This window comes from Aureimonas altamirensis, from assembly GCF_001463885.1.
Taxonomy (GTDB): domain Bacteria; phylum Pseudomonadota; class Alphaproteobacteria; order Rhizobiales; family Rhizobiaceae; genus Aureimonas; species Aureimonas altamirensis.
In genome coordinates this window covers 1-55389 of sequence record NZ_BBWQ01000008.1, presented here as the reverse complement: position 1 = coordinate 55389, position 55389 = coordinate 1, and the positions used below count along the sequence as shown (strand labels likewise).

Annotated in this window: 58 protein-coding genes and 1 riboswitch; of the genes, 23 read left to right on the top strand and 35 right to left on the bottom strand. The window is 65.0% G+C overall.

Annotated elements, in window-relative coordinates; genetic code table 11:
* Window positions 1-44: 44 nt before the first annotated feature.
* The 4 genes from AUL31_RS05100 (at window position 45) to AUL31_RS05085 (ending at window position 4970) form a co-directional block, all read left to right on the top strand.
* Window positions 45-896: a DeoR/GlpR family DNA-binding transcription regulator gene (locus AUL31_RS05100; protein WP_060602322.1), complete on the top strand. Its 852-nt coding sequence runs from the start codon at window positions 45-47 to the stop codon at window positions 894-896.
* Window positions 897-979: 83 nt separating this feature from the next.
* Window positions 980-2506 carry an FGGY-family carbohydrate kinase gene (locus AUL31_RS05095; protein WP_060602319.1) on the top strand — a complete coding sequence of 509 codons (1527 nt, stop codon included), beginning with the start codon at window positions 980-982 and terminating at the stop codon, window positions 2504-2506.
* The gene (locus tag AUL31_RS05090) at window positions 2503-3285 is read left to right on the top strand and encodes a DeoR/GlpR family DNA-binding transcription regulator (protein ID WP_060602317.1); all 783 of its coding nucleotides are present in this window, start codon (window positions 2503-2505) and stop codon (window positions 3283-3285) included. Before AUL31_RS05095 ends, AUL31_RS05090 begins: the two co-directional genes overlap by 4 nt.
* On the top strand, window positions 3282-4970 hold the full coding sequence (locus tag AUL31_RS05085) for a glycerol-3-phosphate dehydrogenase/oxidase (protein ID WP_060602314.1): 1689 nt from the start codon (window positions 3282-3284) through the stop codon (window positions 4968-4970). Before AUL31_RS05090 ends, AUL31_RS05085 begins: the two co-directional genes overlap by 4 nt.
* Here AUL31_RS05085 and AUL31_RS05080 read toward each other — a convergent pair.
* The 4 genes from AUL31_RS05080 to AUL31_RS05065 all read right to left on the bottom strand — a co-directional run bounded on the left by AUL31_RS05080 (window position 4967) and on the right by AUL31_RS05065 (window position 7711).
* Entirely contained in the window at window positions 4967-5404 is a 438-nt protein-coding gene (locus AUL31_RS05080) for a 6,7-dimethyl-8-ribityllumazine synthase (RefSeq protein ID WP_060602311.1), read from the bottom strand. The genes AUL31_RS05085 and AUL31_RS05080 overlap by 4 nt on opposite strands.
* 85 nt (window positions 5405-5489) lie before the next feature.
* Window positions 5490-5622: riboswitch (FMN riboswitch) on the bottom strand.
* A 74-nt stretch (window positions 5623-5696) separates the two neighbouring features.
* Entirely contained in the window at window positions 5697-6161 is a 465-nt protein-coding gene (gene derI / locus AUL31_RS05075) for a D-erythrulose-4-phosphate isomerase (RefSeq protein ID WP_060602308.1), read from the bottom strand.
* 14 nt (window positions 6162-6175) lie between these two features.
* A complete protein-coding gene (locus AUL31_RS05070; RefSeq protein WP_060602305.1) occupies window positions 6176-6940 on the bottom strand; it encodes a triose-phosphate isomerase in 765 nt (254 codons plus the stop codon).
* A gap of 3 nt (window positions 6941-6943) precedes the next feature.
* The gene (locus AUL31_RS05065) at window positions 6944-7711 is read right to left on the bottom strand and encodes a DeoR/GlpR family DNA-binding transcription regulator (protein WP_060602304.1); all 768 of its coding nucleotides are present in this window, start codon (window positions 7709-7711) and stop codon (window positions 6944-6946) included.
* A gap of 162 nt (window positions 7712-7873) precedes the next feature.
* On the opposite strand from AUL31_RS05065, the gene fba reads away from it, so the two are divergent.
* Together fba and AUL31_RS05055 are read left to right on the top strand one after the other, a co-directional pair.
* Window positions 7874-8911 (top strand): class II fructose-bisphosphate aldolase, encoded by a 1038-nt coding sequence (fba, locus tag AUL31_RS05060; protein ID WP_060602302.1) that lies wholly within the window; start codon window positions 7874-7876, stop codon window positions 8909-8911.
* Window positions 8912-8914: 3 nt separating this feature from the next.
* Window positions 8915-9667 carry a sulfite exporter TauE/SafE family protein gene (locus tag AUL31_RS05055; protein ID WP_060602299.1) on the top strand — a complete coding sequence of 251 codons (753 nt, stop codon included), beginning with the start codon at window positions 8915-8917 and terminating at the stop codon, window positions 9665-9667.
* 7 nt (window positions 9668-9674) lie between these two features.
* Here the strand turns inward: AUL31_RS05055 and queF are convergent, their stop codons facing one another.
* The 8 genes from queF to AUL31_RS05015 form a co-directional block, all read right to left on the bottom strand.
* Complete coding sequence (queF, locus tag AUL31_RS05050) at window positions 9675-10136, bottom strand: preQ(1) synthase (RefSeq protein ID WP_060602296.1); 462 nt, start codon at window positions 10134-10136, stop codon at window positions 9675-9677.
* A gap of 23 nt (window positions 10137-10159) precedes the next feature.
* Window positions 10160-10852, bottom strand: a complete 693-nt coding sequence (locus tag AUL31_RS05045) for an RES family NAD+ phosphorylase (RefSeq protein WP_409359940.1) — start codon at window positions 10850-10852, stop codon at window positions 10160-10162.
* A complete protein-coding gene (locus AUL31_RS05040) occupies window positions 10849-11262 on the bottom strand; it encodes an MbcA/ParS/Xre antitoxin family protein (protein WP_060602292.1) in 414 nt (137 codons plus the stop codon). The genes AUL31_RS05045 and AUL31_RS05040 overlap by 4 nt, the downstream gene beginning before the upstream one ends.
* A gap of 69 nt (window positions 11263-11331) precedes the next feature.
* Complete coding sequence (locus AUL31_RS05035; protein ID WP_060602289.1) at window positions 11332-12924, bottom strand: gamma-glutamyltransferase family protein; 1593 nt, start codon at window positions 12922-12924, stop codon at window positions 11332-11334.
* Window positions 12914-13636 (bottom strand): GntR family transcriptional regulator, encoded by a 723-nt coding sequence (locus AUL31_RS05030; protein ID WP_082646794.1) that lies wholly within the window; start codon window positions 13634-13636, stop codon window positions 12914-12916. Before AUL31_RS05030 ends, AUL31_RS05035 begins: the two co-directional genes overlap by 11 nt.
* Window positions 13637-13693: 57 nt before the next feature.
* Window positions 13694-14557: an ABC transporter permease gene (locus AUL31_RS05025; protein WP_244489322.1), complete on the bottom strand. Its 864-nt coding sequence runs from the start codon at window positions 14555-14557 to the stop codon at window positions 13694-13696.
* Window positions 14554-15336 (bottom strand): ABC transporter ATP-binding protein, encoded by a 783-nt coding sequence (locus tag AUL31_RS05020; RefSeq protein ID WP_060602283.1) that lies wholly within the window; start codon window positions 15334-15336, stop codon window positions 14554-14556. The genes AUL31_RS05025 and AUL31_RS05020 overlap by 4 nt, the downstream gene beginning before the upstream one ends.
* A complete protein-coding gene (locus AUL31_RS05015; RefSeq protein ID WP_060602281.1) occupies window positions 15333-16346 on the bottom strand; it encodes an ABC transporter substrate-binding protein in 1014 nt (337 codons plus the stop codon). Before AUL31_RS05015 ends, AUL31_RS05020 begins: the two co-directional genes overlap by 4 nt.
* A gap of 179 nt (window positions 16347-16525) precedes the next feature.
* Between AUL31_RS05015 and AUL31_RS05010 the strand changes: the two genes are divergently transcribed.
* Window positions 16526-17224, top strand: a complete 699-nt coding sequence (locus tag AUL31_RS05010; RefSeq protein ID WP_060602278.1) for a fumarylacetoacetate hydrolase family protein — start codon at window positions 16526-16528, stop codon at window positions 17222-17224.
* A 49-nt stretch (window positions 17225-17273) separates the two neighbouring features.
* Here the strand turns inward: AUL31_RS05010 and AUL31_RS05005 are convergent, their stop codons facing one another.
* The 7 genes from AUL31_RS05005 to AUL31_RS04975 are packed head-to-tail and all read right to left on the bottom strand — an operon-like array spanning window position 17274 to window position 23822.
* Complete coding sequence (locus AUL31_RS05005; RefSeq protein ID WP_060602275.1) at window positions 17274-18269, bottom strand: Gfo/Idh/MocA family protein; 996 nt, start codon at window positions 18267-18269, stop codon at window positions 17274-17276.
* A complete protein-coding gene (locus AUL31_RS05000; RefSeq protein ID WP_060602371.1) occupies window positions 18266-19147 on the bottom strand; it encodes a sugar phosphate isomerase/epimerase family protein in 882 nt (293 codons plus the stop codon). Before AUL31_RS05000 ends, AUL31_RS05005 begins: the two co-directional genes overlap by 4 nt.
* Window positions 19148-19193: 46 nt before the next feature.
* Window positions 19194-20027 (bottom strand): carbohydrate ABC transporter permease, encoded by an 834-nt coding sequence (locus tag AUL31_RS04995; protein WP_060602272.1) that lies wholly within the window; start codon window positions 20025-20027, stop codon window positions 19194-19196.
* Window positions 20024-20947, bottom strand: a complete 924-nt coding sequence (locus tag AUL31_RS04990; protein WP_060602268.1) for a carbohydrate ABC transporter permease — start codon at window positions 20945-20947, stop codon at window positions 20024-20026. The genes AUL31_RS04995 and AUL31_RS04990 overlap by 4 nt, the downstream gene beginning before the upstream one ends.
* A complete protein-coding gene (locus AUL31_RS04985) occupies window positions 20947-22143 on the bottom strand; it encodes an ABC transporter substrate-binding protein (RefSeq protein WP_244489320.1) in 1197 nt (398 codons plus the stop codon). Before AUL31_RS04985 ends, AUL31_RS04990 begins: the two co-directional genes overlap by 1 nt.
* Window positions 22144-22185: 42 nt before the next feature.
* Window positions 22186-23142: an alpha/beta hydrolase gene (locus tag AUL31_RS04980; protein WP_143190129.1), complete on the bottom strand. Its 957-nt coding sequence runs from the start codon at window positions 23140-23142 to the stop codon at window positions 22186-22188.
* Window positions 23139-23822, bottom strand: coding sequence for a GntR family transcriptional regulator (locus AUL31_RS04975; RefSeq protein WP_060602360.1), 684 nt, complete (start codon window positions 23820-23822; stop codon window positions 23139-23141). Before AUL31_RS04975 ends, AUL31_RS04980 begins: the two co-directional genes overlap by 4 nt.
* Before the next feature lie 93 nt (window positions 23823-23915).
* Between AUL31_RS04975 and AUL31_RS04970 the strand changes: the two genes are divergently transcribed.
* Complete coding sequence (locus tag AUL31_RS04970; protein ID WP_060602265.1) at window positions 23916-24995, top strand: ABC transporter ATP-binding protein; 1080 nt, start codon at window positions 23916-23918, stop codon at window positions 24993-24995.
* A gap of 3 nt (window positions 24996-24998) precedes the next feature.
* Here the strand turns inward: AUL31_RS04970 and AUL31_RS04965 are convergent, their stop codons facing one another.
* Window positions 24999-26804: a monovalent cation:proton antiporter-2 (CPA2) family protein gene (locus AUL31_RS04965; protein ID WP_060602263.1), complete on the bottom strand. Its 1806-nt coding sequence runs from the start codon at window positions 26802-26804 to the stop codon at window positions 24999-25001.
* 142 nt (window positions 26805-26946) lie between these two features.
* Here AUL31_RS04965 and AUL31_RS04960 point away from each other — a divergent pair, with 142 nt between their 5' ends.
* The 4 genes from AUL31_RS04960 to AUL31_RS04945 are packed head-to-tail and all read left to right on the top strand — an operon-like array spanning window position 26947 to window position 30347.
* Window positions 26947-27516 carry a hypothetical protein gene (locus AUL31_RS04960; RefSeq protein ID WP_060602260.1) on the top strand — a complete coding sequence of 190 codons (570 nt, stop codon included), beginning with the start codon at window positions 26947-26949 and terminating at the stop codon, window positions 27514-27516.
* Window positions 27517-27523: 7 nt separating this feature from the next.
* Window positions 27524-29041: an ABC transporter ATP-binding protein gene (locus tag AUL31_RS04955; RefSeq protein ID WP_060602257.1), complete on the top strand. Its 1518-nt coding sequence runs from the start codon at window positions 27524-27526 to the stop codon at window positions 29039-29041.
* A complete protein-coding gene (locus AUL31_RS04950) occupies window positions 29038-29712 on the top strand; it encodes an energy-coupling factor transporter transmembrane component T family protein (RefSeq protein ID WP_060602254.1) in 675 nt (224 codons plus the stop codon). The genes AUL31_RS04955 and AUL31_RS04950 overlap by 4 nt, the downstream gene beginning before the upstream one ends.
* A complete protein-coding gene (locus AUL31_RS04945; protein WP_060602251.1) occupies window positions 29709-30347 on the top strand; it encodes a phosphoribosyltransferase family protein in 639 nt (212 codons plus the stop codon). The genes AUL31_RS04950 and AUL31_RS04945 overlap by 4 nt, the downstream gene beginning before the upstream one ends.
* Here the strand turns inward: AUL31_RS04945 and AUL31_RS04940 are convergent.
* The 11 genes from AUL31_RS04940 to AUL31_RS04890 form a co-directional block, all read right to left on the bottom strand.
* Window positions 30344-31018, bottom strand: coding sequence for an HAD family hydrolase (locus tag AUL31_RS04940; protein WP_060602248.1), 675 nt, complete (start codon window positions 31016-31018; stop codon window positions 30344-30346). The two genes, AUL31_RS04945 and AUL31_RS04940, sit on opposite strands and share 4 nt — an antisense overlap.
* Before the next feature lie 72 nt (window positions 31019-31090).
* Window positions 31091-31984 carry a ribokinase gene (locus AUL31_RS04935; protein ID WP_060602245.1) on the bottom strand — a complete coding sequence of 298 codons (894 nt, stop codon included), beginning with the start codon at window positions 31982-31984 and terminating at the stop codon, window positions 31091-31093.
* An 87-nt stretch (window positions 31985-32071) separates the two neighbouring features.
* Window positions 32072-32851, bottom strand: a complete 780-nt coding sequence (locus AUL31_RS04930) for a transporter substrate-binding domain-containing protein (protein ID WP_060602357.1) — start codon at window positions 32849-32851, stop codon at window positions 32072-32074.
* A 48-nt stretch (window positions 32852-32899) separates the two neighbouring features.
* Window positions 32900-33625 (bottom strand): amino acid ABC transporter ATP-binding protein, encoded by a 726-nt coding sequence (locus tag AUL31_RS04925; protein ID WP_060602243.1) that lies wholly within the window; start codon window positions 33623-33625, stop codon window positions 32900-32902.
* Between the two features lie 37 nt (window positions 33626-33662).
* A complete protein-coding gene (locus tag AUL31_RS04920) occupies window positions 33663-34337 on the bottom strand; it encodes an amino acid ABC transporter permease (RefSeq protein ID WP_060602239.1) in 675 nt (224 codons plus the stop codon).
* An 11-nt stretch (window positions 34338-34348) separates the two neighbouring features.
* On the bottom strand, window positions 34349-35026 hold the full coding sequence (locus AUL31_RS04915; protein ID WP_060602235.1) for an amino acid ABC transporter permease: 678 nt from the start codon (window positions 35024-35026) through the stop codon (window positions 34349-34351).
* A complete protein-coding gene (locus AUL31_RS04910; RefSeq protein WP_060602234.1) occupies window positions 35023-35949 on the bottom strand; it encodes an NAD(P)-dependent oxidoreductase in 927 nt (308 codons plus the stop codon). The genes AUL31_RS04915 and AUL31_RS04910 overlap by 4 nt, the downstream gene beginning before the upstream one ends.
* Window positions 35950-35984: 35 nt before the next feature.
* Entirely contained in the window at window positions 35985-36434 is a 450-nt protein-coding gene (gene rpiB / locus AUL31_RS04905) for a ribose 5-phosphate isomerase B (RefSeq protein ID WP_060602233.1), read from the bottom strand.
* Window positions 36434-37207, bottom strand: a complete 774-nt coding sequence (locus tag AUL31_RS04900) for a FadR/GntR family transcriptional regulator (protein ID WP_060602354.1) — start codon at window positions 37205-37207, stop codon at window positions 36434-36436. The genes rpiB and AUL31_RS04900 overlap by 1 nt, the downstream gene beginning before the upstream one ends.
* Window positions 37208-37327: 120 nt before the next feature.
* Window positions 37328-38809 carry a sensor domain-containing diguanylate cyclase gene (locus tag AUL31_RS04895; protein WP_060602351.1) on the bottom strand — a complete coding sequence of 494 codons (1482 nt, stop codon included), beginning with the start codon at window positions 38807-38809 and terminating at the stop codon, window positions 37328-37330.
* A 265-nt stretch (window positions 38810-39074) separates the two neighbouring features.
* Window positions 39075-39623, bottom strand: coding sequence for a cupin domain-containing protein (locus AUL31_RS04890; protein WP_060602348.1), 549 nt, complete (start codon window positions 39621-39623; stop codon window positions 39075-39077).
* A gap of 139 nt (window positions 39624-39762) precedes the next feature.
* Between AUL31_RS04890 and AUL31_RS04885 the strand changes: the two genes are divergently transcribed.
* From AUL31_RS04885 to AUL31_RS04845, 9 genes are all read left to right on the top strand, one after another.
* Complete coding sequence (locus tag AUL31_RS04885; protein WP_060602232.1) at window positions 39763-41100, top strand: omega-aminotransferase AptA; 1338 nt, start codon at window positions 39763-39765, stop codon at window positions 41098-41100.
* A 58-nt stretch (window positions 41101-41158) separates the two neighbouring features.
* Window positions 41159-41803, top strand: coding sequence for a hypothetical protein (locus AUL31_RS04880; RefSeq protein ID WP_060602230.1), 645 nt, complete (start codon window positions 41159-41161; stop codon window positions 41801-41803).
* Between the two features lie 30 nt (window positions 41804-41833).
* The gene (locus AUL31_RS04875) at window positions 41834-42886 is read left to right on the top strand and encodes an NAD(P)-dependent alcohol dehydrogenase (protein WP_060602227.1); all 1053 of its coding nucleotides are present in this window, start codon (window positions 41834-41836) and stop codon (window positions 42884-42886) included.
* Window positions 42887-43036: 150 nt separating this feature from the next.
* Window positions 43037-43849, top strand: coding sequence for a DUF3100 domain-containing protein (locus AUL31_RS04870; RefSeq protein WP_060602224.1), 813 nt, complete (start codon window positions 43037-43039; stop codon window positions 43847-43849).
* Window positions 43850-43859: 10 nt separating this feature from the next.
* Window positions 43860-44372 (top strand): hypothetical protein, encoded by a 513-nt coding sequence (locus AUL31_RS04865; RefSeq protein WP_060602221.1) that lies wholly within the window; start codon window positions 43860-43862, stop codon window positions 44370-44372.
* Window positions 44373-44399: 27 nt separating this feature from the next.
* Window positions 44400-45560: a M20 aminoacylase family protein gene (locus tag AUL31_RS04860; RefSeq protein ID WP_060602215.1), complete on the top strand. Its 1161-nt coding sequence runs from the start codon at window positions 44400-44402 to the stop codon at window positions 45558-45560.
* Window positions 45561-45572: 12 nt separating this feature from the next.
* Window positions 45573-46478 carry a LysR family transcriptional regulator gene (locus tag AUL31_RS04855; protein WP_060602212.1) on the top strand — a complete coding sequence of 302 codons (906 nt, stop codon included), beginning with the start codon at window positions 45573-45575 and terminating at the stop codon, window positions 46476-46478.
* A 111-nt stretch (window positions 46479-46589) separates the two neighbouring features.
* Window positions 46590-47492 (top strand): NAD(P)-dependent oxidoreductase, encoded by a 903-nt coding sequence (locus AUL31_RS04850; protein WP_060602209.1) that lies wholly within the window; start codon window positions 46590-46592, stop codon window positions 47490-47492.
* Window positions 47485-49023, top strand: a complete 1539-nt coding sequence (locus AUL31_RS04845; RefSeq protein ID WP_060602206.1) for an aldehyde dehydrogenase family protein — start codon at window positions 47485-47487, stop codon at window positions 49021-49023. Before AUL31_RS04850 ends, AUL31_RS04845 begins: the two co-directional genes overlap by 8 nt.
* A 43-nt stretch (window positions 49024-49066) precedes the next feature.
* On the opposite strand, the gene AUL31_RS04840 is transcribed toward AUL31_RS04845, so the two are convergent.
* Together AUL31_RS04840 and AUL31_RS04835 are read right to left on the bottom strand one after the other, a co-directional pair.
* Window positions 49067-50764 carry a hybrid sensor histidine kinase/response regulator gene (locus AUL31_RS04840; protein ID WP_192842509.1) on the bottom strand — a complete coding sequence of 566 codons (1698 nt, stop codon included), beginning with the start codon at window positions 50762-50764 and terminating at the stop codon, window positions 49067-49069.
* A 91-nt stretch (window positions 50765-50855) separates the two neighbouring features.
* Window positions 50856-51620 carry a MauE/DoxX family redox-associated membrane protein gene (locus AUL31_RS04835; RefSeq protein ID WP_060602202.1) on the bottom strand — a complete coding sequence of 255 codons (765 nt, stop codon included), beginning with the start codon at window positions 51618-51620 and terminating at the stop codon, window positions 50856-50858.
* 172 nt (window positions 51621-51792) lie between these two features.
* Here AUL31_RS04835 and AUL31_RS04830 point away from each other — a divergent pair, with 172 nt between their 5' ends.
* Window positions 51793-52497 carry an SDR family oxidoreductase gene (locus tag AUL31_RS04830; protein ID WP_060602199.1) on the top strand — a complete coding sequence of 235 codons (705 nt, stop codon included), beginning with the start codon at window positions 51793-51795 and terminating at the stop codon, window positions 52495-52497.
* Between the two features lie 28 nt (window positions 52498-52525).
* Window positions 52526-53383: a nucleoside triphosphate pyrophosphohydrolase gene (gene mazG, locus AUL31_RS04825; RefSeq protein WP_060602196.1), complete on the top strand. Its 858-nt coding sequence runs from the start codon at window positions 52526-52528 to the stop codon at window positions 53381-53383.
* Here the strand turns inward: mazG and AUL31_RS04820 are convergent.
* Together AUL31_RS04820 and hflX are read right to left on the bottom strand one after the other, a co-directional pair.
* Window positions 53380-54078 carry an aspartate/glutamate racemase family protein gene (locus tag AUL31_RS04820; protein WP_082646792.1) on the bottom strand — a complete coding sequence of 233 codons (699 nt, stop codon included), beginning with the start codon at window positions 54076-54078 and terminating at the stop codon, window positions 53380-53382. The two genes, mazG and AUL31_RS04820, sit on opposite strands and share 4 nt — an antisense overlap.
* Window positions 54069-55389, bottom strand: a 1321-nt coding sequence (gene hflX, locus AUL31_RS04815; RefSeq protein ID WP_156417284.1) for a GTPase HflX, incomplete at its 5' end; no start/stop codon positions are given. The genes hflX and AUL31_RS04820, both read right to left, overlap by 10 nt.

The following is a 55389-nucleotide window of genomic DNA, read 5'->3' as shown; positions in this document are numbered from 1 at the left end:
AAAGGGGCGGCCCGGCCGCCCCTTTCCATTTGAGGGGGAGACAGATGGCGGCAGGAAAGCCCGACGATAACGATCCGGCGGTGGCCGTCGCCGCCGACGATCTCCTCAGCGACTCGCGGCAGGCCCGTCAGCTTGCCCGCCGCCAGTCCATTGCCCAGACCGTCATGGCCGAGGGGTCCATGCGGATCGAAGATCTGACCGCGCGCTTCGGCGTCAGCCTCATGACGGCGCACCGCGATCTCGACGAGCTCGTCAGCCGTGGGCTGCTGCGCAAGGCGCGCGGCGTCGTTTCGGCCGCGCCGACCAGCCTGATCGAATCCAGCGACGTCTATCGCGCCAACCGGCAGGCCGCCGAAAAGGAGGCCATCGCCGAAGCCGCCATGCAATTCGTAGAGCCGGGACAAGCCCTGTTCTTCGACGATTCCACCACCGTGCAGCAGATGGCCCGGCATTTGCCGATGAAGGTGCCGCTGACCTGCATCACCAATTCCCTGACCCTGATGAACGAGCTGAAGGGCGTCCGCGACCTGACCTTGCTGGGCCTCGGCGGACAATACTTCAACTGGTGCAACGCGTTCATGGGCCGCATGACGACCAGCGAAATCTCGCGCCTGCGGGCGGACACGCTGTTCATTTCCATGGCCGCTGTCACCGACGACATCGTCTTCCACCAGTCGCCCGAGATGATCGAGACCAAGCGCGCCATGTTCAATGCTTCGGCAAGGCGCATCCTGCTGATCGATCACACGAAATTCGAAAGGCGCGCTTTGCACGGCTTTGCCGCTCTGTCCGAGTTCGACACCGTGATCGTCGACGACCATACGCCCGGGGAGCATGTCTCGCGCCTGCGGGACAAGGGAATCCACGTCGTGGTCGCACCGGTACGTCAACGCTAGGCCTGCGCGTCGTAACATATATTGCCGTTATATTTGGACTGTTGTAACACCTTCGCACGGAATCGCGCGGGAGGTTTACGGTCGTGCCATCAATTCTGGGTATCGATAACGGGCTCACCGTCACCAAGGCCGTCATCTTCGACGTGGATGGGCGGCAGCTTGCAGTGGCGCGGCGCCGGGTGCCGCAGGACATTCCCCATCCGCGCCACGTCGAGCGCGACATGGCCGGCCTGTGGCGCGCGACGGCGGAAGCGATCCGCGATGCCCTCGCCGCGTCCGGCCGGCCCGCCGGCGATATCGTGGCCATCGCCGCCACGGCGCATGGCGACGGGTTATATCTGCTGGACCGGGAACGGCGGCCGCTTGGGCCGGGCATCCTTTCGCTCGACAGCCGCGCACTGGACATCGTAAAGCGCTGGTCGGGCGCCGGCCTTTTCGATGCCGCACTGGAGCTGACCGGACAGGCACCCCACGTATCCGCCCCATCTGCGCTGCTGGCGTGGATCCGCGACAACGAGCCCGAGCGGTATGCGCGCATCGGCCACGTGCTGGGCTGCAAGGACTGGCTGCGCTACTGCCTGACCGATACGATCGGTACGGACCGGACAGAGGCCAGCACATCCTTTACCGACGTGACGACGCAGGCCTATTCCAGGCAGGCGGTGGAGCTGTTCGGCCTGTCAGCCATCTTCGACGCCCTCGCCCCCATGGCCGGCTCGGCCGAGATCGTCGGCCACGTCACCGCGCAGGCCGCGGCAGCCACCGGCCTTGTCGAAGGAACGCCCGTTGCCTGCGGCCTTCACGACGTGACCGCCTCGGCGCTGGGTGCGGGCGGGCACCGGCACGGCGTCGTCGACATCGTGGCGGGCACCTATTCCATCAACGAGGTGGTCACCGACACGCCCCGCGTCGATGCACGCTGGTTCTGCCGCAACGGCATCGCGCCCGGCCAGTGGAATGCCATGTCGATCTCGCCGGCGTCGGCCGCCAATTACGACTGGTTTCTCGATACGGTTTTCAGGACAGAGCTCGAGGCGTCGCAAGCCGGTGGGCAGCCCATTCACGCCCTTGCCGGGGCAGAGCTCGACGCGGCGCTGGCGCGGCCCTCGGGCATCCTCTTCCATCCGTATCTGTTCGGCTCGCCACAAGCCGGCCCGGCCAGTGCCGGCTTCTTCGGCCTGCATGGCTGGCACAATCGGGGCGACATGCTGCGCGCGGTACTGGAAGGGATCGCCTTCAACCACCGCTACCATATCGACGCCCTCGCCGACGGTTTCCGCTTCGATGCGGCACGCCTGACGGGGGGTATTTCACGCAACCCCTCCTTTGCCCAGTTGTTCGCCGATGTCATCGGCCGCCCGGTCACCCTGTCCACCACAGAGGAAACCGCCGCCTTCGGCGCCGTGCTCTGTGCCGGCGCGGCAGTCGGCCTGTATGACAGCCCCATGGCCGATCCGCGCGGCGCGGCCGTCGACGGGCCAACCTATCGGCCGGACGCGGCGCGCCATGACGCCTTGTCGGCACGCTATGCGGTGTATCGCAATCTTGCGGATGCGATGGCGCCCCTGTGGCCGCAACTGGAATCCTTGAGCGAAGGCAGCCAGCAATGACGCGGGGACCGGACCGGCGCGACGAGATCGCCGCCTTTGTCGCCGAGCGCGGCCATGTGCGCGTGGAAGAGCTGGTGGAGCGCTTTGGCGTTTCCCGCATGACCATCCACCGCCACGTCGACCAGTTGGCGCAGCGCGGCATGCTGCACAAGCTTCACGGCGCGGTCAGCGCGCAGCCCTCCGGCATCTATGAAAGCCTGTTTCGCTATCGCAGCGGCATGGCCGTGCAGGAGAAGGCGCAGCTCGCGCAGGCCGCGCTTCGTCATATCGAGCCGGGACAGGTCGTGATGCTGGATGATTCGACCACGGTGACGGCGCTGGCGCCCCTTCTGGCCGCCAAGACGCCGATCAGCGTCGTCACCAACAGCCTCGCCTCTGCCGATGTGCTGCGCGGCGTCGACGGCGTCGACCTGTTGTGTCCCGGCGGACAATACCACCGCACCTACGACGCCTATATCGGCCACCTGTGTGAAACCGCGCTCGGGCGGCTGCGGGCCGACGTGGCCATCTGTTCCGCCTCGGCCGTCGACGGCGCCACCGCCTTTATCCAGGATTCGGAGATCGTGCGGATCAAGCAGGCCATGCTGGCCTCGGCTCGCAAGCGGATCCTGCTGGTGGACGGTTCCAAGTTCGGTCGCGTGGCGCTGCACGAGTTCGCGCCGCTGGACACGTTCGATACGGTGATCGTCGATGCCGCTGTATCGGCGCAAACGGTGTCCGGACTTCGCGAAGCGGGTATCCGGATAGAAACTGCCTCTTCCAGGAAAAGCGGATCATGAGCCAAGCACCCACCAGCGGTACGCCCGAAGATTTCGATGTCGTCATCCTGGGGGCCGGGATCAACGGCGCGGGCCTGTTCCGCGATCTATGCGAGCAGGGCGTGCGCTGCCTGATCGTCGACAAGGGCGACTATGGGTCGGGCACCAGCGCCGCACCCTCGCGCCTGATCCATGGCGGCATAAAATATCTCGAGACGGGTGAGTTCGGGCTGGTGCGCCAATCCACCCTGGAACGCAACCTGCTGCTGCGCAATGCGCCGCATGCGGTGCATCCGCTGCCGACGATCATCCCGATCTTCTCATGGACCAAGGGCGCGTGGGCGGCCCTGCGCACTCTGTTCGGCTCCACCACCGCGCCGCGCAGCCGCGGCGCCGCGATCGTCAAGATCGGCATGGCCATGTACGACATGTACGGAGCCCGGCACCGCGTGATGCCACGGCACACCTTCTACGGCAAAGGCCGGGCCCTGCAGGAAATGCCGGCGCTGACGCCGCGTATCGTTGCGGCAGGGCGCTACTACGACGCCTGGATCGCCCGCCCGGAACGCCTGGTCTTTGAGCTCGTCGCCGATGGGCTTGCGGCAATGCCCCGCTCGATGGCGCTGAACGATACGACGCTGAAGGCTGTCGATGGCGATGTCCTGCACATCCAGGGCTTCGACGGCGCCACGCATGCCGTGCGGCCACGCATCGTCGTCAACGCCGCCGGTCCGTGGATCGATACCGTCAATGCAGCCCTGGGCGCACCGTCCCGCCTGATCGGCGGCACCAAGGGCTCGCACATCCTGCTGGATCACGACGAGCTGGTGCGCATGCTGGATGGCCGGATGATCTATTTCGAGGCCGATGACGGCCGCATCTGCCTGGTCTACGACTATCTCGGCCGCGCCCTCGTCGGTTCTACCGATATTCCCGCAGCCAACCCGGACACCGTCCGCTGCGACGACGAGGAGATCGACTACCTCCTCGCAAGTCTCTCGGCCCTTTTGCCGAAACTTTCCTTTTCGCGCGCGCAGATCGTCTACGCCTATAGCGGCATCCGGCCCCTGCCCGCCTCCGACGCCACCAATCCCGGGCTCATCAGCCGCGATCACTCCGCACCGGTGGACGAGGCGGCCGGTGGGCGCGGCTTTCCTATCGTGTCGCTGGTCGGCGGCAAGTGGACGACCTTCCGGGGCTTTGCCGAAGAGGTCGCCGATATGGTTCTGGGGCGGCTCGGGCGGGACAGGCAGGTATCAACGCAATCGCTTCCCATCGGCGGCGGGCGCGATTTCCCGGCGTCCGACGGCGCGCGGCAGGACTGGGTCGATGGCATCGCCCGCAAGACCGGCCTTGCGCCCGAGCGCGTCGGGGCGCTGCTGTCGCGCTATGGCACCACGGCGGCCGTGTTTGCAGTGACAGAGGCGCAGCAAGGCGATGCGCGGTTGCCGGACAGCGCGGATTACAGCCTTGCCGAAATCGGGCATATCGTGCGGCACGAGCATGTGCGGCATCTGGCCGACATCGTCATGCGCCGCACCACGCTTGCCGTCTGCGGCACGCTGACGATGCGGGATCTCGAAGCCATCGCCGACATAGCCGCCGCAGCCCTTGGCTGGAGCGACGCCACGCGGGCAAGCGAGGTCGCCGACCTTTCCGCCCGCCTGACGCGCGACAACCATATGCGGTTGTCTGCCGCCGGCTAGATGCCGAGATCGGCAATGGCCAGCACAGCCGCGGCGGCCTCCTTGCCCTTCTTGACGAAATGCTCGGTGAAAAAGGCCACATGCTCGGCCGAGGGCTGAAAGTGATGCGGGGTCAGCGACACCGAGAAGGTTGGCACGCCCGTCTTCATCTGGGCGTCCATAAGGCCGTTCACCACGGCGGCCGCAACGAAGTCGTGGCGGTAGATGCCACCATCCACCACCAGCGCGGCGGCGACGATGGCGTCGTATCGCCCGCTGTGCCCGAGCTTCTGGGCAAGTAGCGGCATCTCGAAAGCGCCGGGCACATCGAAGCTGTCCAACGTGTGCGGCCGGCCGCTTTGCGACATCGCTTCGGCAAACCCCGCATGGGCCCGATCGACGATGTCGGCATGCCAGCGGGCCTTGATGAAAGCTATCCTGAGGTTGTTTGTCATTGCGGCATCCAGAACAGGTGTTGAACAGGATTCGGGCCGCAAACTGGCAGGCACCCGCGCAAACCTGACGTTTGCACGGGGTACTGGCCGTTCTCTCTTATCCGGACTGTAACCGTCGGCGCCGGAATCTCACCGGACTCTGCTGACCCTGCCGTTGCCGGCAGGCGCTCGCGGGCTATACCGCCGGTGGGGAGTTTCACCCCGCCCCGAGAACCTTGAAGTCGTGTGACTTCGGTTGTTTCTTGCCCCGGTTCATGCGCCGGGGCAAGTCTTGCGTGTGTGAACGGCGCGTTCAGCCAGCCGGATGATATTTGGAATCCAGCGCGTTGATCGCCTCGACATTGCCCACCGACTTGCCGGCCGGGTCGAACTCGTTGGCCAGGTACGCTTCGGCAATGGATTTTGCCAGTTCCGCACCGATGACGCGCGCGCCCATGGTGATGATCTGCGCGTTGTTGGACAGCGCAGCCCGCTCGGCCGAGTAGGTATCGTGCGTCTGCGCCGCCCGGATGCCCGGCACCTTGTTGGCCGACAGGGCCACACCGATGCCCGTGCCGCAGCACAGGATGGCACGGTCGTAGGTGCCGTCCAGAACGCCCTTGGCCACGCGCTCGGAAAGATTGGCATAATACTCGTCATTGCCGGCCGGCGGCGTCGAGACCTCGGAAACCTCGAGGCCGGGCTTGCCCTTCAGATGCTCGGCCAGAACCTTGGCAAGGGGTGCGCCCGCACTGTCTCCGGCGATTGCGATTTTCATGATTTTTCCTTTCGTTAAAGTGCCTTGGCGCATTTTGCGAGGATGTCGAGATAACCCTCGACATGCCAGGCCGAACGCCCGATGAAAAGTCCGTCGACATGTGGGCAGGCGATCAGTTCCTCGCAATTGCCCGGATTGACGCTGCCGCCGTACAGGCACGGCACCGTCCGGCCCGTGATGGCGCGCGCCAGCTCGATGATCCGCGCCTGCCGGGCATCGGCGTAGCCGGCGCTTGCCGGCTTGCCGCCCTCTCCGATGGCCCAGACCGGCTCATAGGCGAACAGGATGGGCATAGCCTTCTGGGCGTCGTTCAGCCGGCCGAGCGCACCTTCCACCTGACGGGCCAGCACGGCGTCGGCCTGTCCGGCCTCCTTTTCGCTTTCCGTCTCGCCGATACAGATAAGCGGCGTCAGCCCATGGCGAAGGGCGGCTTCCGTCTTCAGCCCGACGGTTTCGTCCGTTTCGCCGAAATGTTCGCGGCGCTCCGAATGGCCAAGCTCGACGATGTCGAGCCCGCAATCCGTGAGCATGAGCGGCGAAATCTCGCCCGTCCAGGCGCCGGCATCGGCCCAATGCATGTTCTGTGCACCCACCTTCACGTCGCTTGCCAAAAGGATGGACTTCACCTCCCGCACGGCCGTGAAGGGCGGGATCACGAAGCGCTGGATGCGCGCGTCGCCCGGCTCGACCGCAAGGCGTTCGGCAAAGCTGCGCGCCTCGGCAAGCGTCTTGTTCATTTTCCAGCTGGTGCCGATCCAGACATGCTTCTTATCGACCATGCTTCAACCTTCTTCCGCGAAATAGAGCTTGATGCCGTCCTGCCTGAGGGCGTCCGCCCTTTCCTGTGGCAGGGCAGCGGATGTGACGACACCGTCGAAGACGTCGAGATCGGCCAGACGGTGCAAGGCCGTACGCCCGAACTTGCGATGATCCACCATCAGATAGCGCGACGCCGACGAGGCTATCATGCCGCGCTTGACCTCCAGCACCTCCTGGTCCTGATGGAAGGCCGTCCGCCCGTCGATGGCCGACGACGACAGGAAAGCGATGTCGGCCCGCAGCTCGGCGATGGCCTTCTCCGTCAAAACGCCGAAGAAGCCGTTGAACTTCTTGGAAAAGCTGCCGCCAAGGGCGATCAGCTCGATGCCGGCCTGCCCCGACAGTTCGACGATGACCGCAAGATTGTTGGTGATGACCGTCAGCGGACGGCACTCGATAAGATGCGGCGTTATCATCTGCGACGTCGAGCCATCGTCCACCATGACGATCATGCGCTTTTCGATGAAGCCGGCGGCACGCCGCGCGATCATCTGCTTTTCCTTGGCGGCGACGCGCGCCCGATAGCGGAAATCCGATTCGAACTGGCCGCCCGCCTCGATGGTGGCGCCACCGCGAATTTTGCGCAGCAGCCCGGCGGATTCGAGATCGTCCAGATCGCGATGGATGGTCATCGTGGACACTTCGAAAGCGCGCGCCATCGATTCCAGCGAGGCGGCGCCTTCGCGGATCAGAAGCTCGATAATCTCGTGACGGCGCTGTTCCGGCCTCATCGGCGGCCTTCCTCCCTGAAGCCCGAAAATAACACCGACCTTGTCAAATTCAACATCATTTTTGTTATTTTGAGGATTTGCTTGTTATATCTCCGCAGGGCCCTTAATCCCGATATGCCATGCCGGCATCGCCATTCCGCCGATCGACGAGGAGACCATCTTTTGGCGCGCATAACACTCAGACAGCTGCTCGACCACGCTGCCGAAAACGCCTATGGCGTGCCGGCCTTCAACATCAGCAACATGGAACAGGGGCTGGCCATCATGGCCGCCGCGGACGAAACGAGCTCGCCCGTTATCCTGCAGGCCAGCCGCGGCGCGCGCGCCTATGCAAACGACATCGTGCTGGCCCGGCTGATCGACGGCCTGGTCGAGCTGTATCCGCACATTCCGGTCTGCATGCATCTCGACCACGGCAACTCGGTCGCAACCTGCGTGACGGCCATCCAGAACGGTTTCACCTCGGTCATGATGGACGGCTCGCTGAAGGCGGACGGCACCACGCCGGCCGACTACACCTACAACCGGGACATCACACGCAAGGTGGTGGAAATTGCCCATTCCTCCGGCGTATCGGTGGAAGGGGAGCTAGGCGTCCTCGGCTCTCTGGAAACGGGCATGGGCGACCAGGAAGACGGCCATGGCGCAACGGGCACGCTGTCGCACGACCAGCTCCTGACCGATCCGGAAGAGGCGGAACGTTTCGTGGCGGAAACCGGCGTCGATGCGCTGGCCGTCGCGATGGGCACGAGCCACGGCGCCTACAAGTTCAGCCGCCAGCCGGATGGCGACGTGCTGGCCATGGGCGTGATCGAGGAAATCCACAAGCGCCTGCCGAACACGCATCTGGTCATGCACGGCTCTTCCTCGGTGCCGGTGGACCTGCAGGATGTCATCAATGCGCATGGCGGTGCGTTGAAGCCCACATGGGGCGTGCCTGTGGAAGAGATCCAGCGTGGCATCCGCCACGGCGTCCGCAAGATCAACATCGATACCGATCTGCGCCTTGCGGTGACGGCGGCGGTACGCAGCATCCTGTGGAACGACCCTGCCGAGTTCGATCCGCGCAAATACATGAAGCCGGCAATGGACGGCATGCGCAAGGTATGCGTTGCCCGCTTCGAGGCATTCGGCACTGCGGGCCAGGCCGACGCGATCCGGCCGCGCGCTTTGTCGGCGATGGCGCGCCACTACGCCTGAGGCATGGACGTCACGTCACTCCTGCCGCCGGAAGTTTCCCCGGTCTTCGGGCTGGCCATCGTTCTGGCCAGCTTCCTGACATCGGCGCTGACGGCGGCACTTGGGCTCGGCGGCGGGCTCGCCATGCTGGCGATCCTGGGGCTCGGCCTGCCGTCATCCAGCCTGCTTGCGGTTCATGGCATCGTGCAGCTCGGATCGAACGCCAGCCGCGTCGTCATCCAGCGCCGGTTCATCGCCTGGCCACTGGTGCTGTGGTTCTTTCTCGGCAGCGTGGTTGGCGTTGCGGTAGGCACGCCGATCGCGGCAGCCATCCCCGAAACGGCCGCGAAACTGGCTCTTGCCCTGTTCATCCTGTGGTCCATCTTCGGCACCCGCCCGAAGCCAGAACGCATGGGCCGCGCCACCTTCGTCATTGGCGGCGCGATCACCTCGGTGGCCACAATGATCGTCGGCGCAACCGGCGCGCTCGTCGCAGGGCTTCTGTCGGCGCGCGGCCTTGTGAAACAGCCGCTCGTGGCCACCCACGCCACCTGCATGGTGGTGCAGCACGGGCTGAAGATCATTGCCTTCGGCCTGATCGGCTTTTCCTATGCGCAATGGGCCCCGCTGCTGGCCGCGATGATCGCCATGGGCGCATTCGGTTCCTGGGTGGGTACGGTCGCGCTGGACAAATTGCCGGAGCCGATCTTCCGCCGCGCCTTCAAGATCACCATGACCGTGTTGGCGCTGCACATCGTCTACGACGCCCTCGCCTGACGCGGCGTCAGCCACGCCCCCGGTAGGGCGGCACACCCTGATCCGGAATCCAGACCTTGGCGGGCACGGCGCCCGTCTGCCAGAAGACATCGATGGGGATGCCGCCGCGCGGGTACCAGTAGCCGCCGATGCGCAGCCATTGGGGTTCCAGAAGATCCACCAGCCGACGGGCGATGGAGATTGTGCAATCTTCGTGGAATGCGCCATGGTTGCGGAAGGCGCCGAGATAGAGCTTCAGCGACTTGCTTTCCACCAGCCATCCCGACGGCACGTAATCGATCACCAGATGGGCGAAGTCCGGCTGGCCCGTCATCGGGCACAAAGAGGTGAACTCCGGCGCGGTGAAGCGTACGCAATAGCTTATGCCGGCCTGCGGGTTTGCCACACGCTCCAGAACGGCTTCTTCGGGGCTGGCCGGCAAGGCGGTCGGCTGTCCCAGTTGCTTCAGGTCGTTGTAGATATCGCTCATCGTCACTCTTGCAGTCTCATGGCCTACCGCTCGACGCGGAAAACGCCGTTATGGGTGTAATCGCGAACGAGGTCCACGCATTCTCCGTTCCAGTGATAGGCCAGATGCCGCCCCTGTACGGGCGCGGAGGCGCAATCTGGATAGAACAGCGCAACGCACGCGCCGCCCGGCTGCCGGACGCTGGGATAGCGCAAACCGTCGGAGCCTGCAGCGCGCAGCCCGGCCGCGGCCTCCTGTGCCTTCGTATAGTCGTCCGGGTGCAGCAGGGCGGCATCGGCCTGCGGGTCCACCACGTGCAGATCCGCATCGACATCGAGGACGATTTCCCGAAACTGGTTGGTCCAGCTTTCGGGTTCGGCCGTGGCGGCCATGAAACGCTCGTGATGATGGATCGTCTCGGCCAGCGCCACCTCGAAACTGTCCGCCACGTAGAGAACGCCGAAACTGCCATCTGAAAAGCGGCTCTGCCGGTCGGCCGATACATGCGTGAACGGCGCCATCAGGTAAGAGGCGCCCGTGCCGCCCACGCGCCTGCCGGGCGGCACACGCTCGACTTCGCCGAGGCGCTCGGCAAGCCGGGGATTGGTCTTCTGCTCGGCGGCCATGATCGCCGCCCAATCAGCGGGATCGGCGATATCCTCGAACAGGTCGATCGGCGGAAAGATGCTGCGGATGATGCGGACCGCCTTCGTCCACCGCGTTCTGGCAATTTTCACCAGCCACCGCGCTCCGCGTCGATATAACGGCGGACGCGGATGAGGTCGGTCAACTCCCCCTGCAGCATCACGTCCAGCGCGGACTGGCCGCCGAAGGCGGCATTGGGCGCCTTGATCCACGCGTAGACGCGCGGAGAGTCGCCGAAGATCAGGCGCAGGCCCTTGTGTATGCCCATCAGATTGGAAAGGCGCGCCTTGCCATCGCGGCCAAGGCGGCCGGGACCTTCCATCTTCCACCGGCGATAGCTGCGCAAGCCGATGTCCAGAAGCAGCGCGGCCTGTTCGTCCGTCAGGCCCCACCGCGAAAACAGCCGCACCGCCGCCCGGAAGCTGGCCGCCGCTTCATCATCGGTGATCAGCGGCGAAGCCGGCGCCAAAACTGCCACATCGACAGGAGTCAGCCTGATCATGGATGGTCCTTAAATGTCATCTGGCATCAATATATACATTAGATGCCATTTGACAAGGCAGGACGTGTATCAGAACCCGACCGCCATCCCGTCCTTACGGGGATCGGACCCGGCAATATAGACGTCTCCGATCTTCCGGATCAGTTGCGCCCCGCCGAAACCGAAGCCTGCCGTGTCCGGCTCCATCGTCACGCGGTGGCCCATATCGGCAAGCTTCGATACGGTCTGCGGCTGCATCGTCGCCTCTATGGCGACGTCCAGCCCGGCGATGACCCGCCAGCGCGGCGCATCGGCCGCCATCTGCGGGTCCTGCCCCCAGACATGGGTGCGCAGCATCATCTGCAAATGCCCTTGCGCCTGCATCGGGCCGCCCATCAGGCCGAAGGCCATGGAGGGTCCGTCGGCGCCCATGACGAAACCCGGGATGATCGTATGGAAGGGCCGCTTGCCGGGGCCGACCTGATTGGGATGCCCGGCCCGGGTAGAGAAGCCGAAGGCGCGGTTCTGCAGGCTGATGCCGGTGCCCGGCACCACGACGCCCGATCCGAAGCCTGCGTAATTGGACTGGATGAAGGACACCATCATGCCATCCGCATCGGCGGCGGCAAGGCATACCGTGCCGCCGTCGCGCGGGGCGCCGACGGGATGGTCCAGCGCGCGTGTCCGGTCTATCAGCCTGGTGCGCGACGCCAGATAGGCCGGGTCTAGCAGGTGCGAAGCAGTGACCTCATCCATCGAAAGCTGGTCGGCCACGAAGGCATAGATATCCATGAAGGCAAGCTTCATCGCCTCGATCTGCAAGTGCAGCGCCTCCGCACTGTCGGGGGCCAGATCCTCTATACCGCTGCCCTTCAGCATGCCCAGCGCCATCAGGGCCGCGATGCCCTGCCCGTTGGGCGGGATTTCATGCAGCGCGGCATCGCCGAAGCTTTGCTCGATCGTGCCGCACCAATCGTTGGCGTGTGCCGCCATGTCCGCGGCGGTGATGGCCGCGTCGTGTTCCGTGGCGAATGCCTCGATGCGCTCGGCGAGCTCACCGCGATAGAAGGCCTCGCCGCGGCTTTCGGCGATCAGCCGAAGCGTGCGCGCCATCTCCGCGCTGCGGAAGATTTCGCCGGCGCGCGGCGCGCGGCCATCGGGCATGAACGTCTGCGCATATCCCGGCTGGCTGTGCAGCTCTTCGGCGCCCCGGCGCCATTGCTCGGCGATGATGGGCGATACCGGATATCCTTCTTCCGCATAGCGGACTGCCGGCTCGAACAACTCTTCGAAGGGCAAACGGCCGAAGCGTGACGACAGGTCGACCCAGGCGGAGACGGCCCCCGGCACGGTCACGCTGTCGAAGCCGCGACGCGGCATCACGTCCAGCCCGGCAAATCGCTCGGGCGCCCAGCTTGCCGGCGAGCGGCCAGAGGCGTTCAAGCCATGCAGCGATGCCCCATCCCACAGAATGCAGAATGCGTCCGAACCCAGCCCATTGCCGGTCGGCTCCACGACCGGCAGCGTGATGGCCGCCGCAAGCGCGGCATCGATTGCATTGCCGCCACGCCGCAGCATCTCCAGCCCGGCAGCGGTGGCAAGGGGTTGCGAGGTGGAAACCATCTGCCGCGCCATGACGGGCGAGCGGCGCGACGCATATGGATTGCCGATTTCAAGCTGCATTTTCATCCTGTCCGATCGTCAGTGTCTCGGGCACGCCATCGGAAGCCTCCAGGGCGTTTTCGATGGCCTTCAGTGTGGTGGTGTAATGCGCCGTCAGCGCGGCGCATGCGGCTTCGATATCGCCGGAAAGGGCGGTCTTCATCAGCCTTTCATGCTCTGCTTCGCCGTCCCGGGGCTCGCGCCGGACGGTATTGGAAACCGAGATGTAGCGCTGCGCGTGGTCGGCCAGCGTGTCGCAGAACTCGACAAGCCAGGGGGAGTCGCAATTGCCGATCAATGTCTGATGAAACACGCGATGCGCCCGTTGCCACTGCGCATGTGCTTCCGGATCGGCCGACCAGGCAAGGCGTGACAGGCGGTGGAATGCAAGCACGACGCTATCCTCCCAGGCGTCGTTGCGCCGCTTCATCGATTCCTCGAGGGCACGCGTTTCAACCCAGCACCGCGTGCGCACCAAAGCACGCCATTCCTCCAGCGCGACGGCGGGAACGCGAAATCCACGCTGCTCGTATCGGTCGACCAGCCTTTCCGTCGACAGCCTGGACAAGGCCTCGCGCACCGCGCTGCCCGATACGTCGAAACGCTCGGCCAGCGCGTCGATGCGCAGCCGCTCTCCCGGCCGCAGATGGGCCCCGAGTATGTCTGCCCTCAGGGAATTGTAGATCGATGTCGCCAGGGTGAGCTTCTCTCCCGCCGGTTCTTTCTTTGCCATTCGTACCAGACCCGCCCGCTTGTAGCCGTCCTCATCCATGCGTCTGTTCATAGCGCGTCAGACGCCTCTTTTGGGCATGGAATTAGTGGATCGGTGCCAGAAGACGAACCTGTTCTGCATCCAGCTCACAAGGCCGAACATGGCCAGCCCGATCAGGCTGAGATAGAGGATCAGGGAAAAGACGCGCGGGGTATCGAGCTGCGAAGCCGCCACCCGGATCAGTTCGCCGAAGCCCTGCCCGCCGCCGAGGAACTCGCCGGCGATGGCGCCGGAAACGACGCTGATGGACGCGATCTTGAGCCCGGTAAAGAACTGCGGAAGCCCCGTCGGTATCTTCAGTTTCACCAGCGTCTGCCAGCGCGTTGCCCCGATGCTCTGGAACAGCATGCGCGAATTGGCATCGGCGGCATGCAGTCCGGCCGCCGTGCCCACGACGATGGGAAACACCGAGATAAAGGCCGCAAGCGCCAGCTTGGATGAGATACCAAAGCCCAGCCATGCCACGAAAAGCGGCGCGAAGGCGATCTTCGGCATCGTATCGATGGCCACGATGTAAGGCATGATCGCCCGCTCGCCGAACGTCGTCTCGCCCACGACGACCCCCAGGAACACTCCGATCGCCACCGCAAGGACAAAGCCCCAGATCACCTCCTGAACGGTGATCCAGAGCGCCGGCAACATGTAGTTGCCTGAGGCGAGGCCCTTGCCGACGACCCACAGGTCGGCGATCACGGCGAAGGGGGACGGAAGGATGAGCGGCGAGACGATGCCCGACGTGGAAAACAGGTGCCAGGCCCCCAGAAAGGCCGCCAGCACCCCGATCAGCAGCAACGAGCGCGGCGTTGTGGCCGACCATGACACATCCTGCCGCCAGACGGTGTGGGCCGGCTCGGCGGCCGTATCCTGAGGAAGAACGCTCAAAGGAATGCTCCCTTGTCGAGTAGATCTCTGATGGTCGAGACATAGGAGCCGAAGGCCGGTTGCGACGACATCTCCAGCGTTCGCGGACGCGGCAGGTCTATGTCGATCGTGCGGACGACCCTGCCGGGCCGGGCCGACATGACATGGACCTTGTCGGACAGAAGCACCGCCTCCGAGATGGAATGGGTAACAAGAAAGGCGGTTGCCCGCCGCTTCATGCAGACCCGCTGCAGCTCCAGGTTCATGAAGTCGCGGGTGATCTCATCGAGCGCGCTGAACGGCTCGTCCAGCAGCAGCACTTCCGGCTCGCAGACGAGCATGCGGCACATGGCGGCCCGCTGCGCCATCCCGCCCGAAAGCTCGGATGGATAGGCAGCGCCGAATCCCTTCAGGCCCACCAACTCCAAGAGCGCCTCTGCCCTGGGCCGCGCGGTGGCGGCGGCGCGCTTGCCGTCGCGCACCTCGATCGGCAGCAGGATGTTTTCGATGGTGGTGCGCCAGGGAAACAAAGTCGCCTGCTGGAACATCATGCCGATATCGGGACGTGGTCCCAGTACCGGCCTGTCGGCCAGCATGACCTTTCCGGCCGATGGCGGGAGAAGGCCCGCCATGATTTTCAGAAGGGTCGTCTTGCCGCATCCGCTGGAGCCGATGACCGAGTGGAACTCACCCCGCGCAAGGGTCAGGTCCACACCCTGAAGGGCGACGACGCGCCCGTCGCCGAAGGTCCGGTTGACACCGTGCAGGCGATAGACCGGGCGCGCCTCCGCGGCCATCATTGGGCAGCATTCCAGGCCGGCACGAAGGCATTCGTATAGGCTGCTTCCAGATTGTCGACGGGCTTGTCGAGGTCGCCCGACGCAACCAGCGTATCGTGCCAGCGCACCCAGGCTTCGGGCCGCTGGTAGCCGAAGCCCTGGGCCTTGTCCTGCGGAGCCGTCAGGTCGAGATAGGTGTCCATCAGCGCCGCGGCGAAATCCGGATCATCCAGTTGCTGCGGATTGCCGACCAGGGCGTTCTCCAGGGTCTTCTCGCGGTTCTCCGGTGCAAAACCGAAGCGGCTGCCCTTCACCAAGGCGCGCCCGAAGCCTTCGATCGTCTCCGGGTTGCTTTCCAGGAACGCCCGCGTCACCGCGTAGCCGTTGCCGAAATAGGCCTTGAACTCGGGCGGCGTCAGCATCTTCAGGTCCACGCCGCGCAACCGCAACGTCGCAACGCCCGCCGTATCCGAGACATAGGCGTCGATCGAGTCCTGCATGAAGGCGGCAACGGCCATGCCGCCCTCGCCCACGGTGAGAAAGCGGAAATCCTCGCCTTCCTTCATGCCCTTCGCATCGAAGATGGACCGCGCAAAGGCGACTTCCGCGCCATCGGCGGTTCCGACGCCGATCACCTTGCCGCGCAACTCCTGGACGGAGGCGTAGGGCGCGTCGCCCTCGACGACGATGTTGAACTGGCTGCTGGTGAAGGTGTTGTAGACGTAGACGATGTCTTCGCCGCCTTCACGCGCATTGAGCACCGGCGCAACGCCGGGGTGGCCGATCTGAGCCTGGCCCGCCAGCAGCGCCTGGATCACCTGAGCGGAGCCGTTGACGCTCTGCGCCTGCACCTCGATCCCCTCCTGCGCAAAATATCCTTCCTGGATGGCGTTGTAGAAGGCGTAGTAGCCGAGCCCGCCCGGGCTCGGAAAAACGACGGTCAGCCGGGTCGTTTCGGCCTGTCCGGCCACGGGAAACGCCAGCGCGGCCAGTAACGTACCGGTGGCGAGAAGACATCTGCGGGAAATCATAATGCCAGTCCCCTATGATGCGATGTGTCGGTGAACGGCCCTAGCAACGCATCAAAGGCAACCGGCTGTCAACGTAAAATCGATTTTATTATCTCGGGCGTATTTTTATCGATTTTTGTCGACAGGTGGGATGCGGCCAGCTAGCGTTCGGCCATCGTGAACGAAATCCGGATCATGCCATGCTGAACGCACCCAAGATGGTCGTCCCCGCCCCTGCACAACCAACACTGCCCGTCATCGGAAGCCATGATCGCTATCCCGTGCGGCGCATCTACTGCGTCGGGCGCAACTATGTCGCGCATGTCCGCGAGATGGGGGGCGACGAAACGCGCGACTTTCCGCTGGTCTTCCAGAAGCCGCGCGACGCGGTGGTGCAGTCGGGCGAGACGGTGCCTTATCCGCCGGGTACCGACGATTTCCATTACGAGCTGGAGTTGATGGCGGTCATGAAGTCCGGCGGCTACGACATCCCCGAGTCCGAGGCGCTGGACCATGTCTTCGGCTATGGCATCTGCCTCGACATGACGCGGCGGCGCGTGACGGGGCAGCCGGACGCCCCCCGCCTGCCCTGGGAAATGAAGAAATCCTTCGACCATTCCGCGCCCTGCGGGCCCGTCTATCCCGTATCGGAGGTGGGGCATCCCTCTTCCGGCAGCATCCGCCTTGCCGTCAACGGCAGGGTGCAGCAGGATTCGGACTTGTCTCTGATGATCTGGAAGACGCCGGAAATCATCTCCACGCTGTCGCGCTATTTCTCGCTGGAACCAGGCGACGTCATCATGACCGGCACACCCGACGGCGTCGGCCCGGTGGTCACCGGTGACGAACTCGTCGGCACGATCGACGGGCTAGGCGAGCTGCGCATAAGCATCGGCTGACGCCTGTCTATCGGCATCGCCGCGGTGCGCGCGGCGATGCCGCCGTCCGTCAGATGTCCAGTTTCGCGCGCATGTCTTCCAGGCGCCGCATAGCGACAAGGCCGTCATGAATGTCCGGCGCCGGGGTATCGGCGCCGGCAAGAGCCGGCAGAACATCCGCCAGCAAGGCGTGATAGCCCTTGTAGTCCTCGTTCGCCGCAGCCGTGAAATTGGGCTTCCACGTCAGGCTGTCGCTATCGTCCGCAAGCGTTGCGCCAAGATCGTCCACCTTGAAGGGTGGGTTGCGATGCCAGCGGATCTCCACCACGTCCTCGACCTCTATGCGTTGGTGATCGCCCATGATCTCGATGCGCTCGACCGGTGTGCTGCGCGACTGGATCGTCCCCATGGCGATGGTTCCGATGGCGCCGCACTCGAAGTCGAACTGCGTGTGAAACAGGATGCGGCCGGGTGTCTTTTCCACCTTCCGCGCCTCGATACGCCGTACCGGCGAAACGAGGAACGAGACAAGGTCCATGTAGTGCACGCAGTGATGTAGCAGGAAGCCCGTATAATCGACGTTACCGGCGAAATAGCCGGGTGCCGTCATGTAATAGCCCGTCAGGCCGAGCACGTCGCCGAAACGCCCCGAGCGCAGGATATTGGCGGCGATGCGATTGCCGACCGAATAGCGCTTCATGAAGCCGACCAGCAGCGGCTTGCCCGCCTTGTCGGAGGCGCGCGCCAACTGCTCCGCTCCGGCGGCGCTTCCGCTTGGCGGCTTTTCCATGAAGACGGGCAGACCCCTTTCCAGCGCAGCGAGGCCGAATGCCAGATGCTGGTCCGGCCCGACCGCCATGCCGACGGCATCGATACCCGGCGTGGCAATGAGGTCCATGGCATCCGAATGCAGCGTGCGCACGCCGAACTGGCGTCCGGCGGCGGCCAGCCGCGCTCCATCCACGTCGCACAGGGCGACGATTTCCACGTCATGCCGCACGAATTGCGGCAGCAACATCTGGGTGGCGTGAACGCCACAACCGATCCACCCGATTTTCAACGTCATCGTCTGTAGCCTGCAAGCTGGAGGTGCGAACGGATGAAATCGACGCTGGCCGCCAGCCGATCGCTTTCGTCTTCATGCGGCGCCCGCCACTGGGCAAAGGGTACGCCAAACCTGTCATCGTCGCGCCGGAACGGCTCCAGCGACACCGGGCCGGCATAGCCGACCTCGCGCAGTGCGCGGCAGACGGAAACCCAGTCGGTGGCGCCCGTGCCGGGAAAGCCACGATGGTTCTCGTTTGCCTGGAAATGGCAGATCCGCGGGCCGGCCAAAAGGATGGCCTCTGCGATCGAGGCCTCTTCCATATGCATATGGAACGTATCCAGCATCAGCGCGACGGCGGGATGGTCCACCGCATCCAACAGTTCCATCGCCTGATGCGTGGTGCAGAGCACATCGCTTTCGAAGCGGTTCAACGGCTCTACCGCCAGCATCACGCCGGCCTTTGCCGCATGCTCGCCCGCTGCCCGCAACCCTTTTACGGCATGGTCCTTGCGCGCTTTGCGCTGGTCGTCGGAAACGGGTTGGGGCGGCCGCCCCGCAAACACCAGCGGATTGCCGGTCAAGGGTCCACCGACGATCGTCGAGCCCATCGCCGCCGCGACATCCGTGGCATAGCGCAGATAATCGACACCGGCCGCCCGTGCCGACGCATCGTCGGAGCAAAGGTTGCGTTGCAGGTTCACACGTGCGGCCAGCACCACGCCAAGGCCGGCATCCTTCAACGCCCGGGCCGTCTCGGCGGGGTCGAGCTCTCCCGGTTCGGGTACCAGCAGCTCGACGAAATCGTATCCGAGCGACTTCATCTTGTCGAAGAGCGGAAAATGCTCCGCTGTGAACGGACGTGCATATTGCATGGAGATCAACCCGATCGGGTTCATGGTCTCGATTTCCTTCAAGCCTGGATTGATGTGGTGCGGCATGGGCTCAACCCTTCACCGCGCCCTGCGTCAGCCCGCCGACCAGACGGCGCTGCACCAGCAGGAACAGAAGTGTCGCGGGCAACGCGCCGACGACGCCGCCGGCGGCAAGCAACCCCCACTCGATCTGGTATTCGCCGATCAGCGTCTGGATGGCCACCGTGACGGTACGCACGTTGCGGCCGCCAAGCGTAAGGGCGTAGAGATACTCGTTCCACGCGGTGATGAAGATGTAGATCCCGGTGGAGATGATGCCCGGCACGGCCAAGGGCAGGATCACCCGCCGCAACGCCTTCAGCCGCGAGCATCCGTCGATCATCGCCGCTTCGTCGAGGCTCTTGGGGATGGCGTTGACGTAACTCGTCAACATCCACACCGCAAAGGGTATCGCCGTCGTGGCGTTGGCGAGGATCAGCCCCACATGCGTATCGAGAATGCCGATCTTCCGCATGATGATGAACAGCGGCAGGATCAGCAGCACGACGGGGAACATGTTGACGAGCAGGAACTGCAGCATCAGCGCCCGCCGGCCGAAGAAGCGGAACCGCGAGAACGCGTAGGCAGCCGTAACCGACACCACCAGCCCGACGACGACGGTCCCCAGCGCCACGATCAGGCTATGGCCCATATTGCCGAGAAACGACGTCTGCTCGATCAGCCGCGTGTAATTGTCGATGCTCCACCCCTGCGGCGTCAGCGCCACGCCGCGCGCGGCGATATCGGCAGACGGCGTCAACGACGTCAGGATCAACCACAGGAAGGGGCCAAGGGCGATCAGCACGATCGCCAGGACAGGCAGGTGCACGGTCAGCAGCCGGGACAGAAAGCTTGCACGGTTCATTTTTCGACCTCCCGCATGGACCGCGCGATGTAGAGTGCAACCACGACGCCAAGCAGGATCGTGAAGGTGACCGCGATGGAGGTTCCGTAGCCGAAATCCAGGTTCTGCCGTGCCTTGATGAAGGCGTAGAGCGGCAGCGTATAGGTGGCGTAGCCGGGTCCGCCGCCCGTCATGACGAAGATCACGTCCATCGAATTGGCCACCCAGATGATGCGCAGCAGGCCCGCCGTGGCAAGGATGGGCGCAATGCCCGGCAGCGTGATGTGGCGGAACTGCCGCCACGCGCTGGCGCCGTCGATCGACGCCGCCTCGTACTGGCTGCGCGGAATGCCTTGCAGGCCGGCGAGGATCATGACCGTGAAAAAGGGAAAGCCCTGCCAGACCAGCGTTGCGATGACGGCGTACAGGGCCTTGTCCGGATCGGCCAGCCAGGGAACGGCCGTCTGCAGAATGGACAGGTAGATAAGAAGATCGTTGAGCACGCCGGTGGTGGGATCGTAGATCCACCGCCACATCAGCGCTATGACGACGCTTGGCAGCGCCCAGGGTATGATCACCAGTGCACGGGCGATGCCGCGCCAGGCAAACTCCTTGTTCAGAAGCAGCGCCGCAATGAGGCCAAGCCCCATCTGCAGGGGCACCGTCAGGCCGATCCAGATGCAGGTCTGCCAGAGGGCGGTCCAGAAGACAGGATCGCCGAACAGGGCGACATAGTTTCCAAGGCCTACGAAGCGGCTGGCATTCGGACGGAACAGGACCAGCTCATAAAGGCTCGTCACCACCGCTTCCAGCATCGGCATGAAGACGACGACGAAGGTTACGATCAGCGCCGGCGCCAGGAGCGCATAGGGCATGATACGGTGGCGAATGGAGCGGCGCGGACGCCGCTCCATCGCATCGAGTTCCGACAGCGCCGTCATTACTGGAACAGGCCCTGAAGCCGCTGCATCATCTCTTCGGAGGTGATCTGCCCCGTCAGCGCCTGCTGCATGGCCGTTTGCCACTCGGTATTGACGAAGTCGGCGGTGGCCGATGTCTGCGGCAGGACATGCGCGAAGGGCAGCGACTGCACCGTGGCGTCGACGAAGCGCTTTTCGTGATTGGTCCAGTTTTCCGAACCGCTGCGCGTCACCGTCATCTGGTTGGTCGCCTTGACGAAATCGACGTTGTTCTGCCCTTCCGCCAAGAAGGAAATCCATTTCCAGGCCGCATCCTTGACGCCGGAATTGGCGAAGATGGCAAGCGATTCATCGCCATAGGACGTCCAGGCCGTGCCGTCGCATGCCGGCACGGGCACGGCGGAGACCTTGTCGCCGAGCGCCGCGACAAGGTCGTTCGACGAGCCGATATGGTGGATCGTCATGGCCGTACGCCCGGCCTTGAACGCACCGATGATTTCCTGGAACCCGTCATTGGGCGCCGATGGCGGGATGGACTTGTCCTCCCGGAACATGTCGACCAGCCATTGGTTTGCGGCGATTGCTTCCGGCGTATCGAGCCCGCCCGGCTCCAGCTTCGCCCCGCGCGACATCACGAAGGTGCCCCACTGGTCCCAGCCGCCCTTGCCGCCACGGAAGCCGAAACCATAGGTGTCGCCGCTCGACAGGGCCTTGGCCGCCGCGCGAAACTCGTCGCACGTCTTGGGGGGCTGGATGCCGGCCGCTTCCAGCAGGTCGGCACGATAATAGAGGTACAGGGTCACATACTGGATCGGCAGGTAATAGGCCTCGCCATCCGGACCCTTGTTGAGATCCAGCACCCCTTCCAGCAGGTCGGCCTTGCCGGGCCACGCATCGATCTGCGCGCCGATCGGCTCCAGCATCCCCATTTCCAGCAGGCGCGGCTGCGCGAACAGCTTGACCATCGCCGCATCCGGCGCATTACCGCCGATCAGGGCAGTGTACAGATTGTCGTAATAGCTGTTCCACGGAATGTTCTCGGCCTCGATGGTGATATCGGAGTTGGCCGCCTCGAATTTCGCGATCAGCTCGCTCATCGGGTTTTCCGGATTATCGAAATGGTACCAGAACCGTACGGTCTCAGCCGCATTGGCCGGCAGGACGGCAGCAAGCACCGCCCCCGTTGCGATGGCCGACAGCATCAGTTTGCGTAGCATGACTTGTATCCTCCCAGATCAGTCCAAAGGTTTGGCGCGCCTTCAGGCGTGCGCGCGTATGAAAGCCCCCGCATCCGCCAGCACCGCGCGGGCCTCCGGCAAAAGCAGCGACATCTGCAAAAATCCGTGCACCACGCCTGGAACGATGTGCAGGCGCTCCCCGCGCCCGAGGCCGGCCAGACGGTTTGCAAAGGCGATGCTGTCGGACAGCAGCGGATCGATGCCGGCAGCCACCAGATGCAGCGGCGGCAGCGCCTTCAAGGCCCGGTCATCGGCCTTGAGCGGGGCGACCAGAGGGTCGTCGCGCAACGCTGTGTCCGCCACGTACCAGTTCCAGTAACGCTGCATCTTGCCGCGCGTCAGCCCAGGGCCTTCGGCAAAGAACCGGTAGCTTTCGCTGTCGAAATCGGCGTCGTAGACGCCGTAGAACAGCAGCGCACCGGCAATTGCGTCCGCCCCGTCATGCAGCATGGCCGCCACCGCCAGGTTGGCACCGGCGGAATCACCGGCCAGGAAGAGCGGCCCCGGCACGACGCCATGGCCGGCCACGACCTCCATGCCCCGCCGCATACAGGACACGACATCTTTCAGCCCGGCCGGAAACGGATGCTCCGGTGCCAGCCGGTACGCCGGCAAGGCGACCGCCATGCCGGACGCCACGGCCAGCATGCGCGCGCACCGCTCGTGCGTGGCCGGGCTGCAGTACGCGAAGCCACCGCCGTGCACGTAAAGGACAAGGCCCGGTCGCGCGCCATGCGGCACCAGCAGCCGCAACGGCACGTCCACGGCGCCAAGCGGCCCGTCGGATGGAACGATGAGATCCGAGACCCCCGCCATCTCCGGCAGGTCGACGTTCCAGCGCGCATTGGCCCGCTCTGCTTCAGCCCGGCCCGCCGAAGGCTCCATCAGGGTGACGTCCGGTGCGGGGCCCTCCGCTGCCAGTACAGCGAAAACCTTGGCCATGCCGGAAGACAACGTCCGGTCCATCGAGGACGTCATGCGCCCATCTCCGGGAAGACGGCCGGGCCGAAATCGACGATGGTGACGATGTGATGATCCAGCGCGCGCGCCGCCGCCTCTGCGTCGCCCGCCTCGACGGCGGCAACGATGGGCGCATGTCGCCGGGCCGTCTGCCTGAGATCGCGCTCGGCGGTGGTGCTGCGAGAAATCTTGAAGCGGTGATTGTGCACCAGGCAGCGATGCAGGATCGTATCCAGCGCCGGCAGTTCCGCATCTGCAAAGAGACGCCGGTGAAAATCCCTGTCGAGCGAGGCCAGCTCGAGTTCGTCGCCGGCTTCAGCCGCCGTCTCCATGGCCTCGGCCAGCATGCGCAGGTCCGCGACAAGCGTCCGGCTTCTGCCCGCGACCGCGCGGCGGATGCCCCGCCCCTCGATGGACCGGCGAATGCGAAACAGTTCCACCGCTTCGACCTCCGTGCAGGCAGAGACGACGGTGCCGCGATGGCCCTGCCGTACGACGAGCCCCTCATCCTGCAATTGAAGCAGCGCCTCGCGGATGGTGCCCTGGCTACAGGCGAACCGCCCCGCCAGCTCCAGCTCCGTCAGCGTCTGGCCCGGCCCGAGATCCCCCAGCATGATGTCGCGCTTGAGCGCGCTCAGCACCGCATAGGACTTCATCGCCGTGGCACGCCGCGCCCTTGTTTCGAGAGCGATGTTCATCGCCACGCACCGCCTTTCTTGCCCTTGTAGATCGATATCGTTATCGATAATGATAATCAAGATCAAGGCCGATATCTCGGGAGGGTTCGGAACATGTCCGCCATCGCACTGCAGAACATCCGTAAGACCTACGGCTCGGTGGAGGTGATCCATTCGGCATCGCTGGAAATCGAGAGCGGCGAGTTCATCGTGCTGGTCGGCCCTTCGGGCTGCGGGAAAAGCACCCTCCTTCGCATGGTTGCGGGGCTGGAGGAGATCTCCGGCGGGGAGCTGTTCATTGCCGGCAAGCCGGTCGGGCATCTGCCACCGGCCGAGCGCAACATCGCGATGGTGTTCCAGGATTATGCGCTCTACCCGCATATGAGCGTGAAGGAGAACATGGGCTTCGGCCTGAAGATGCGGGACACCGCCGCGGCCGAGATCGACAATCAGGTCGGCCAGGCAGCCGATATCCTCAAGCTGGACGAGCTGCTGGAGCGCAAGCCCGCACAGCTTTCGGGCGGGCAGCGGCAGCGCGTGGCCATGGGCCGCGCCATCGTCCGCCATCCGGACGCGTTCCTGTTCGACGAGCCGCTATCCAACCTCGACGCCGCGCTGCGAGTGGAAATGCGGCTGGAAATCGCGCGTCTGCACCGCCGGATGCGCGCCACGACCCTCTACGTGACGCACGACCAGGTGGAAGCCATGACGTTGGCCGACCGCATCGTGGTGATGAACAAGGGCCATATGGAACAGGTCGGCGCACCGATGGACCTGTATCTCAGGCCGGAGACGCTGTTCGTCGCACGCTTCATCGGCAGCCCGACCATGAATACGCCGACACTCAAGGCCCAGCCCGCCGCCGGCGATGGCATAAGCATCGCCCTTCCCGGCACCTCGCTGACACTGCCCGTGTCGCGTCGGCTTTCCGGCAGCGAGGTCGTCTTCGGCATCCGCCCGGAAGATCTGCTTGTCGTCGATGGCGCTGACGCCACCGGCTGGTTCAGCGGAGAAATCTCGATGGTCGAACGGCTGGGCAGCCAGACATTCGGCTATCTCGATACCGAAATCGGCATGATCACCGTGCAGTTTCCGCGCGGCTCCACCGTTGCCACAGGCGACCGTGTATCCGTTGCCGGAGATCCTGCGCATGTCCATCTTTTCGATCCGCAAAGCGGGCAGCGCCTGTCCTGAGCATCAGGCGGCGGCAGGCTCGTTTTCCGTCTCCCGCTGCTTGCGCTTGCGCGGCTGGACCAGAGGTTCGGGCCGTGGCTCCACCAGCATCGTATCGTTGCCGACCATGATGCCGCCCTGGGCCTGCGCCAGCAGCCTGTCTTCGTCGCGCTGGCGTATGTCGGCGGTCACTTCCTCGACGTCCATGCTCGTCATGCCCAGCATCTTCAGGCCCGCGCCACCGAAGACGATGGCCGATTCCAGCGTTTCGCGCAGCTCGAAGTCCACCCCGGCCTGCCGCAGGCGGATCGAGTGGCCGCGGTCGAAGGAGCGCGCCAGTATGCGCGCATTGGGAAAATTCTCGCGGATCAGTTCGACCATGCGGTCGGCCTCTGCCGGCTTGTCCACGCACAGCATGATGATGTCGGCCGTCCCCGCGCCCGACTGGCGCAGGATATCCAGCCGCGTTCCGTCGCCGTAGAAGACCTTGAAGCCGAACCTGCCGGCCTCGCGGACACGGTCGGGATCGTTGTCGATCAGCGATACGTCGACGGCCTGCGCCAGAAGAAGCTGCGATGCGATCTGGCCGAAGCGGCCGAAACCGATCATCAAAACGCGTCCCTTGAGGCCGTCGGGCTCCTCTACGCCGTCCAGCGAAACCTGATCGTCCTGCAACAGCCTGTCGGCGAAGATGGTGATCAGCGGTGTCAGAGCCATCGACAGGATGATCACCGTTGCGAAGATGGCGTTTTCCGGCCCGGTGATGACGCCGCCGCCCACCGCCGCCGAATACAGCACGAAGGCAAACTCGCCGCCCTGCGCGAAGATGGAAACCCGGTGCAGGGCTGCCAGGTTGGGCGAGCCGAAGGCGCGGGCAACGGCATAGATGCCGATGGACTTGACCACGACGAACAGCGCCAGAAGGGCCAGGATCATCGGCCATTGGGCGGCCACGACCGACAGGTCCAGCGACATGCCGACCGCAAGGAAGAACAGGCCCATCAGCAAGCCCTTGAAGGGCTCCACATCGGTTTCGATCTGGTGGCGGTAGCTGGAGCCGGACAGCATGACGCCGGCCAGGAACGCGCCCATCGCCATCGACAGGCCGACGAATTCCATCAGCAGGGCCGACCCAAGAACCACCAGAAGCGCACCGGCGGTGAGGACTTCGGTGGTGCGCGACCGGGCCAGCAGCGCAAAGAACGGGTCCAGCAGCCAGCGCCCGGCCGCTACGACGAAAGCAACCGCCGCAACGGGCGCGACGAAGGACATGAGCGTCAGCCCATCGCCTTCACCGACACCGGTTGCGCCGAGAAAGGCCACGACCGCCAGAAGCGGCACGATCATCAGATCTTCCAGCAACAGGATGGAAACGGACTGCTGACCGCTTTCCGATGCGATTTCGCCGCGCTCCTGCAACACCGACATGATGACGGCCGTGGACGACAGCACGAAACCTGCGCCCGCAACGAAGGCGACCGGCAGCGAGAAGCCCAGCATCATCGCGGCCGCCGTCAGAAGCGCGATACACAAGACGACCTGCGCGAGCCCCAGCCCGAAGATCTGCGTACGCATGGCCCACAGCTTCTGCGGCCGCATCTCCACCCCGATCAGGAACAGGAACATCACGACGCCGAGTTCGGAGATGTGCAGGATCGTGGCCGGGTCGGTGAATATTCCGAGGATCGAAGGCCCCACCAGCAGGCCACCGGCAAAGTAACCGAGCACCGAGCCCAGCCCCAGACGCCGAAACAGCGGTACGGCAACCACTGCCGATGCAAGAAGAACGACAGCCGGCCCGACCGTCCCCGACAAACCCGCTTCCGCCATGCCTGACCCCACTCGCACATGAACCGTATGGAGCAACTATGGCACGGCTTCGCGCGGGAGCACGACCGTTAGTTGCCGCCATGCCGCAAAAATCTGGCACGTGGATTGCATCCTCGAATGGGCAACACAAAAGGTTTCTTTCATGTCCACCACCGCCGCGCCCCACGAGGGCAATACGCTCTTCCCCCTGGTCCTCTCTATCGTGGCGGCCGCCGCAACGGGCGTGCTTTGGGCCTACGCCAACCCGATCCAACTGGTGCCGGGTGTCATCCAGTGGCGCATCTTCGCCTTCCTGCCGCCGCTGGTCGGCATTCTGCTGGGTTGGAAAAGCGGATTCATCTGCGGCTATCTCGGAACGATCGTCTGGTCTCTTCTTGCCGGGACGTTCATCCCCGCGCACTCGCTGATCGTCGATGGCGTCATGGTGGGCCTGACGGGGCTCGTTCCCGGCATGCTGTTCGACCCGGCCCGCACCAAGTTCGACATGCCGGCGCTGGTCAAACTTGCGGCAACCTGCCTGATCGTTGGGCTGGTCATGGTGGTTGCGGTATCCGCCAGCCTGGCCTGGCTTGGCATATTCCCCTTCTGGTGGGCGGTCATGTATCTGGGCCTTTCGGACATCGTGCCCATGCTGATCGGAACGCCGCTGCTTGTGCGACCGGCGATCAAGCTGCTAAAATCGGCTCACCCTACCGGTTTCACGCGCTTCTGATCCCATCGTGCTCGAACTCAAAGACATTGTCGTCGCGCATGGCGACGCTGCACCCGTGCTCGACGGTTGCTCCCTTACGCTGGAACCCGGCGAAAGGCTGCTCGTCTGCGGCAGCGCCGGTGCCGGCAAATCCACCCTTGCCTCTGTCGCCGCAGGGATCGTTCCACGGTTGGTGACACCCACCGTCTATTCCGGCATCCACCGCGTCGGCGGGGAAGATGCCGGGCGGCTGGACCGCGGCTCCCTGTTCGGCGCGGTCGGCTCTGTCGGCCAGAACGTCGAGGACCAGTTGTGGGATCTCGGCGTGGAAGACCTGATCGCCTTCCCGCTGGAAAACCACGGGATGGCGAAACCCGCTATACGCGAGCGCGTCAACGCGCTGATCCATGATTTCGGGCTGAACGCCTTGCGTGGGCGGCGGGTGCTGACGCTGTCCGGCGGAGAGCGGCGCATGGTCGCGCTGGCGGCGGCGCAGGCGGGCAATCCCCGCTATCTGGTGCTGGACGAGCCAACGACCGGGCTCGACCCTGCCGCCACAGTGCGGCTGGTTGCGCTGCTGGAGCGCGCCTCCACCGACAGGATGGGTATCCTCATAACGGAAGAGAACGCCGTTCCCTTCGAGAAACTGGCCGACGCCGTCCACCTGCTGCGAAACGGCCGGCTGACCGGGCGTCAGCCGACCGCCGAATGCCTTTCCGACGACGCTGCATGGGCCGCATGCGGGCTCATCGCCCCGGCAAGCCGCCGCGGACGGCTGGATACGGTGGCACCAGGCCCGGAACGGCTTGTCGTGGAAGGGGTTCGCACCCGGTTGCGGCGGTGCGACGGGCAGCCCGTCTTGTCCAATGCCGGTTTCCGCCTGCGGGCGGGCGAAGTCGTGGGGCTGATCGGCCGCAACGGAGCAGGAAAGACCACGCTGTTCCAGGTGTTGCTGGGGCTTGCGCCGGTTATCGCCGGCCGCATCGTGATCGACGGCGCGGACGCGTCGGGCTGGACTGTCGCGCGCCGCGCGCGTTCGCTCGCCTATCTGCCGCAGAATATGCGGCGCGTCCTGTTCAACATGACGGTGCGGGAGGAAGTGGTGTTTGCCGTAACGGCCGGCGGGCCGGCCGACGACGATGCCCAAAATCGGGCTTCGGCGGCGCTGGCCACCTATGGGCTCACCGCCCTTGCGGAGGCCAATCCCTTCGCCCTCTCCGCCCGCCAGCAGGCGCTGCTTGGCCTTGCCTGCGCCGACGCCGCGCAGGCCGCCGTGGCTATTCTGGACGAGCCGCTCTTCGGCCGCGACCTGCATGGCCGGCAGATGCTGGACACCTTCCTTAAGGCGCAGACGCGGCGCGGCGGCGCGGTGCTGATCATCTCTCACGATCTGGATATGGTGGACGACGTGACCGAACGGCTTCTTGTCCTGGATAGCGGCGCCATAAGCTACGACGGCGAAACGCGGCGGGCCTGGTCCGCGCCGGCCTTTGCCGCCCTCGGCTGGCGCGCGCCCCGTCATGCCGCCATCGGGGCAGCGGCATGACGCGCTTCCACGACATCAATTTCTTCGTCAAGCTGGGGCTCGCCTTCGCACTGATGGTGGTGGCATGGGCGGTGCCCGGCTGGTGGTGGGGCGTGCCGATCGCGGCACTCACCGTCCTGTTTCTGGCGGCAGCCGGCGTCCCGGGCCTGTCGGCCTATCTGAAGGGCGCCAGCCTTTTGGTTCTGCTGGTCATGGCAAGCTGGATCGTCAACCTGGCGATACAGGGCATGCCGTGGCAGGAGGCGATCCCGGTGGCGGCGGGCATGGCGGCGCGGCTCGTTACCACGACGGCCGCCTTCTATTTCGTCATGGAGACATCCACCCCCGGTTCCATCCTGGCCGCATGCAGCGCAGCGCGCCTGCCGCCCGTGGTAACGCTGGTGCTGTCGCTGACCTTCGGCATCATTCCGATGCTGCGCGAGGATTTCCAGCGCATTGCCGATGCGCAGCGGGCCCGGGGCATGGAGATAGACGACGTGCCCTTCTATACGCGGCTGCGCTACTCGCTTGCACGCGGCGTGCCGCTACTGGTTCAGGCCGTGCGCATGGCGCATGCCATTTCCCTGTCACTCGCCATCAACGGCTTCGACATGCGTCGCAAGCGCACCACCTGGCGTCATGTCGGCCTGCTGGTAGAGCCCACCTTGCCCCCAAGGAGCGGCACCGTATGACGCAGTCCCCCATGACCGGCCAGCACTGGACGGTCGATGTCGCCGGCCTTGCCATCGAACTTCCGATCGTCGCCATCAAACCGGACTTCGCCATCTCGCTGATGATGGTCATCGATCTCGGCGTCCGGTTCGGCGCCCATGCGGGCGCGGCGCTTGCGCACAAACTGGCGCCGCTGCGCCCGGACATCATCGTCGGGCCGGCCACACTCGGCATTCCTGTAGCCATCGAGACGACGCGGGCACTGAACCTCGACCGGTATGTCGTGCTGCAGAAATCTCCCAAGATCCATCTCGGCGATGCGCTGGTGCAGACGATTTCCTCCATCACCTCGACCCGCGAGCAGCAATTGCTGCTGGACCGCCAGGCCGTGCCGCTGATCGCCGGCAAGCGCGTGGTCGTGGTGGACGATGTCGTGGCGTCAGGCTCCAGCCTGAAGGGTGCGGCCGACCTCGTCAGGCGGGCCGGCGGCGACGTCGTCGGCCTTGGCGTCATCCTGACCGAAGCGCGCGACTGGCTCGAGACCCTGGGGGATGATGCAGGGCTGATCCACAGCCTAGCGCATATACCCCAGTTCCGTAACGACGGCGGCAACTGGGTTCCGATGCCGGAAACTTTTCTTCACGATCTGGATTAGCGGCGTCCGCCAACCTCATCGATATGTTGAAGAAGATCGGCCGGATCGTCATAGACGCGGATGGCTCCGGCCTGTTGCAGCTCTTCCCGCCCGTAGCCGCCGCTGAGAAGGCCGATACCCAGTGCGCGCGCACGCGTTGCGGCCAGCATGTCCCAGATCGCGTCGCCCACCACCATGCAATTGCCGATCGGAAATCCGAGCCTGTCGGCGGCGGCCAGGAACAGGTCCGGGTCGGGTTTGGCGTAACGCACCTGATCTCGTGTGACGACAACGGAGCGGTCCGGGTCGACGCCGAGCGCCTCAAGGTTGACGCGCGCGGTTTCCATGCGGCCGCTGGTGGCGATGGCCCATGGTATGCCGGCTTCGCCTAGCCATTGCAGCAGCGCGCGCGCGCCGGGCAGCGGCTGGACGCTGGCTTTCTGCGCCTGATACGCTTCGGCATGAAGGTGGCGCAGCCGCTCCATGCGCTCGACCGTCAGGTCCTGCCCGGTTTCCCGCAGGAGCTGGTTGGTGAAAAGGCCCCCGCTCATGCCGATGCGCCGGTGGATGCGCCAGACGGACAGGGCGATGCCCTCTTCGTCCAGCGCGTGCTTCCACGCCAGCACATGCTGATAGACACTGTCGACGAGCGTTCCGTCGAGATCGAACAGGAAGGCGGTTTCCATGCGCATGTCGCGGCCTCTCGCTTTACCTGGCACCGGTACAGCGGAAACTGGCGCAAACCCGGCGGATGGCGAGGGGCATCAAGCCTCGGCGAAGACGTCGACCTGCGCCCCCGGCCGCGTACAGGCGATGGATGCGGCATGCGCCGCCGCCGCGACCGCCTCTGAAAGGCTCATGCCCTCGTCGACCCTGGTGGCAAGCGTTCCGGTGAACAGGTCACCGGCGCCCGTCGTATCCACGACGGCAACCTTGGGCGCCTCGAAATGCTGCCTTGCGCCGTCGGGCGAATAAAGGTCGACGCCGGCGGCTCCAAGGGTGACGACGAGCTGGACGCCGAACCGCCGGGCAAGTTCGGCCAGCCCATCCGCCCCGCCCGCCAGGCGTCCGGCCACCTCGGCCTCGTGCTCGTTGACGACGAAGATGTCCGTGCGGTCCAGCATGGCAGTCAGCACGGCCGGGTCGGCGCTTTCATCCGCCGGGGCGAAATTGAAGACGACCGTGGCGTCGTCGGGCAGGCGCTGTGCGAAAGCCAGCGTCTCGACCAGCGGCACTTCCATCTGGAAGATGGCCGTCGAGGCCGACAGAACGAGCGCCTCGGGCACCGCTTCGGCGGAAATGCGCAGGTTGGCGCCGCTGGCGACGGTTATTGCGTTTTCGGCGGTGTCGTCGACGGATATGAAGGCGACACCGGTGCGCTCCGTGGTCCGCTGCAGGGCGGAGACATCCACTCCGGCGGCGGTGAAATTGGCGGCGCAATCGTTGCCGAAGGCATCCTGCCCGATGGCGCCGGCCATGGCCACGAAGCCGCCGGCTGCACGGGCCGCACGGGCGGCGGCAACCGCCTGGTTTGCGCCCTTGCCGCCGAAATAGATGTCGTAGGAGGCCGAAAGAACGGTCTCGCCCGGCCGGGCGATACGCGTGACGCGCGACACCAGATCGACGTTCACGGAACCGAATATGATAATGCTACCCATGATATCGCCTGCCCGATTGATGCCAGAACCGCCGGGCGCAGCGCGCCCGGCGGTCTCGATAACAGAGGGTCGTCCGGTAGGACAGTCTCAGTTGAGCATTTCGGCCGGCAGCGGCGAGCCGTGGTACTTCTGGTAAATGTCGTTGAGCTTGCCGTTCTTCAGGTTCTCGGTAATCCAGGCGTCGAGCTTTTCCTTGAGCTGCGTTTCGCCCTTGCGCACGCCCATGGCGAGATCGAAGACCTGGATGGTGAACTTGGGCTCGAAACCAAGCTCCGGATTGCGTTGGCCGATCTGGTTGATCAGCGTCTCGGATGTCGCCACGGCGGCGGCCTGGCCGCTGACCGCCGCAGTCACCATGGTGGCGTCGTCGTCGTAGCGTGTGATGGTGTAGCCGCGCTCTCCGGCCAGGGGCGTCAGCGCGGTATCCTGCGTGGTGCCCCGGGTTACGGTGACGGCCTTGCCGCGCAAGCCTTCCCAATCGGAGATGTCAGCCGCCTTCGGCGCTCCGACGACCGAGTTGAGTGCGGCGTAGGGTACGGTAAAATCGATCACCTCGGCGCGCTGCGGCGTAACCGACAGGGTGGAGATGATCACGTCGGCCTTGCCGGTCTGCAGATTGGGAATGCGCGTCGCCCCGGTGGTGGGCACGAATTCCAGCTCCAGGCCCCAATCGCCCGCCAGAAGCTTGGCGGTCTCGACGTCGGAGCCGATCGGCTGCAACTCGGCGTCCAGCATGCCGGACGGCGGAATGGCGAGGTCCGTCGATACACGGATCTTGCCGGCGGCGATGATGTCGTCATACGCATCGGCCAGGGCGGCGTTGGCGCCGCACAGCACGACACCGGCCACAAGCGCCATTTTCAACATGTTCATGTCATTCTCCTCCCGTTGCAGGCGGCGATACCGCCCGTTCTTTCAAAGCTCGTTGGATACGAAGTCCGCCAGTTCCGGCGTGCGCGGGGCACTGAGGATGGAGGCGTCGCCCTCCTCGTGGACGCGGCCCTGATGCATGAAGACGATCTTGTCGGCGATGCGCCGCGCGAAGTTCATCTCGTGCGTCACCATGATCATCGTCATGCCGCCGCCGGCCAGCTTCTCGATGACGCGCAGAACCTCGCCTGTCAGCTTCGGATCGAGCGCCGAGGTGACCTCGTCGAACAGCATCACCTTCGGCTCCATCGCCAGGGACCGCGCAATGGCGGCGCGCTGCTGCTGGCCGCCCGACAATTGCTCGGGATAGAAGTCTGACTTGTCCGACAGGCCTACCTCTGCCAGCACGCGCGCCGCGGTGTCCCGCGCCTGCGCCCGGCCGACACCCTTGACCGAAACCGGCGCCAGCATGATGTTTTCGACGATGGTCAGATGGGGAAACAGATTGTAGCTCTGGAAGACGATGCCGACGTCCAGCCGCAACGCGCGCTTGTCGAGCCTGGGGTCTTCCAGGCGATGTCCGCACACCTCGATCCGCCCGGAATTGATCGTTTCGAGAAGGTCGATGCAGCGCAGCGCGGTGCTCTTGCCCGAGCCGCTGGCGCCGATGAGCGCCATGACCTGCCCCTTCTCGACGCTGAAGGATACGCCGTGCAGCACCTGCACCGCCCCGAAGCTTTTCTTGACGTCATCCAGAATGACGATGGACATGAAACGACCTCCCCTGAACCTGGTGCGTGCCGCGGCGTCAGGCCGGCGTCAGCTCGAGCCGGGCGCGGCGGGACGCACCGCGGCGCTCGAGGCGACGGCTGAAGACGGAGACGGGAAAGCACAGGCAGAAATACAGTGCCGCGACGATCATGTAGATGACGAACGGCTCGAAGATGGAATTGTTGATAAGCTGCCCGGCACGGGTGATCTCGACGAAGCCGACCACCGACGCCAGCGAGGTGTTCTTGATGATCTGCACCGAGAACCCGACAGTCGGCGGCGTGGCTATCCGCACCGCCTGCGGCAGGATGACTTTCAGCATCCGCTGGGTGCGGCTCATCGCCAGGCACTCGGCTGCCTCCCACTGCGCCTGCGGTACGGACTGGATGCATCCGCGCCAGATTTCGCCGAGATAGGCGCTGACATAGATCGTCATCGACAGGCTGGCCGCCATCAGCGGAGAGATGGAAAACCCGAGCTGCGGCAAGCCGAAGAAGACGAGAAACAGGATGACGAGCAGCGGCGTCCCCTGCACGATCTGGACATACAGCGTGGTAATGGCGCGCACGGCGCGCAGCGGCGCGATGCGCCCCAGCGCCACGAGGAAGCCGGCAGCGCCGCCGCCCGCAAAGGCGATCAGCGAAAGGGCCATGGTCCAGGCGGCGCCTTCCAGCAGGAAGCGGATATGGCCGGGGTTGAGTGCGGTTTCCATTGCCGTCGCCCCTAGAGGTTGGTGCCGAGGCGGCGGCGGCGCGGAAACAGCGCCAGAGCGGCAAGGTGGAATGCCAGCCGCATCGCCAGCGACAGCGCGACATAGATGATCGCGATGACGATATAGGTTTCGAAGGGCCGGTACGTTTCGGACTGGATGTAGTTGGCAGCCGCCGTCAGCTCTTCGGTCGAAATCTGCGAGGTCACCGACGATGCCAGCATCAGCAGGATGAACTGGCTGGTCAGCGAGGGATAGACGCGTTCCATCGCCGGGCGCAGGGCCACATGCCAGTATTGCTGCAGCCGGTTCAAACCGAGTGTCTCGGCTGCCTCCCACTGGCCTTTCTGGATGGAATCGAACCCGGCCCGCATGATTTCCGCCGTGTAGGCGGCCACATTGATGGTCAGCGCGATGATCGCCACCGTGACGGCCGAGAACGAAAAGCCAAGGCTCGACAGGCCGAAATAGACGATGAATATCTGCACCAGGAAGGGCGTGTTGCGGATCAGCTCCACATAGAAGCCCGCCAATGAAGACAGCCACCGCACATCGGACCGCCGCGCCACGGCGCACAGCGTACCGATCAGAAAACCGGTCAGCGTCGTGATGCTGGCCAGTTGCACCGTCAGCCACGCGCCGTCCGCCAGCATCTGCCAGCGGGCCAGGATGGAGGCGAAATCGAGTGTCATGCGGCCCTGCCCGCCGGCTGCCCGCGCTCCAGGCCTGCGAGACGATCATAGACGCGGAACAGGGCCTGGTTGCCGTTGGCGCCTTCGCCATGCGCCTGCGCTTCCATGTATTGCGCCGCCACCAGCGCCGTCGCCGGCAGGGGCACCGGCCCCTGGCGCGCGGCATCGAGCACCAGGCGCAAATCCTTCATCATCAGGTCGATCCGGAACCCAGCGGACGTATCGCCCTCGATCATCGCCGCGCCGAGATTGTCCAGCATCCATGAATTGGCCGAACCGCCCTTCAGCACCTCGCGCATTTGCGCAAGGTCGATGCCGAAGCTGCGCCCGAGGGACAGCGCCTCGCAGATCGCCTGGATGTTCAGTGCGCAGACAAGCTGGTTGCACAGCTTCACCGCCTGCCCGGCTCCGGGGCCGCCGACATGATTGATGGTCGTCCCCATGGCGCGCAGATAGGGCAGCGCCGCCTCGAAAGCCGGCACGCTGCCGCCTGCCATGATGGACAGGCGTGCATCGCGCGCGCCGCCCGGCCCGCCGGAAACGGGCGCATCCACCATGTCGATGCCCGCAGCCAATAGCGCCTCGCCCATACGACGCGTCGCTTCCGGCGCAATGGTGCTCATATCGACGAACAGGCGGCCCTTCGGCGGCATGGCCAGGAGGCCGTCCGGGCCATGCACCAGCATCTCGACCTGCGGCGTGTCCGGCAGCATGGAAACGACGATATCGGCTTGCCTCACAGCGCCGGATATGCTGGCCGCCGCCCTGACGCCGTATTCGGCAAGGGCGGATACCGCGCCGGGGACGATGTCGTATGCGATGACATCATGCCCCGCCTGCGCCAGATTGCGGGCCATCTCCCGCCCCATGACACCGATGCCGACGAAGGCGACACGGCCTGTCTTCGATTTGCTATCCGTCATCGTCCGTTTCCTCCCCCCGGATGATCTGCTTCCCGTCAGTTCGCCTCTTCCAGGCGGGCGAGCTTCTCGACGCGGCGGACGAAATCCGGATCGCTGGTCACGAACTCGGCCGACAGGAAAGATGCGATCAGGTCCTTGGCGAGCCAGGGACCGACGATCTGCGCGCCAAGGCACATCACGTTGACGTCGTCATGCTCTACCGATTGGTGTGCCGAATGGACGTCGTGGCAGACGGCGGCCCGGATGCCGCGTATCTTGTTTGCCGCGATCACCGCGCCGACGCCGGTGCCGCAGACGAGGATGCCGCGCGCCCCCGCCTCGGTGCGGACCTTGTCGCAGACGGCGCGCGCGATATCGGGAAAATCGACCGGATCGGGGTCGAAGCTGCCGACATCGACAAGGTCGTGACCGGCCTGCCGCAGTGGCTCTAGCAGGTCCTGCTTCAGGCTGTAGCCGGCGTGATCGCTGCCGATGATGATGCGCATCAGTCTTTCCTCGAGTCGGGTTGGGTGGCCCCACCACGCATCGGCTGCTGCCGCAACGCGTTGACGGTGGCCTTGCGGCGGAATTCTGCGCCGATTTCGAAATGGCGGGTCAGAAGGTCGTCGGCGCCCGCGGCGTCGCGCGCGGAGATCGCCTCGTAGATCAACCGATGATGATCGATGAGGAACTCCTCGATGCCGTCGACGGCGATGATCTGTTCGCGGCGGTCGAGATGGGACTTCATCATCAGGCTGGATATCGAGCCGTAGATGCTGGTCAGCGTCGGCGAACCGGCGGCGCGCACGATGGCTTCGTGGAACTGGAAATCCGCCACGCCGCCCGCTTCCGCGCTGTGGATCGTATCGACGATGCGGCGAAGGCAGGCGGCAAGTCGGTCCATGTCGGCGGGCGCGGCGCGGCGGCACGCCAGCCGGATCGCGTGGTGCTCGATGGCCACGCGCGCTTCCATGATGTCGTCGATCGCGTCGGCCTGCTGCGCCAGAACGAAGGTGAAAAACTCGCCGAGCGTCGACACGTCGGGCTTCTTTACGATCGTGCCCACCCCATGCCGTATCTCCAGCGCACCGATCATCGCCAGCGCCCGCAGCGCCTCGCGCAGGACGGGGCGGCCGACGCCTAGCTGGGCGGCCAGCTCGCGCTCGGGCAACAGGCAATCGCCCGTCTTCAGCGCACCGGACAAAAGCTCTTCGCGCAGGAATGCGACGACCCTGTCGTAGCCGCTCTTATGCTCAATTGCTTCGCGTCTGATCGACATCAAGTGGGTGTCCATTGATCTTGCCGTGGTAAGACCACTTAATGCACGTGGTATTACCACGTCAATGCAGGCGTAATGCTGCACTGCGACAAACCCCGGTCTGTCGATGAGGAATGCGGCTTAACGGCTGGCGCTCAATTTGCGGTGATATTCGCGCTTGGCCATGTACATGGCGTTGTCGGCGCGGCGCGCGGTTGCCTCGAGGCTTTCCCCGTCCCGGCTGGTGGCCAGCCCGGCCGACAGGCTCAACCGCGACGATGCGGTGGAATAGAACTGGTTGTTCAGGTCGCAGAGCCCGTCCAGATCCTTGAGGATCTTGCCGGCATGCACTTCGTCCAGCCCCGGTAGTGTCAGGGCGAATTCGTCGCCGCCGATGCGTGCCGCATGGCCCGGCGCTTCCACCAGCTTGCCCAGCACCTCGCCCGCCCGCCGAAGCAGATCGTCTCCGGCGGCGTGCCCCAGCGAATCATTGACCTCTTTCAGGTTGTTGAGATCGATGATGATGATCGATATCGGCTCGGTGCCGCTGCGCTGCAGACGGTTCAACTCGTCGATATAGAACGAGCGGTTGAACAGCTTGGTCAGTGCGTCGTGCTTCCCGAGGAACTCCAGATACGCTTCGGCCGCCTTGCGCGCGGTAATGTCCGTCAGCGCCACCTGCACCAGCGACCAGTCGTGCTCGGCGCCCGGCAGGACCGAGAACTGCAGCATCAGATGCAGTTCGCGGCCGTCCAGCGCATAATTGACGACCTCTCGCGTCTGAAAGAGCTGGCCGTTCCAGAGGTCGATGAGCTGTTCGCGGAAGGGCTGCACCATCTTGTCGCGGAAAATCCGCCCAAGGCTGTGCAGCAGCACGCGCTTGTCCGGCGCGCCGAACAGCTTGATCGTGGTGTGGTTGATGTCGATGACGCGGATTTCGCTCATGCACCGGTTGATGAACTCCGGGTGCACATCGGTGAACACCCGGAAATCCTGGATGCCGCGCAAGCGAAGCTCGTCCAGCAACTTCTTGATCTCGGAGAAATCCTCGACCCACAACGACACGGGAGAATGCTCGAACAGACCCCGTGCGAACCGTTCGCTGGCAGCCTGCGCGGCGCGCGCGCCCTCCCGCTCGGTCATGTCCTCGGTGACGACGAGAACGCGGCTCCAGTCATCCTCGTGCCCCGGCATGATCTTGCCGGATAGCTGGATGTCCAGCCTGTCGCCGGTGGCCGTGTAGTTGACCGTATGGCTGAAGAATGCGTGTTCGCCCCGCCACAGGGCCACAAGCTCCTGGGCGTGGGTCTTCATCATGTCGGCGCTGAATATGACGGAAAGCTTTTCCTCCAACTCGGCAAGGTCTGCGACCTTGTAGAGCTGGAGTACACGCTCGTTGACCTTCAGCACGCGTATGAGCGCGGAACAGCGCCGGACGCGCTCCGGATCCTCGGCAAGATAGTCTGCAAGATCGGTTACGCCGGCGTCCCGCCACTCGGTAAAGAGCGCTTTGACGCCGCTGTAATCCTCCAGCCACATGGGCGATGGCGACAGATCGAAGAAGTCAGGATCGCCATCGATCGCGCTATTCGAAGTGGACACATGGCCCTGGGAAGTCTGCATTCCGATTACACCTGCCGAGACGCGCTTGCCCTCTCCGAATAATTCAAGGTTGCGGTCTTGGACAGTCGAAATTTCAGGACCGCCGCTGTTCACGATCTTCATGGTGCTGTCGTGCATGCCGCGGCCCTTTCCCTGATGGAGGACGCACTTCCGCCCGACAAGCAAAAGAAAGCGCCCGACCTCCTACCAGAAACTTCATGATGCAGGATAGCCTGTATCCTGCATTTGTCATTTTTATATTTTGGTCTGTTTGTGGAAATCGGTTCTAGAATGTCGGGGGCGTACAGGCGCTGACGACGCGACATGGGTTCGGGCCGACGCATCGAAAGCGATGAGGCCTGCGACTTTCGAAATAATAGGCGTCGCCGGGGCCAAGGATTCGCCTTTCGCCGTCCACCGTCACCTCCAGCCGGCCGCTCAGCACGATGCCGCCCTCTTCGCCATCATGCACGAGCGGCACTTTGCCGGTATCGGAGCCGGGCTGATAGCATTCCTCCAGAATCTGCAGGCTGCGGCCGAAGAGGTTGTCGCCGACCTGACGGTAGGAAATCCCGCCCTTGCCGATCTCCTTCAGTTCATCCGCGCGGTAGAAGGCGCGGGCCGGCTGCTCGGGCTCGAAGGCGAAGAACTCGGCAAGCCCGATGGGGATGCCGTCGAGAATGCGCTTCAACGCCCCGACCGAAGGGTTCGTGCCGTTGGATTCGATCAGCGATATGGTTGAATTCGTGACACCGGCCTTCGACGCCAGTTGCCGCTGCGAAAGCTTGTGCTTCAGCCTCAGGCTGCGCAGCCGTCCCCCGATATCCACCGTCACGCCGTTCACTCCGTTCGATATATCGAACATTTTGCACCCACCGCCGTAATATAACAACGGCTTGGCGAAACCCAGAAAAGGACTTGTTGCGACAGCGGTTCAAGGCTCCAATGGATGCTCACGCCCCCGGAGCCGATCCATGAACGTTCACGACCGCCCCAACACCCCCCTCCTCGACAGCTATTGGATGCCGTTTACCGCCAATCGCCAGTTCAAGGCCGCGCCCCGCATGCTCGCGGCGGCCGACGGCATGTACTATACCAGCGATGACGGGCGTCAGGTGCTGGACGGCACGGCCGGGCTCTGGTGCGTCAATGCCGGCCATGGCCGGCGCGGCATCGCGGCGGCGGTGGAACGCCAGCTTTCGACGCTGGATTTCGCGCCTTCGTTCCAGATGGGGCACCCCATCGCCTTCGAGTTCGCCGAACGGCTTGCCGCCATCGCGCCGGGCCCCGAAGGCAACCGCCTGGACCGGGTGTTCTTTACCGGCTCCGGGTCGGAATCGGTCGATACGGCACTCAAGATCGCCATCGCCTACCAGCGCGCCATCGGCCAAGGCACCCGCACGCGTGTGATCGGGCGTGAGCGCGGCTATCACGGCGTCGGCTTCGGCGGCATATCGGTGGGCGGCCTCGTCAACAATCGCCGTGTCTTCCCGCTGCTGCCCGGGGCAGACCATCTACGGCATACGCACGACCTTGCCCGCAACGCCTTCGTCAAGGGGCAGCCCCAGCACGGCGCAGAGCTGGCCGACGATCTGGAAAGGCTGGTTGCGCTGCACGGCGCGGAAACCATCGCCGCCTGCATCGTCGAACCGGTCGCCGGCTCCACCGGCGTGCTCGTTCCGCCGCAGGGCTACCTCCAGCGGCTTCGCGACATCTGCACCAAGCACGGCATCCTGCTGATCTTCGACGAGGTCATCACCGGGTTCGGGCGCCTCGGAGCGCCCTTCGCAACGGACTGGTTCGGCGTCGTGCCGGATATCGTCACCACGGCAAAGGGCCTGACCAACGGCACGATCCCCATGGGCGCCGTCTTCAGCAGCCGTACGGTCCACGATGCGCTGATGCATGGGCCGGAAGCGCAGATCGAGCTTTTCCATGGCTACACCTATTCCGGGCATCCGGTTGCCTGCGCAGCCGGCATCGCCACGCTGGACATCTATGCTGACGAGGGCCTCCTGACGCGCGCGTCGGAGCTCAGCGACCACTTTGCCAATGCCATGCACGCCCTCAAGGGCACGGAGAATGTCGTGGATATCCGCACCATCGGGCTGGTGGCGGGCATCGAGCTGGCGTCGCTCGACGGCGCGCCGGGCAAGCGGGCCTACGATGTCTTCGTTGACTGCTTCGAAAAAGGGCTGCTCATCCGTGTGACGGGCGACATCATCGCCCTGTCGCCGCCGCTGATCGTCTCCGAAGAGGAGATTTCCACCATGGCCGACATGGTGGGGGATGCCATCCGCCGCGTCGGGTGAGCATTGCGCCCACCTTCATAATTCAATAAGCCCCCGGGAAATGTCCCGGGGGCGCATCATGCAGGCGTTTCACCTACCACGCGGCTTTGCCTTGCAAGGCCTTCTCATTGCCATCGCGGTCGTGGTGGCCACGCTCCTTCTGGTGGCGTGGCTTGGCATCCACGATGCGGTCATCGAGGGCGGCCCGCTGGAGCGCGGGCAGGAAGCGGCACTTGTGGCTGCGGCTCTGTTCTTTGCCGTCTCGGCTGCCTACCAGCGCGGCGCCGGCCGCATGGCGGCCGTCGGCGCCAGCGTGCTGGCGGTCGTCTTCTTCCTGCGCGAGCTGGAACTGGCCGGCAACGGCCCGATCGCCATGCTGTTCAACGCCCCGCATTTCCGGCTTTACGAGGCCGTCGTCATCTGCGCGGTCGCGTTGCCCTATATCGCGCTTCGCTGGCGCCTGATCGGCGAGCATATCGCCTATCTGAAAGAGCTTCGCGGGTGGCCGTTCGTGTGCGTCGCCGTGCTTCTTCTGATCGGCGAGGCTTTCGACGGGCATCCGACCCTGGCCGGAATCGACTATCTGCCGATGTTGATCGAGGAGACGGTCGAGATCTTCGCCTACATCCTGTTCGCATCCATCGGCCTGCATGTCCTGCGCAATGCAATCGCGCTGCATCGCCACACCGAAATGGGCTCCGAAAGCCAGCACAAGGCGCTATAAGAATCATCCGCACCAACGGGAGGTTGATTCATGGCAATGCAGAAGGCCCTTGTCCTCGAAGAGCAGCACAAGCTGGCAATACGCGACATCGATCTTCCATTGGCGGTCGGGCCGACGGATGTGCGCATTCGTCTGCACACGGTGGGCATCTGCGGCTCCGACGTCCATTACTACACGCATGGCCGCATCGGCAGCTTCGTCGTCGAAGCGCCGATGGTGCTGGGGCACGAGGCAGCCGGAACGGTGGTGGAGATCGGGCCGGACGTGCGCCATCTCGCCGTCGGCGACCGCGTCTGCATGGAGCCGGGCGTGCCCGACCCGGATTCGCGTGCGGCGCGCCTCGGCATGTACAATGTCGATCCGGCGGTCACCTTCTGGGCAACGCCGCCGGTGCATGGCGTTCTGACAACCGAAGTCGTCCATCCAGCCAATTTCACCTTCAAGCTGCCCGACACCGTCAGCTTCGCGGAAGGCGCCATGGTGGAGCCTTTCGCCGTCGGCTTGCAGGCCGCGCAGAAGGCGAAGATCGCCCCCGGCGACGTTGGCGTCGTCATCGGCGCGGGCCCCATCGGCATCATGGTGGCGCTGGCCGCCCTGGCCGGCGGCTGCGCCAGCGTGATCATTGCCGACATGATGGCCGAAAAGCTTGAAATCGCCGGCCGGTATCCGGGAATCGTCCCGGTGGATATCCGCAGCGCGGACCTGAAGGCCGCCGTCGACGAAGCGACCGGCGGTTGGGGCGCGGATGTCGTCTTCGAAGCCAGCGGCTCGCCGAAGGCGTGGGAAAGCCTGCTGGCGCTGCCAAGGCCCGGCGGAGCCGTTGTGGTGGTCGGGCTTCCCGTTCACCCCACGGCGATGGACTGGGCCACCGCCTCCACCAAGGAGCTGCGCTTCGAGACGGTCTTCCGCTATGCGCACCAATATCCGCGCGCGATTCAGATGATGGCGTCGGGCAAGGTGGATCTGAAGCCGTTGATATCCGAGACCCTGCCCTTCGACAGGTCGGTGGAAGCGTTCGAGCGTGCCGCCGAAGGTCGGCCGACCGACGTGAAGCTGCAGATCGAGATGCCACAGAACGGATAAGGGCCGCCCGGCGGCAGCGTATTGCTTGCCGCGCAACGCTCCGTTGCGTAAACCGCCGCTACCGGACACGCGACACGCCGCTAGGCTGCGTAAAATCTTGTCGGTTGCGGCAAGTGTCCACGGTTTGTGCAACGCAGCACGGGAGACTTCATGAGCCGCGTCCTTTCGAGGGATGCGATGGCACTGCACCTTACGGTTCTGGCCATCGTGATTATCGCCGACCTGATCGGCGTTATCCGGGTGCCGATCGGCATCGCCACCATCATCCTCCTGCCGATCCTGTACGCCTTCGCCATCGGCATCGCGCTCAACCCCTCGATCTGCAGGCCGATGTCGCGCATTCTCACGCCGCGCTCCACAAAGATCGCCGGGGGTATGATCACCATTGCGATCATGCCGTTCATCGCCCGTTTCGGAACGACCGTCGGACCGCAGATCGAGGCCATCATCGACGCGGGGCCGGCCCTGATCCTGCAGGAGCTGGGAAATCTCGGCACCATCGTCGTGGCATTCCCGGTCGCCGTCTTCCTGCTGCGCATGGGCCGCGAAGCCATCGGCGCCAGCTATTCCATCGACCGCGAGCCAAACCTTGCGCTGATCGCCGAGAAATACGGCCTGAACAGCCCGGAGGGCGCCGGAGCCATGGGCGTCTACGCAACCGGCACCCTCATCGGCACCTTCGTCTTCGCCATCATGCCGCCGCTGATCCACGCGCTCGGCATCTTCGACATCCGTGCGCTGGCCATGTCGTGCGGCGTCGGCTCCGGCTCGATGCTGGCAGCATGCACGGGCGGTCTGGTTGCGGTGGTACCGGATCAGGAGCAGCTCATCCTTGCGCTCGCCGCCGCCAGCAACATCCTGACCTATGCGACGGGGCTGTATGTCGGCCTGTTCGTCGCGCTTCCGCTGACGGAGTGGCTGTACCGAAAGTCGCGCCCGCACGAATTCGCAAACGCCGCCTGAGGACACCGACATGAGCAACGCAACAGACAAGAGCGTGTCCGACCTTCGGGACGTGATCGTGGAAGAAGACGAGCGTGCCGTGCCCCTGGGCGAAAAGATGGCGATGCTGGCGGTGGCCGGCATCATCGGGCTGGCCGCCAACTGGGCCGCAACCGGCACCACCGCCTTGGAGGCGCTGCCCGGCATGCTGATCCTTCTGGCGGCATCCGCGCTCGGCCTCATCATCGCGCAGGTGGTACCGCTGAAACTGCCTGCCGTGGCCTGGGTTTCGCTGATCGCCATCCTGATCACCATTCCGGGCCTGCCGGGTTCGGCCACGGTGCTGGATGCCGTCAGCCGCCTCAACTTCCTGGCGCTGGCAACGCCGGCGCTGGCCTATGGCGGCCTTGCGCTGACGCAGACCGAGTTCCGCATTGCGCGCACATCGGGCTGGAAGATCGTCATCGTGGCCATCTGCGTGATGTTCGGCACTTACATCGGCTCGGTGGTCATCGCAGACCTGACGCTGCGGCTTTTCGGCTGACATCCGACTTACGAAGAGGCGCTATCCATGTCCGCAGTCCTGCCCGGCGATACGATCGCGGAAGCCGTCAACTGGCGCCATGCCCTGCATCGCCGGCCCGAGCTGGCGTTCCACGAAACGGAAACCGCCGACTTCATCGCATCCCGCCTCGAAAGCTTCGGGCTGGCGGTGCGGCGCGGTTATGGAACGACCGGGCTGGTGGCCACCCTGTCGCGTGGAACGTCCAGCCGTGTCGTCGGCCTGCGTGCCGACATGGACGCCCTGCCCATCATGGAGGCAAGCGGCGTCGCCCATGCCTCGCTTGTTCCGGGCGTCATGCATGCCTGCGGGCACGATGGGCATGTGACCATGCTGCTGGCCGCCGCGCGCGAGATCGCCGCCCTGCCCGATCTGGACGGCACGGTGCATTTCATCTTCCAGCCGGCGGAAGAGGTTGAGGGCGGCGCGCGGGAGATGATCCGCGACGGGCTGTTCCGCGATTTCCCGGTGGACGAGGTCTACGGCATCCACAACTGGCCGGGCCTGAAGCCGGGCGCGATGGTGGCGCGCGACGGGGCGATGATGGCGGCCTTCGCGACATTCGAGATTTCCGTCACGGGCCGCGGTTCGCATGGCGCGATGCCGCACGAGGGAGCCGATCCAATCCTGGCTGCAAGCCAGATCGTGACCGCGCTGCAATCCATCGCGGCGCGCAACGTGTCTCCGCTGGAGGCGGCGGTGGTGTCCGCCACCCAGATCCACGGCGGCGATGCCTATAACGTCATTCCCGAATCGGTCGTCATCCGGGGCACGACGCGCTGGTTTTCGCCGGCCGTGGGCGACGTGATCGAGGCGCGCCTGGGCGCGGTCGCCTCCATGGTGGCGACGGCCATGGGCGCCAGCGCGACGGTCGATTACAAGCGCCTCTACCCGGCAACCATCAACACGCCGGCCAAAGCCGCCGACATCCGCGCCATCGCCGGCGGCACGACCGGCCTGACGGTCGAGGACAGCGCCCCCAGCATGGCGGCGGAGGATTTCGCCTTCATGCTGGAAGAGCGGCCCGGCGCCTATATCTGGCTGGGCGCCGCCCGGGATGGAGACAATCCCGGCCTGCACTCGCCGCGCTTCGATTTCAACGATGCCATCCTGGGAGACGGCATCCGCCTGTGGCGCGACATCGCCGCCGCACGCCTTGCCCGGGCGTGATATGATGGGCGCATGGATTTCATCGACGCCAAGGCCCTGCGCCACTTCCTGACCGTCGTGCGCCACGGCTCGTTTCGTGCGGCCGCCGAGCAGCTCAACGTGGCGCCCTCGGCCGTCAGCCGGCAGATCGCCGATCTCGAATACGAGATCGGCCTTCCCCTTTTCGAACGTACGGCGCGCGGCGCCACGCTGACGCCGGCCGGTTCCCTTCTGCTGGAACATGGGCGTCGCCTGACCGAGGAAGGCGGCCTGCTGCGAGAGGAACTCGACCGGCTGAAGGGCGGCGAGCAGCGCCGCGTGGCCATCGTGTGCGGCGAGGGCTTCGTCGGCGACCTGATCGACAATGGCCTGGCGCCGTTCTTTACCATTTATCCGCACGTCCGGCATGCGCTGCAACTGGCCGGCACCGACGCCATCGTGGAAGCCATCGCCAATGGCGAGGCGGATATCGGCCTTGTGTACAATCCCCCGGTCGAGACGCGGATCCGGTCCATCGCCATCAAGCGGCAACCGCTGTGCATGGTCACACGGAAGGACGATGCCTTGCTGGATGCGGGCCGGGCCGATCTTGCCGCCGGCCTGCACCGGCCGCTGGCTTTGCTGACAGAGGGGCACGGCACACGGCAACTCGTGGCCCGGATGGCGGCGGATGCGGGCCTTGCCATCGCCCCGGTACTGGAAACCCAGTCGATCGATGCTCTGCGCCGTTTCGCGATGGCGGGGGGCGTAACCTTCCTGCCGCATTTCGCGGTGGCAAACGAGATTGCGGCGGGGCTGCTGGGCGCGTGCGAGCTGGACCACCCCTTGGCCCTGCAGGCCAGTGCGCATCTGATCGTGCGGGCGCATCGCCGCCTGCCCACCTCGGTAGACAATCTTGCCAGCCATCTGTCGCAGAACATGGCCGCCTTTCGGCTCTGAGGTTCGCTCATTGCGCAAAGCGCAACGCTTTGTTCCGGGGTTGGTGCCTATCGCCTGTCGCCGACCAGCCCCACCCTTGCATCGATAGATCGCAACATCAGGGGATGATCGATGGACAGGAAAACGCGCGTCGGCGTCGTCGGCCTCGGGGCAATGGGGTTCGGAATGGCGGCCACGCTGGCCAAAGCCGGCTTTGCGGTCACGGGCTACGACCTGAGCGCCGGTAAGGCCGAGGCGGCGGCGGAGGCGGGTTTCGGCTTCGTCACCGAGCCGGGCGAGCTGTTCTCTTCCAGTGAGCGGATCGTCTTTTCCCTCCCCACCGCGCAGGACGTGGCGGCGATGCTGGAAGCGCACGCCGCAGCGGTCGGTACGCAGGCGGAAGGCCGGGTGATCCTGATCGATACCTCTACCTCCGAGCCGGATGTCAGCCGCGCCTTGGCGCGGCGCCTGGCGGATGCGGGGCACGGCTTCCTCGATGCGCCGGTCAGCGGTGGCCCGGCCGGCGCGGCGTCCGGCAAGCTGACCATGATGATCGGCGGCGACGAAGCGAACCTGGCAGAGGCGCGCACCGTGGTCGAGGCGCTGGCTGCGAAGATCCTGCATGTCGGCCCCAGCGGCGCCGGCAACGTCGCCAAGCTGGTCAACAACCTGCTGGTTGCAGCGCATATGCTGACGACCCAGGAGGCGTTGAAGCTGGCGGTCGGCGCCGGCGTCGAGCCCGAGTCCGTGCTGCGCGTGCTGAACGCCGCCACCGGCCGCAGCGCCATCAGCGAAATCCACTTTCCCAACTGGGTCATGTCCGGTCGCTTCGACAGCGGCTTTTCGATGGGGCTGATGCGCAAGGATGTGCGCCTGGCCGGCGCCATGGCCGACGAGTTCGGCGTCGATCTGCCGCTCTGCGGCCATGTGCGCGACATCTGGGCGGCAAGCGCCGAGCGCCTTGCCGACGGGCAGGACTTCACACGCATGGGCGACTACGCAGGCAACAACGAAAGGGCCAAAGGCAATGGATGACGCGCACAACGCACCCGACCAGACCGACCGCATCGAAGAGCTTGTCGCCGGCCTGATCCCCGGTGGGCGTATCGGCAGCCTGGTCGATGGCGCGATCGTGGCCGGCACCGGCGAAACGCTCCATCTGACCGACCCCGCCAACGGCCGCGTCTTCGCCAGCTTCCGCGATGCGGGGCAAACGGTGGTCGACGCCGCGATGGACGCCGCCACGCGTGCCCAGAAAGAGTGGGCCGCCCTCACAGGTTCGGCCCGGGGCCGCATCCTGTACGAGGTGGGACGCCTCGTGCGTGCCAATGCCGAGGCCATCGCCGAGATGGAATGCCGCTCCGCCGGCCGGCCGATCCGCGACATGCGCGGCGAAGCCGTCCGCGTCGCCGAAATGTTCGAATATTACGCCGGCTGGTGCGACAAGCTGCATGGCGAGGTCATCCCGGTGCCCAGCAGCCACCTCAATTACACGCGGCGCGAGCCCATCGGCGTCGTCACGCAGATCACGCCCTGGAACGCACCGCTGTTTACCGGCGGATGGCAGATCGCTCCGGCGCTGGCGGCCGGCAATGGCGTCGTCATCAAGCCGTCGGAACTGACTCCGCTGTCCACCATCGTGCTCGGCCGTCTGTGCGAAAAGGCCGGCGCGCCGCGGGGCCTGGTCAACGTCCTGGCCGGAGCGGGCGCAACCACCGGCGCGGCAGCCGTGGCGCATGACGCGACGGGGCTTGTGGTCTTCGTCGGCTCGGCGGCGGGCGGTGTCGCCGTCGCAACGGCTGCGGCGCGCAAAACGGTGCCCTGCATCCTCGAACTGGGTGGCAAATCCGGCAACATCGTCTTTCCCGATGCCGACATCGACAGGGCGATCCTGGGGGCGCAATCCGCCATCTTCGGAGGCGCGGGGCAAAGCTGCGTCGCCGGCTCCCGCCTTCTGGTGCATCGCTCCATCCACTCGGCTTTCGTGGAGCGCTATGCCAGGGCGGCGGAAAAGATCCCGTTCGGGCATCCGGCCTCTGCGGATACGCAGATCGGACCGATCAACAATGGCCGTCAGTTCGACAAGATCGGCGAGATGGTCGCACGGGGCGTCGCGGATGGGGCAAGGCTGGCCACCGGCGGGCCGGCAGGCGGTGCATTGGCGGAAACGGGCGGCTATTTCTTTGCGCCGACGATCCTGGATCATGTGAAGCCGGAGATGGAGATCGCCCGCGAAGAGGTGTTCGGCCCGGTCGTCGCCGTCATGCCCTTCGATACGGAAGAGGAAGCCATCGCGCTGGCCAATGCGACGCCTTACGGCCTGGCCGGCGCAGTCTGGACCGGCGATGTCGGGCGCGCGCATCGTGTCGCGGCCGGCGTGCGTGCGGGCACCTTCTGGATAAACGGCTACAAGACCATCAACGTCATGTCGCCCTTCGGCGGTTTCGGCCGCAGCGGCTATGGCCGCTCCAGCGGGCTGGAAGCCCTGCACGCCTACACGCAGGTCAAGAGCGTGTGGGTGGAAACGGCTGCGAACCCGCCCGTCGCCTTCGGCTATACGGGCTGACCGGGCCGGCCCCGGCGGACATGGCCTTGCCTGTCGCCGGGGCTCAGCCTTCGATCATGTCGCGGATGCGTATGGAAAGCGCCGCTATGTCGAACGGCTTGGTGATGATCTGCATGTCCGGCGGCAGGCGGTCGGTGTCCCCCTGCACGGCGGTCTCGGCATATCCCGTGACAAACAGCACCTTCAACCCGGGCCGCAAGGCCCGGGCCTCATCGGCCAGTTGCCGCCCGTTCATGCCGCCCGGCAGCCCGACATCCGTCACCAGAAGATCGATGGTCGCATCGGATGACAGGATGTCCAGCGCTTCCGCGCCGTCGCCGGCTTCCAGCCCGGCAAACCCGACCTCGGTAACGGCATCCACCAGAAGCATCCGCACAAGAGTCTCGTCGTCCACCACAAGGACGGTGCGCTCCGCGCCCGAAACGGGGGCGACCTCTCCCTGCGCGGTGGCCGCCTCGGCGGCGGGCGCATCGCTGCTGCGCGGCAGATGCAGGCAGACGGTCGTTCCCTCGCCCGGTTCTGATGTAATGCGCACCTGCCCGCCCGACTGGCGTGCGAAGCCGTAGATCATCGACAGGCCGAGGCCGGTGCCGACGCCGATCGGCTTGGTGGTGAAAAACGGCTCGAATGCCTTGGCGATCACGTCCGGCGTCATGCCTGCGCCGGTATCGGTAACGCACATCGTGACGAAGTCGCCCACCGGCAGGGACAGCTCCCGCGCCGTTGCTTCGTCCACGCTCTGGTTGCGCGTTTCGATGGTGATCTGCCCGCCATCGGGCATGGCGTCCCGCGCGTTGATGCACAGGTTCAACAAGGCGTTCTCGAGCTGGTTGGCGTCTACCAGCGTCGGCCAAAGCGCCTCATCCTGGCGCACGTCCAGGTAAATCGCCGGGCCAACGGTCCGCTGGATCAGATCCTGCATCTCGCAGACGAGCCGGTTCACATCCGTCGGCTGCGGGTCCAGTGTCTGGCGGCGCGAAAAGGCCAGCAGCCGATGGGTCAGCGCCGCAGCGCGCCGCGCCGCGGACTGGGCGCCCGACATGTAGCGGTCGATGTCGTCGAGGCGGCCCTGCCTTATGCGCGCCTGCATCATGTCGAGCGAACCGGAGATCGCCGCCAGCAGATTGTTGAAATCATGCGCGATGCCGCCGGTGAGCTGCCCCACCGCCTCCATCTTCTGCGACTGGCGCAATGCCTCTTCGGTCGTGATCAGGTGTGCGGTCTGCTCCGCAACGCGCTGCTCCAGCGTCTCGGCCAGATCGCGCGCCACTTCCTCGCTGGCCTGGAGGGCCGCCTCGGCCTGCTTGCGGTCGGTGATATCGCGGAAAAGCACGGATACCTGCTTAAGGGTCGCGGGCTCCACGCGTGAGGCCGAAACCTCGATGTGGCGCCCAACCTCCGCAAAGCGGCGCTCGAAGCGAATGGGCTGGCCCGTGCGCAGCACCGCGCCATACAGGGCTACCCACTCGGCGCCCTCATCCGGAGCGATGTCGTAGACCGACTTTCCCACAATGTCCGGAATACCGGTATGCCGGCCATAGCCGGAATTGGCCTCGACATGGATATAGTCGCTGAGTTGACCGTAAGGCCCGTCGACGAACTCGATGATGCAGAAACCGTCGTCGATGGCTTCGAACAAGGCGCGGTACCGCGCCCGCGCCTGCGCCAGCGCCTCAATCAGCACCAGATCGGAGTCCGGTTCGATCGCCCCGTCGCGGGGTGGAAAATCTGTCTCGCTCAAGCGGTTGCCCTATGTCGCGGCATGGATCTGCAGGGAACTACTCGCACGATCCGCGCTCAACCGAAAGGTGCAGTCTCCTGCGCAACGACATTCAGTGCGCGAGGAGCCACGGCTTGAACAGCATCCACAGCGCCATGGCCACCATCATGACATTCTCGGTCAGCGATACGAAGCCGAGCGGCACGTTGCTGTCGCCGCCGACGCAGGCGCATTTCAACGAGCGCTTGTCGATATAGACCGCCTTGTAGACGGATACCGCGCCGATCGTGCCGATGAACAGGGATACGGGGATGGCCAGCCACATCAGCGCCCCGGCGATCATCAGGACGCCGGCCAGGCCCTCGGCAAAGGGATAGACATAGGCATAGGGAACGTACCGCCGCGCCAGAAGGTCGTAGCCGAGGAACATGTTGGAAAAGCTCTCGACATCCCGCAGCTTCTGCACGGCCAGAAGACACATGGAAATGGCGATGAACCATTCCCCGGCGGCGATGGTGGCGAGCGTACCGAAGGCTGCCCAACTCGTCGCCAGGGCCATCAGCGCCGCCATGGCGAAAATGGCGATGACCGGCTTGTAGGTAACGGCCTTCTTGTCCGCCACGGCAAGGCCGAAATGCCTGCGAAGGTCATCGTAACCGCCCACGCGCCGGCCGCCGATGAAGGTCTGCGGTGTGGTCTTCACGTCGTGACGCTCTTTGAAGGCATCCGTTTCGGCCCGGTTGGCCAGCTTGTGATCCTCGACGTCGAAACCCTTGCGCTGCAGAAGGTCCAGCGCCTTGAGGCCGAACGGACAGACATGGTCGGGCGTGACCATGCGATACAGAACCGCCTTTCCTGCGTTTGTCGACGTCGTCATGTCTGCAACTCCAGATTCCTTCACGGGGCGGAACGGCCCCGATCTTCCACCCGTCAGATGGGGCTTCCCATGGTTGGAAGGTCAAGCCCATCCTGCCATGATTATTTGCGCTTGAGCCGAAGAGCACACAAACCTAATGAAGCTCAAACAGTTTTCGAGAGGGCCCGTCCGCATGACCCAGCATCGCGTCGCCATCGTCACCGCAGCCGGCAGCGGCATGGGAGAAGCGGCCGCCCGCCGCCTTGCCGAGGACGGTTTCAAGCTTGCCATCCTGTCGTCATCGGGACGCGGCGCGGCATTGGCCGAAGAGCTGGGCGGTTTCGGCGTCACCGGCAACAACCAGTCCAACGACGATCTGAAGCGCCTCGTTGACGGTACGATGGAGCGATGGGGGCGCATCGACGCGCTGGTCAACAGTGCCGGACACGGACCGCGCGCACCGATCCTGGACCTGACCGACGAAGACTGGCACCGCGGCCTCGACGTCTACTTCATGAATGTCGTGCGCTCGGTCCGGCTTGTCGCCCCGGTCATGGTGCATCAAAAGGGCGGAGCGATCGTCAACATCTCCACCTTCGCGGCCTTCGAACCTGATCCGGTGTTTCCGACATCCGGCGTTTTCCGTGCCGGCCTTGCATCCTACGCCAAGCTCTTCGCAGACCGGTATGCCGCGGACAATGTGCGGATGAACAACGTCCTCCCCGGCTTCATCGACAGCCTGGCCGAAAAGGCCGAGTTCCGCGAGCGCATTCCCATGGGCCGCTATGGCCGGGCCGAAGAGGTTGCCGCAACCATATCGTTCCTCGTATCGGAGGGCGGCGGCTATATAACGGGGCAGAACATCCGCGTCGACGGCGGCATCACCCGCGCCGTCTGACCGCCTTTTTCCAGGATCGGCACTTTTCATGCAGGCTTCACGCGATATCGGCAGGCTGGTGGACATCATGCGTGCCCTGCGCACGCCCCGTACCGGCTGCCCATGGGATCTGGAACAGAGCTTCGATTCCATCGTGCCATACACGGTGGAAGAGACCTACGAAGTTGTCGACGCCATCGAGCGGCGCGACGCCGAAGACCTGTGCGAAGAACTGGGCGATCTGCTGCTGCAAGTGGTCTACTACTGCCAACTGGCAGAGGAAGAGGGCCTGTTCGCCTTTGGCGACGTGGTCGAGGGCATCACCGCCAAGATGATCCGCCGCCACCCGCATGTTTTCGGCGACGCAGAGGCGCGGTCGGCCGGAAGCGCCAAGGGCCAATGGAACCGTATCAAGGCGCAGGAGAAGGCGTTGCGCGCAGAGCGCCGGGCCGCCCGCGCCAATACATCCGCAGACGGCGAGTGGGCGCCCAGACCCACGCCGGAGAAGGCCGGCCTCCTCGACACCGTACCGGGCGCACTCCCTGCCCTTGCTCTTGCGTTGAAGGTCCAACAAAAAGCTGCAACCGTTGGTTTTGACTGGGAGAAGCCGGAGCCGATCATCGCCAAGATCCGGGAAGAGATCGCCGAATTCGAGGAAGCCCAAGACAATGCCGATCCGACGGCACAGGAGGACGAACTGGGCGATATCCTGTTCAGTGTCGTCAATCTGGCGCGCGCCACGCAGATCGATCCAGATGCCGCCCTGCGCCGCACGACGGCCAAGTTCCGGAAGCGTTTTTCTTATGTAGAAAAGGGTGTTGGCGGATTTTCCTCCGATGAAGGAAAAGCAGCCACGCTGGAGCAGATGGAGGCTCTCTGGCAGGAGGCGAAGACCAGGGCGCCTTAGGTAGACGCCAACGCGGCCTCCACCAGGGCGTCCACATGGATGGCGGTGGTGTCGAACACCGGGACGGAACTGTCGTCAGGCCCCACCAGCAGCATGATTTCGGTGCAGCCCAGTATGATCGCCTCGGCGCCGGCCTCCACAAGGCGCGCAATCACCGCACGATAGGCCGCGCGCGATCCGTCGTCGACGATACCGGCAACCAGCTCCTGGTAGATGATGCGATGCACGGTTGCCCGGTCTTCCGCCTCGGGGACGATGACATCTAGCCCGAACCTGTCCGCCAGCCGCCCCTTGTAGAAGTGCTGCTCCATGGTGAAGGCGGTGCCCAGCAGACCGACCTTCCTGGAGCCGGCATCTGCAATGCGTTGCCCTGTGGGGTCCGCAATGTGGATGAGCTTGCCCGGCACGGCGGCCTCGATCTGGGGGGCAAGCCGGTGCATGGTGTTGGTGCAGAGGGCGATCACGTCCGCACCGGCACGGTCGAGCCGCTCGGCGGCGTCGACCATAAGCGCGGCAAGCCCTTCCCAGTCGCCGTCATGCTGCCGCCGCTCGATCTCCGCAAAGTCGAACGACCACAAGATGCAGCTTGCCGACGCCGTCGGCCCCCTCGCGGCGCGAACGCCGCGATTGAGCAGGCGATAATATTCGGCCGAGCTTTCCCAGCTCATGCCGCCGATAAGGCCGATCATGACCACGGGCGACCCGCCGCGTCGGCCGCATCGGGGATGGGGTCGGCCGCCTTCATGGCGGTGGTTTCGATCACCATGCCGGGATGCCGGCCGGCAAGGCGGCGCAGCTCGGCCCGGGCCTGGTCTGTCATCGCAAGGGTCAGCGCAACGCTGCCGTCTTCGCGGTCTTCCCGCTCCGTCACGGTGGCATTGTCGTAGAGCCATGGCAGCAGCGCCAGGCTGGATGACGGCAACTCCAGATGCAGCGGCTGGGCGGCGCCGGCGATGCGCTCCTCTATCGCGGCCATGAGCGCGTCGACGCCCTCGCCCGTTAATGCCGACACCAGATGCGCCGCATGCCCGGGCGCAGAGTCGGCGGCAGCGGACAGACGCTCGCGCGCCACCTCATCCATCAGGTCCGCCTTGTTCCACACCTCGATCACATGGTCCGTATCGTCTGGGTCCACCTCCAGGCTGGACAGGATCTTGCGCACGTCGGATGCCTGCGCGGCCGCTTCGGGATGCGCCATATCGCGGACATGAAGCACGAGGTCCGCCTCGATCACCTCTTCCAGCGTTGCGCGGAAAGCCGCCACCAAATGGGTGGGGAGGTCCGAGATGAAGCCCACCGTGTCGGAAAAGATCACCGGCGTGCCATGCGGAAGGGTGATGCGCCGCAAGGTGGGGTCGAGCGTCGCGAACAGGAGATCCTTGGCAAGGATGTCCGCGCCGGTGACCGTGTTGAACAGGGTGGACTTTCCGGCATTGGTGTAGCCGACCAGCGCCACGGTGGGGTGCGGCGCCTTCTTGCGCTTGGCCCGATGCAGCGTGCGCGTCCGACGGACGGCGTCCAGCTCCTTTTCGAGGCGCTTGATCTTTTCCTGGAGCTGCCGCCGGTCGGCCTCGATCTGGGTTTCGCCGGGGCCGCCGAGAAAGCCGGCACCGCCGCGCTGGCGCTCAAGGTGCGTCCACGACCTCACGAGCCGGCCGCGCTGATAGTTGAGATGCGCAAGTTCGACCTGCAACCGCCCTTCGCGCGTGCGGGCGCGCCGCCCGAAAATCTCCAGGATCAGCCCGGTGCGGTCGAGCACCTTGCAGTCCAGTTCCTTTTCGAGATTGCGCTGCTGCACGGGCGTCAGCGGATGATCGACGATGACGAGGCCGATCTCTTCGGCGGCAACGAGCCCCTTCAGCTCGTCGACCTTGCCGGCGCCGATCAGCGTCGCGGGCCGCGCCTTGGCCACCTGCACCAGTTCGGCGGCAACGATGTCGAGTTCGATGGCAGCGGCAAGGCCAACGGCCTCGGCCAGCTTTTCCTCACCGCCGCGGCGGGCCGCC

Bases quoted from the DNA above. Each gene is read 5' to 3' on its own strand.
- AUL31_RS05100 (WP_060602322.1), top strand. From the start codon at position 45: ATGGCGGCAGGAAAGCCCGACGATAACGATCCGGCGGTGGCCGTCGCC.
- AUL31_RS05090 (WP_060602317.1), top strand. From the start codon at position 2,503: ATGACGCGGGGACCGGACCGGCGCGACGAGATCGCCGCCTTTGTCGCC.
- AUL31_RS05085 (WP_060602314.1), top strand. From the start codon at position 3,282: ATGAGCCAAGCACCCACCAGCGGTACGCCCGAAGATTTCGATGTCGTC.
- AUL31_RS05080 (WP_060602311.1), bottom strand. From the start codon at position 5,404: ATGACAAACAACCTCAGGATAGCTTTCATCAAGGCCCGCTGGCATGCC.
- derI (WP_060602308.1), bottom strand. From the start codon at position 6,161: ATGAAAATCGCAATCGCCGGAGACAGTGCGGGCGCACCCCTTGCCAAG.
- AUL31_RS05070 (WP_060602305.1), bottom strand. From the start codon at position 6,940: ATGGTCGATAAGAAGCATGTCTGGATCGGCACCAGCTGGAAAATGAAC.
- AUL31_RS05065 (WP_060602304.1), bottom strand. From the start codon at position 7,711: ATGAGGCCGGAACAGCGCCGTCACGAGATTATCGAGCTTCTGATCCGC.
- AUL31_RS05055 (WP_060602299.1), top strand. From the start codon at position 8,915: ATGGACGTCACGTCACTCCTGCCGCCGGAAGTTTCCCCGGTCTTCGGG.
- queF (WP_060602296.1), bottom strand. From the start codon at position 10,136: ATGAGCGATATCTACAACGACCTGAAGCAACTGGGACAGCCGACCGCC.
- AUL31_RS05040 (WP_060602292.1), bottom strand. From the start codon at position 11,262: ATGATCAGGCTGACTCCTGTCGATGTGGCAGTTTTGGCGCCGGCTTCG.
- AUL31_RS05035 (WP_060602289.1), bottom strand. From the start codon at position 12,924: ATGCAGCTTGAAATCGGCAATCCATATGCGTCGCGCCGCTCGCCCGTC.
- AUL31_RS05030 (WP_082646794.1), bottom strand. From the start codon at position 13,636: ATGGCAAAGAAAGAACCGGCGGGAGAGAAGCTCACCCTGGCGACATCG.
- AUL31_RS05020 (WP_060602283.1), bottom strand. From the start codon at position 15,336: ATGATGGCCGCGGAGGCGCGCCCGGTCTATCGCCTGCACGGTGTCAAC.
- AUL31_RS05015 (WP_060602281.1), bottom strand. From the start codon at position 16,346: ATGATTTCCCGCAGATGTCTTCTCGCCACCGGTACGTTACTGGCCGCG.
- AUL31_RS05010 (WP_060602278.1), top strand. From the start codon at position 16,526: ATGCTGAACGCACCCAAGATGGTCGTCCCCGCCCCTGCACAACCAACA.
- AUL31_RS05005 (WP_060602275.1), bottom strand. From the start codon at position 18,269: ATGACGTTGAAAATCGGGTGGATCGGTTGTGGCGTTCACGCCACCCAG.
- AUL31_RS05000 (WP_060602371.1), bottom strand. From the start codon at position 19,147: ATGAACCCGATCGGGTTGATCTCCATGCAATATGCACGTCCGTTCACA.
- AUL31_RS04995 (WP_060602272.1), bottom strand. From the start codon at position 20,027: ATGAACCGTGCAAGCTTTCTGTCCCGGCTGCTGACCGTGCACCTGCCT.
- AUL31_RS04990 (WP_060602268.1), bottom strand. From the start codon at position 20,947: ATGACGGCGCTGTCGGAACTCGATGCGATGGAGCGGCGTCCGCGCCGC.
- AUL31_RS04985 (WP_244489320.1), bottom strand. From the start codon at position 22,143: ATGCTACGCAAACTGATGCTGTCGGCCATCGCAACGGGGGCGGTGCTT.
- AUL31_RS04980 (WP_143190129.1), bottom strand. From the start codon at position 23,142: ATGACGTCCTCGATGGACCGGACGTTGTCTTCCGGCATGGCCAAGGTT.
- AUL31_RS04975 (WP_060602360.1), bottom strand. From the start codon at position 23,822: ATGAACATCGCTCTCGAAACAAGGGCGCGGCGTGCCACGGCGATGAAG.
- AUL31_RS04970 (WP_060602265.1), top strand. From the start codon at position 23,916: ATGTCCGCCATCGCACTGCAGAACATCCGTAAGACCTACGGCTCGGTG.
- AUL31_RS04965 (WP_060602263.1), bottom strand. From the start codon at position 26,804: ATGGCGGAAGCGGGTTTGTCGGGGACGGTCGGGCCGGCTGTCGTTCTT.
- AUL31_RS04960 (WP_060602260.1), top strand. From the start codon at position 26,947: ATGTCCACCACCGCCGCGCCCCACGAGGGCAATACGCTCTTCCCCCTG.
- AUL31_RS04950 (WP_060602254.1), top strand. From the start codon at position 29,038: ATGACGCGCTTCCACGACATCAATTTCTTCGTCAAGCTGGGGCTCGCC.
- AUL31_RS04945 (WP_060602251.1), top strand. From the start codon at position 29,709: ATGACGCAGTCCCCCATGACCGGCCAGCACTGGACGGTCGATGTCGCC.
- AUL31_RS04940 (WP_060602248.1), bottom strand. From the start codon at position 31,018: ATGCGCATGGAAACCGCCTTCCTGTTCGATCTCGACGGAACGCTCGTC.
- AUL31_RS04935 (WP_060602245.1), bottom strand. From the start codon at position 31,984: ATGGGTAGCATTATCATATTCGGTTCCGTGAACGTCGATCTGGTGTCG.
- AUL31_RS04930 (WP_060602357.1), bottom strand. From the start codon at position 32,851: ATGTTGAAAATGGCGCTTGTGGCCGGTGTCGTGCTGTGCGGCGCCAAC.
- AUL31_RS04925 (WP_060602243.1), bottom strand. From the start codon at position 33,625: ATGTCCATCGTCATTCTGGATGACGTCAAGAAAAGCTTCGGGGCGGTG.
- AUL31_RS04920 (WP_060602239.1), bottom strand. From the start codon at position 34,337: ATGGAAACCGCACTCAACCCCGGCCATATCCGCTTCCTGCTGGAAGGC.
- AUL31_RS04915 (WP_060602235.1), bottom strand. From the start codon at position 35,026: ATGACACTCGATTTCGCCTCCATCCTGGCCCGCTGGCAGATGCTGGCG.
- AUL31_RS04910 (WP_060602234.1), bottom strand. From the start codon at position 35,949: ATGACGGATAGCAAATCGAAGACAGGCCGTGTCGCCTTCGTCGGCATC.
- rpiB (WP_060602233.1), bottom strand. From the start codon at position 36,434: ATGCGCATCATCATCGGCAGCGATCACGCCGGCTACAGCCTGAAGCAG.
- AUL31_RS04900 (WP_060602354.1), bottom strand. From the start codon at position 37,207: ATGTCGATCAGACGCGAAGCAATTGAGCATAAGAGCGGCTACGACAGG.
- AUL31_RS04895 (WP_060602351.1), bottom strand. From the start codon at position 38,809: ATGCAGACTTCCCAGGGCCATGTGTCCACTTCGAATAGCGCGATCGAT.
- AUL31_RS04885 (WP_060602232.1), top strand. From the start codon at position 39,763: ATGAACGTTCACGACCGCCCCAACACCCCCCTCCTCGACAGCTATTGG.
- AUL31_RS04880 (WP_060602230.1), top strand. From the start codon at position 41,159: ATGCAGGCGTTTCACCTACCACGCGGCTTTGCCTTGCAAGGCCTTCTC.
- AUL31_RS04875 (WP_060602227.1), top strand. From the start codon at position 41,834: ATGGCAATGCAGAAGGCCCTTGTCCTCGAAGAGCAGCACAAGCTGGCA.
- AUL31_RS04870 (WP_060602224.1), top strand. From the start codon at position 43,037: ATGAGCCGCGTCCTTTCGAGGGATGCGATGGCACTGCACCTTACGGTT.
- AUL31_RS04865 (WP_060602221.1), top strand. From the start codon at position 43,860: ATGAGCAACGCAACAGACAAGAGCGTGTCCGACCTTCGGGACGTGATC.
- AUL31_RS04860 (WP_060602215.1), top strand. From the start codon at position 44,400: ATGTCCGCAGTCCTGCCCGGCGATACGATCGCGGAAGCCGTCAACTGG.
- AUL31_RS04855 (WP_060602212.1), top strand. From the start codon at position 45,573: ATGGATTTCATCGACGCCAAGGCCCTGCGCCACTTCCTGACCGTCGTG.
- AUL31_RS04850 (WP_060602209.1), top strand. From the start codon at position 46,590: ATGGACAGGAAAACGCGCGTCGGCGTCGTCGGCCTCGGGGCAATGGGG.
- AUL31_RS04845 (WP_060602206.1), top strand. From the start codon at position 47,485: ATGGATGACGCGCACAACGCACCCGACCAGACCGACCGCATCGAAGAG.
- AUL31_RS04835 (WP_060602202.1), bottom strand. From the start codon at position 51,620: ATGACGACGTCGACAAACGCAGGAAAGGCGGTTCTGTATCGCATGGTC.
- AUL31_RS04830 (WP_060602199.1), top strand. From the start codon at position 51,793: ATGACCCAGCATCGCGTCGCCATCGTCACCGCAGCCGGCAGCGGCATG.
- mazG (WP_060602196.1), top strand. From the start codon at position 52,526: ATGCAGGCTTCACGCGATATCGGCAGGCTGGTGGACATCATGCGTGCC.